The 57,671-nt window shown below is 50.7% G+C and carries 53 protein-coding genes (2 of these 53 cut by a window edge); 34 read left to right on the top strand and 19 right to left on the bottom strand.

Annotated features, from left to right (window positions below):
• Window positions 1–10 carry the beginning of a tetratricopeptide repeat protein gene (locus tag H9I36_RS07175; RefSeq protein ID WP_187384686.1) on the bottom strand. Its footprint begins 1,358 nt before the window's first position, so 10 of the gene's 1,368 nt are visible here — the first part of the coding sequence; it begins with the start codon at window positions 8–10; the stop codon falls past the left edge of the window.
• Between the two features lie 247 nt (window positions 11–257).
• Here H9I36_RS07175 and H9I36_RS07170 point away from each other — a divergent pair, with 247 nt between their 5' ends.
• From H9I36_RS07170 to H9I36_RS07160, 3 genes are all read left to right on the top strand, one after another.
• Complete coding sequence (locus H9I36_RS07170; protein ID WP_187384685.1) at window positions 258–998, top strand: tetratricopeptide repeat protein; 741 nt, start codon at window positions 258–260, stop codon at window positions 996–998.
• A 375-nt stretch (window positions 999–1,373) separates the two neighbouring features.
• Entirely contained in the window at window positions 1,374–2,090 is a 717-nt protein-coding gene (locus tag H9I36_RS07165) for a hypothetical protein (RefSeq protein ID WP_187384684.1), read from the top strand.
• Entirely contained in the window at window positions 2,048–4,291 is a 2,244-nt protein-coding gene (locus tag H9I36_RS07160; RefSeq protein WP_370586958.1) for a tetratricopeptide repeat protein, read from the top strand. The genes H9I36_RS07165 and H9I36_RS07160 overlap by 43 nt, the downstream gene beginning before the upstream one ends.
• 279 nt (window positions 4,292–4,570) lie before the next feature.
• Here the strand turns inward: H9I36_RS07160 and mutL are convergent, their stop codons facing one another.
• From mutL to rpsD, 4 genes are all read right to left on the bottom strand, one after another.
• The gene (gene mutL, locus H9I36_RS07155) at window positions 4,571–6,478 is read right to left on the bottom strand and encodes a DNA mismatch repair endonuclease MutL (protein WP_187384682.1); all 1,908 of its coding nucleotides are present in this window, start codon (window positions 6,476–6,478) and stop codon (window positions 4,571–4,573) included.
• Window positions 6,475–6,753, bottom strand: coding sequence for an exodeoxyribonuclease VII small subunit (gene xseB / locus H9I36_RS07150; protein WP_187384681.1), 279 nt, complete (start codon window positions 6,751–6,753; stop codon window positions 6,475–6,477). The genes mutL and xseB overlap by 4 nt, the downstream gene beginning before the upstream one ends.
• A 20-nt stretch (window positions 6,754–6,773) precedes the next feature.
• Window positions 6,774–8,012 carry an exodeoxyribonuclease VII large subunit gene (gene xseA, locus H9I36_RS07145; protein ID WP_187384680.1) on the bottom strand — a complete coding sequence of 413 codons (1,239 nt, stop codon included), beginning with the start codon at window positions 8,010–8,012 and terminating at the stop codon, window positions 6,774–6,776.
• 183 nt (window positions 8,013–8,195) lie between these two features.
• Entirely contained in the window at window positions 8,196–8,810 is a 615-nt protein-coding gene (gene rpsD, locus H9I36_RS07140; RefSeq protein ID WP_187384679.1) for a 30S ribosomal protein S4, read from the bottom strand.
• A gap of 229 nt (window positions 8,811–9,039) precedes the next feature.
• Between rpsD and H9I36_RS07135 the strand changes: the two genes are divergently transcribed.
• The 15 genes from H9I36_RS07135 (at window position 9,040) to H9I36_RS07065 (ending at window position 27,352) form a co-directional block, all read left to right on the top strand.
• Window positions 9,040–9,726 carry a LolA family protein gene (locus H9I36_RS07135; RefSeq protein WP_187384678.1) on the top strand — a complete coding sequence of 229 codons (687 nt, stop codon included), beginning with the start codon at window positions 9,040–9,042 and terminating at the stop codon, window positions 9,724–9,726.
• Window positions 9,727–9,738: 12 nt separating this feature from the next.
• Entirely contained in the window at window positions 9,739–10,833 is a 1,095-nt protein-coding gene (locus tag H9I36_RS07130) for a helix-turn-helix domain-containing protein (RefSeq protein WP_187384677.1), read from the top strand.
• Window positions 10,820–12,340: a 30S ribosomal protein S12 methylthiotransferase RimO gene (rimO, locus tag H9I36_RS07125; protein WP_255422697.1), complete on the top strand. Its 1,521-nt coding sequence runs from the start codon at window positions 10,820–10,822 to the stop codon at window positions 12,338–12,340. Before H9I36_RS07130 ends, rimO begins: the two co-directional genes overlap by 14 nt.
• Window positions 12,337–14,493, top strand: a complete 2,157-nt coding sequence (locus H9I36_RS07120; protein ID WP_187384675.1) for an ATP-dependent helicase — start codon at window positions 12,337–12,339, stop codon at window positions 14,491–14,493. Before rimO ends, H9I36_RS07120 begins: the two co-directional genes overlap by 4 nt.
• Before the next feature lie 33 nt (window positions 14,494–14,526).
• On the top strand, window positions 14,527–15,648 hold the full coding sequence (locus tag H9I36_RS07115; protein ID WP_187384674.1) for a DUF362 domain-containing protein: 1,122 nt from the start codon (window positions 14,527–14,529) through the stop codon (window positions 15,646–15,648).
• Between the two features lie 30 nt (window positions 15,649–15,678).
• Window positions 15,679–16,608 carry a metallophosphoesterase gene (locus H9I36_RS07110; RefSeq protein ID WP_187384673.1) on the top strand — a complete coding sequence of 310 codons (930 nt, stop codon included), beginning with the start codon at window positions 15,679–15,681 and terminating at the stop codon, window positions 16,606–16,608.
• Window positions 16,609–16,664: 56 nt separating this feature from the next.
• Window positions 16,665–17,519 (top strand): MurR/RpiR family transcriptional regulator, encoded by an 855-nt coding sequence (locus H9I36_RS07105; protein ID WP_187384672.1) that lies wholly within the window; start codon window positions 16,665–16,667, stop codon window positions 17,517–17,519.
• Window positions 17,512–18,450, top strand: coding sequence for a carbohydrate kinase family protein (locus H9I36_RS07100; protein ID WP_187384671.1), 939 nt, complete (start codon window positions 17,512–17,514; stop codon window positions 18,448–18,450). Before H9I36_RS07105 ends, H9I36_RS07100 begins: the two co-directional genes overlap by 8 nt.
• Before the next feature lie 58 nt (window positions 18,451–18,508).
• Entirely contained in the window at window positions 18,509–19,543 is a 1,035-nt protein-coding gene (locus H9I36_RS07095; RefSeq protein WP_187384670.1) for an extracellular solute-binding protein, read from the top strand.
• Window positions 19,544–19,760: 217 nt separating this feature from the next.
• Window positions 19,761–20,849: an ABC transporter ATP-binding protein gene (locus H9I36_RS07090; protein ID WP_187384669.1), complete on the top strand. Its 1,089-nt coding sequence runs from the start codon at window positions 19,761–19,763 to the stop codon at window positions 20,847–20,849.
• Window positions 20,850–20,860: 11 nt separating this feature from the next.
• Window positions 20,861–22,519, top strand: coding sequence for an ABC transporter permease (locus H9I36_RS07085; protein WP_187384668.1), 1,659 nt, complete (start codon window positions 20,861–20,863; stop codon window positions 22,517–22,519).
• Window positions 22,520–22,777: 258 nt separating this feature from the next.
• Entirely contained in the window at window positions 22,778–23,644 is an 867-nt protein-coding gene (gene fba, locus H9I36_RS07080; RefSeq protein ID WP_187384667.1) for a class II fructose-1,6-bisphosphate aldolase, read from the top strand.
• 38 nt (window positions 23,645–23,682) lie between these two features.
• Window positions 23,683–24,486, top strand: coding sequence for a transketolase (locus tag H9I36_RS07075; RefSeq protein ID WP_187384666.1), 804 nt, complete (start codon window positions 23,683–23,685; stop codon window positions 24,484–24,486).
• 1 nt (window position 24,487) lies between these two features.
• Window positions 24,488–25,420, top strand: a complete 933-nt coding sequence (locus H9I36_RS07070) for a transketolase family protein (RefSeq protein WP_187384665.1) — start codon at window positions 24,488–24,490, stop codon at window positions 25,418–25,420.
• A gap of 168 nt (window positions 25,421–25,588) precedes the next feature.
• Window positions 25,589–27,352, top strand: a complete 1,764-nt coding sequence (locus H9I36_RS07065) for a flavocytochrome c (protein ID WP_187384664.1) — start codon at window positions 25,589–25,591, stop codon at window positions 27,350–27,352.
• A 128-nt stretch (window positions 27,353–27,480) separates the two neighbouring features.
• Here H9I36_RS07065 and H9I36_RS07060 read toward each other — a convergent pair whose 3' ends face one another.
• The 4 genes from H9I36_RS07060 to smpB all read right to left on the bottom strand — a co-directional run bounded on the left by H9I36_RS07060 (window position 27,481) and on the right by smpB (window position 29,732).
• Window positions 27,481–27,747: a hypothetical protein gene (locus tag H9I36_RS07060; RefSeq protein ID WP_187384663.1), complete on the bottom strand. Its 267-nt coding sequence runs from the start codon at window positions 27,745–27,747 to the stop codon at window positions 27,481–27,483.
• Between the two features lie 14 nt (window positions 27,748–27,761).
• A complete protein-coding gene (locus H9I36_RS07055) occupies window positions 27,762–28,133 on the bottom strand; it encodes a hypothetical protein (RefSeq protein WP_187384662.1) in 372 nt (123 codons plus the stop codon).
• 265 nt (window positions 28,134–28,398) lie between these two features.
• The gene (locus H9I36_RS07050) at window positions 28,399–29,268 is read right to left on the bottom strand and encodes a TP0183 family DNA metabolism protein (RefSeq protein ID WP_187384661.1); all 870 of its coding nucleotides are present in this window, start codon (window positions 29,266–29,268) and stop codon (window positions 28,399–28,401) included.
• On the bottom strand, window positions 29,268–29,732 hold the full coding sequence (smpB, locus tag H9I36_RS07045; RefSeq protein WP_187384660.1) for an SsrA-binding protein SmpB: 465 nt from the start codon (window positions 29,730–29,732) through the stop codon (window positions 29,268–29,270). Before smpB ends, H9I36_RS07050 begins: the two co-directional genes overlap by 1 nt.
• Window positions 29,733–29,798: 66 nt before the next feature.
• Here smpB and lepB point away from each other — a divergent pair, with 66 nt between their 5' ends.
• Window positions 29,799–30,494 (top strand): signal peptidase I, encoded by a 696-nt coding sequence (lepB, locus tag H9I36_RS07040; protein ID WP_187384659.1) that lies wholly within the window; start codon window positions 29,799–29,801, stop codon window positions 30,492–30,494.
• A 4-nt stretch (window positions 30,495–30,498) separates the two neighbouring features.
• Entirely contained in the window at window positions 30,499–31,773 is a 1,275-nt protein-coding gene (hemW, locus tag H9I36_RS07035; RefSeq protein ID WP_187384658.1) for a radical SAM family heme chaperone HemW, read from the top strand.
• Between the two features lie 85 nt (window positions 31,774–31,858).
• Here hemW and arfB read toward each other — a convergent pair whose 3' ends face one another.
• A complete protein-coding gene (gene arfB, locus H9I36_RS07030) occupies window positions 31,859–32,269 on the bottom strand; it encodes an alternative ribosome rescue aminoacyl-tRNA hydrolase ArfB (RefSeq protein ID WP_187384657.1) in 411 nt (136 codons plus the stop codon).
• A 64-nt stretch (window positions 32,270–32,333) separates the two neighbouring features.
• Here arfB and H9I36_RS07025 point away from each other — a divergent pair, with 64 nt between their 5' ends.
• The 4 genes from H9I36_RS07025 to H9I36_RS07010 all read left to right on the top strand — a co-directional run bounded on the left by H9I36_RS07025 (window position 32,334) and on the right by H9I36_RS07010 (window position 37,481).
• Window positions 32,334–34,067 (top strand): ABC transporter ATP-binding protein, encoded by a 1,734-nt coding sequence (locus tag H9I36_RS07025; protein ID WP_187384656.1) that lies wholly within the window; start codon window positions 32,334–32,336, stop codon window positions 34,065–34,067.
• A gap of 3 nt (window positions 34,068–34,070) precedes the next feature.
• The gene (locus tag H9I36_RS07020) at window positions 34,071–35,972 is read left to right on the top strand and encodes an ABC transporter ATP-binding protein (protein ID WP_187384655.1); all 1,902 of its coding nucleotides are present in this window, start codon (window positions 34,071–34,073) and stop codon (window positions 35,970–35,972) included.
• Window positions 35,973–36,204: 232 nt separating this feature from the next.
• A complete protein-coding gene (locus H9I36_RS07015) occupies window positions 36,205–36,495 on the top strand; it encodes an RNA-binding regulator (RefSeq protein ID WP_187384654.1) in 291 nt (96 codons plus the stop codon).
• 83 nt (window positions 36,496–36,578) lie between these two features.
• Window positions 36,579–37,481, top strand: a complete 903-nt coding sequence (locus H9I36_RS07010) for a M28 family peptidase (protein WP_187384653.1) — start codon at window positions 36,579–36,581, stop codon at window positions 37,479–37,481.
• Between the two features lie 18 nt (window positions 37,482–37,499).
• Here the strand turns inward: H9I36_RS07010 and H9I36_RS07005 are convergent, their stop codons facing one another.
• On the bottom strand, window positions 37,500–38,828 hold the full coding sequence (locus tag H9I36_RS07005; protein WP_187384652.1) for an OmpA family protein: 1,329 nt from the start codon (window positions 38,826–38,828) through the stop codon (window positions 37,500–37,502).
• A gap of 300 nt (window positions 38,829–39,128) precedes the next feature.
• Here H9I36_RS07005 and H9I36_RS07000 point away from each other — a divergent pair, with 300 nt between their 5' ends.
• The gene (locus H9I36_RS07000) at window positions 39,129–40,619 is read left to right on the top strand and encodes an acyl-CoA carboxylase subunit beta (RefSeq protein ID WP_187384651.1); all 1,491 of its coding nucleotides are present in this window, start codon (window positions 39,129–39,131) and stop codon (window positions 40,617–40,619) included.
• Window positions 40,620–40,805: 186 nt separating this feature from the next.
• Here the strand turns inward: H9I36_RS07000 and H9I36_RS06995 are convergent, their stop codons facing one another.
• From H9I36_RS06995 to H9I36_RS06970, 6 genes are all read right to left on the bottom strand, one after another.
• Window positions 40,806–41,741, bottom strand: a complete 936-nt coding sequence (locus H9I36_RS06995; RefSeq protein ID WP_187384650.1) for an AEC family transporter — start codon at window positions 41,739–41,741, stop codon at window positions 40,806–40,808.
• Window positions 41,742–41,814: 73 nt separating this feature from the next.
• Complete coding sequence (gene lsrF, locus H9I36_RS06990; protein WP_187384649.1) at window positions 41,815–42,699, bottom strand: 3-hydroxy-5-phosphonooxypentane-2,4-dione thiolase; 885 nt, start codon at window positions 42,697–42,699, stop codon at window positions 41,815–41,817.
• 161 nt (window positions 42,700–42,860) lie between these two features.
• Complete coding sequence (locus H9I36_RS06985; RefSeq protein WP_021330428.1) at window positions 42,861–43,937, bottom strand: substrate-binding domain-containing protein; 1,077 nt, start codon at window positions 43,935–43,937, stop codon at window positions 42,861–42,863.
• Between the two features lie 76 nt (window positions 43,938–44,013).
• Window positions 44,014–45,051, bottom strand: a complete 1,038-nt coding sequence (locus tag H9I36_RS06980; RefSeq protein WP_187384648.1) for an ABC transporter permease — start codon at window positions 45,049–45,051, stop codon at window positions 44,014–44,016.
• A gap of 3 nt (window positions 45,052–45,054) precedes the next feature.
• A complete protein-coding gene (locus tag H9I36_RS06975) occupies window positions 45,055–46,026 on the bottom strand; it encodes an ABC transporter permease (protein ID WP_255422695.1) in 972 nt (323 codons plus the stop codon).
• A 33-nt stretch (window positions 46,027–46,059) separates the two neighbouring features.
• Window positions 46,060–47,556, bottom strand: a complete 1,497-nt coding sequence (locus H9I36_RS06970; protein WP_187384646.1) for a sugar ABC transporter ATP-binding protein — start codon at window positions 47,554–47,556, stop codon at window positions 46,060–46,062.
• 289 nt (window positions 47,557–47,845) lie between these two features.
• On the opposite strand from H9I36_RS06970, the gene H9I36_RS06965 reads away from it, so the two are divergent.
• The 7 genes from H9I36_RS06965 (at window position 47,846) to H9I36_RS06935 (ending at window position 54,524) form a co-directional block, all read left to right on the top strand.
• Window positions 47,846–48,772, top strand: coding sequence for a sugar-binding transcriptional regulator (locus H9I36_RS06965; protein WP_021330437.1), 927 nt, complete (start codon window positions 47,846–47,848; stop codon window positions 48,770–48,772).
• A 31-nt stretch (window positions 48,773–48,803) separates the two neighbouring features.
• Window positions 48,804–50,378, top strand: a complete 1,575-nt coding sequence (gene lsrK / locus H9I36_RS06960; protein ID WP_187384645.1) for an autoinducer-2 kinase — start codon at window positions 48,804–48,806, stop codon at window positions 50,376–50,378.
• Window positions 50,379–50,472: 94 nt separating this feature from the next.
• Entirely contained in the window at window positions 50,473–50,826 is a 354-nt protein-coding gene (locus tag H9I36_RS06955) for a cupin domain-containing protein (RefSeq protein ID WP_021330467.1), read from the top strand.
• Between the two features lie 100 nt (window positions 50,827–50,926).
• On the top strand, window positions 50,927–52,702 hold the full coding sequence (locus H9I36_RS06950) for a hypothetical protein (RefSeq protein WP_187384644.1): 1,776 nt from the start codon (window positions 50,927–50,929) through the stop codon (window positions 52,700–52,702).
• Between the two features lie 78 nt (window positions 52,703–52,780).
• Window positions 52,781–53,071, top strand: coding sequence for a type II toxin-antitoxin system HicA family toxin (locus H9I36_RS06945; RefSeq protein WP_255422694.1), 291 nt, complete (start codon window positions 52,781–52,783; stop codon window positions 53,069–53,071).
• 2 nt (window positions 53,072–53,073) lie between these two features.
• A complete protein-coding gene (locus tag H9I36_RS06940) occupies window positions 53,074–53,283 on the top strand; it encodes a type II toxin-antitoxin system HicB family antitoxin (protein ID WP_187384643.1) in 210 nt (69 codons plus the stop codon).
• A gap of 119 nt (window positions 53,284–53,402) precedes the next feature.
• Window positions 53,403–54,524 (top strand): CobW family GTP-binding protein, encoded by a 1,122-nt coding sequence (locus H9I36_RS06935; protein WP_187384642.1) that lies wholly within the window; start codon window positions 53,403–53,405, stop codon window positions 54,522–54,524.
• 97 nt (window positions 54,525–54,621) lie between these two features.
• Here H9I36_RS06935 and H9I36_RS06930 read toward each other — a convergent pair whose 3' ends face one another.
• The gene (locus tag H9I36_RS06930; RefSeq protein WP_187384641.1) at window positions 54,622–55,542 is read right to left on the bottom strand and encodes an SPFH domain-containing protein; all 921 of its coding nucleotides are present in this window, start codon (window positions 55,540–55,542) and stop codon (window positions 54,622–54,624) included.
• 126 nt (window positions 55,543–55,668) lie between these two features.
• Entirely contained in the window at window positions 55,669–56,265 is a 597-nt protein-coding gene (locus H9I36_RS06925; protein ID WP_255422693.1) for an NfeD family protein, read from the bottom strand.
• 50 nt (window positions 56,266–56,315) lie between these two features.
• On the opposite strand from H9I36_RS06925, the gene H9I36_RS06920 reads away from it, so the two are divergent.
• Together H9I36_RS06920 and H9I36_RS06915 are read left to right on the top strand one after the other, a co-directional pair.
• On the top strand, window positions 56,316–56,648 hold the full coding sequence (locus H9I36_RS06920; protein WP_187384640.1) for a metal-sensing transcriptional repressor: 333 nt from the start codon (window positions 56,316–56,318) through the stop codon (window positions 56,646–56,648).
• Window positions 56,649–56,661: 13 nt separating this feature from the next.
• Window positions 56,662–57,671, top strand: partial view of a heavy metal translocating P-type ATPase gene (locus H9I36_RS06915; RefSeq protein WP_187384639.1) — the start only. Its footprint extends 1,579 nt past the window's final position; the window shows 1,010 of its 2,589 coding nt (coding positions 1–1,010); it begins with the start codon at window positions 56,662–56,664; the stop codon falls past the right edge of the window.

The following is a 57,671-nucleotide window of genomic DNA, read 5'->3' as shown; positions in this document are numbered from 1 at the left end:
TCGGCTCCATAATAATCCTCCCTATGGAATGCGGGATTGCGGAGCATATCGATATTTCGAAAACGCCGCATCAGTGCGCACAAAATGTATCCGAAAAATATGTATCAAACGGTCTTTTGTAAAACGATAAAGTACTGTATACTAGATTAGTAGATTTATTAAACTCTGTCAAATGTCCGATAATGAAGAGACGGATAAAAATTATATATCGAATGAGGAAACGGAAAGTGAGCCGATACGCTACAGGAGCGATTCTTTTGCTGCTTTTTGCAGCGCGGTTGTTTGCCGAAAGCGAAGGAGAGCGCCTTTTTAAATCGAACGATCCGACGTCCGCTATTCCGATTCTCGAACGGGAGCTTTCGTCGGGAATCGCGTCCGCAGCCGCGTATAATTATCTCGGCCTTTCGTATTATCAAACGGGGCAGTACGATAAATCAGTCGCAACCTTTGAAAGAGGATTGCGCGTTTCGGGTACGGACAAAAAAGTGCTCGCATACAATGCGGGAAACTCCGCATTCGCTGCCGGAAATTACGCGAAAGCCGACAGCTGTTATTCGCTTGCGTTGAGCGCTTCCCCCGATTTTTCGAAAGCGATTTTAAATAGGGCGAACGCGCGGCTCAATCGGATGCGCCTTGAGGATGCGCTCGGCGATTACGAAAGCTATATCGAAAAGGTGCCTGGCGATCCGCAGCGGACTGAAATCGAACGTGTCATCTCTCTGATCCGCGCCGAGCTTGCAAAGAGGGAAGAAGATGCGAGGACGGCTGCCGCTCTCGAGCGGACGCGCAGAGAGGAAGAAGCTCGTATGTATGCCGAGCAGGAGAGGATTGCAGCCGACAAAGCGCGGCGGGAAGCCGAAACAAGGGCTGCCGAAGAAGCGCGTAAAAAGAAGCTGCTCGAAGATGTGGCGAATTCGCTTCGGTCTACGAATGCCGAAAGTATAACGGGGGGGACGGAAGATACGCTCGACTACGAAACGGAACCGGAACTCGATTGATAATTGCAAGGGGATATTTTTATAGGTCGAATGTCGAGTTTTGAAACTATGAACTGATAAAACTGTGCTTGCGGCAAGAACTTCGTTCGCTGCGCTCACTACGGCACGCAGCCGGAATCTTGCCTTTCGCACGATTTTACTTGTTTTCAAAACTCGCCATTCCGGCATTAGGAAACCTCTAAAAACTGCAGTTTTTAGAGGTAACTTTGAAAATGCGATGTTGTAACTCGCGATACTACCGCGAGTTACAACTCGTCGCAATCTCGAAAAAATTGCTAAAGGCGAGTTTTTCGAGATGCCCATTATGCGAAACTGACGGAAAATTTCGAGTTTTAAAAAACTCGAAATTGAACTTTTATAGCAAAGGAAAGGGATATGGCAAAGACAAAGACGACTGAAAAAGCGGCTGCCGTAAAAAAGACGGCAAAAAAAACATCGGTTGAAAAATCGGTAACGCCGACGACGAAAAAGGCTGTCGAAAAACCGGCTGCGAAAAACGCGGGCGCAAAGGCAGGTGAAAAAGCGCCTGCGAAAAAAACAAGTGCAAAGTCGGCTGTAAAAGATAGTGCTAAAACCGCGGTGAAAGAGCCTGCAAAAAAAGCGATTTCGAAATCGAGCGTACGTGCGGCTGTAAAAACGTCTGCGGCAAAGACCGTATCCGAAACGGCTGCAAAAAAAACAAGCGCAAAGGCAAAACCGTCGACAAAAGCTTCTGCAAAAATGCAGACGGCAAAAGCGGTTTCCGAAAGCGTACGTGCAAAAACTTCGGCAGCGGAAAAGATTGCGGCGGAAAAGCCTGTCGCGAGTGAAAAATCGGCTTCCGCAAAACTGCCTGAAAGCGCGGAAGTTCGCAAAGCCGTCGACACGATCGTATCATCGAAGCCGACTTTCGACGAAACGCCCGTATCCGTACACGCGGCGGAGCAAAAAAACGCGACGGAAAAAGTATCGTTTGCCGATTCTTCCGCCGGAAGCAAATCTGTAGGCGAAGCCGCCGCCGAAAGCGAATCCGAAAAAAAATTGAATAAAAAAATCGTCATCGCGATTATCTGCGCGGCAGTCATCATCGCCCTTATCGCGATTTTTTTTTAAATAAATCCGGAGCGATCGGTTCGGCCGCCGGTGCGAAGGGCGATGCGCTCGCTTCGGTTCAGCTCTACATGGACAGCGGCGACTACGATCGCGCGCAGGACATACTCGAAAAACTGCTCAAAAAAAATCCGTCGGATGCCGAAGCGCGGAGATTGCTCGATGAACTGACCGCTTTAAAGAGCGCAAAATCCGCCGACGGGGCGGTGCAAGACGATCTTGCACGCAGGACGGCGGAAGCCCAAAAGACGCAGAGAGAGCTTGAAGAATTGCTTTCGCGGGGAAAGGGGCAGGATTCAAGCGCCGCATCAAGTGCGGATGCGGATTTCCGAGCAGGGACGCGGGAAGCCTCATCAAATGCCGAAGCGGGAGCGGCGCAGCGGACGGACGGGCGCGACGGGGCAGCTCAAACTTTGACCGATCAGAGTACACGGTCTTCTGCCGACCGATCTGCAGCACAGCCTTCGTCCGACAAAACGGCAGTACAGCGGGCGCGAGATGCGGAAGAAGCCGCGCGGCGGGAAAAAGAGGCCGCAGCCGAACGGGAGCGAAAAGCGAAAATCGCCGCGCAGAAAGAAGCGGAGGCAGCTTTGGCGCGCGAACGGAAAGCCGAAGCCGAAAAGGCGGCAAAGGCGCTTGCGGCGCAAAAGCAAAAAGAAGAAGCGGCACGCAAAGCAGCCGAAGAAGAACTTGCGCGCAAAAATCGTGCGATTCAAAAAGAAATCGACGGCGTAAATACCGAAATCGCGCAGGGCAAATCCGATTTGACGGCAAATAAAATCGATTCGGCGCTCAATCATTTCGGCAAGGCGCAAAAAATGCTTCCGATTTCCGCAGGCGAGCCGCTTTTTTCCGGCAGTAAAAATTCTGAGATGGCGTCCGCGCTCTACGACGCTTCGCAGGCCTCGTCATCGGATGCGGACAAAAGGCGGCTTCGCGATGCGGCTGTCGGCTACGCCGAAGAAGCCGTGCGAAAAACGCCGAACGATGCCGCTTCCCACTATGTGCTCGGTATGGCGGCTTTCGACACAAAGAATTATCCGAAAGCGCTCGACGAACTTTCCAAAGCGGTGCAGAACGACCGATCGAATGCCCTCTATCACTACAATCTCGGACGCGCACAATACCTTTCGCGCCGCTACAGCGACGCCCGCTCATCGTTTCAGAGAAGCGTCGATTTGGACGGACGATTTGCGCCGGCTCAATACAATCTGGGGCTTGCAAACTTGAGAACGGGAAACGAAGCCGAAGCGCTGTCTTCTTTCCGCCGTGCACGGACGACCGATGCGAATTATGAAAAAGCCTATCTCGAAGAAGCCCGCCTCCTTTCAAAGCAGGGCGATCACAGCGGGGCGGTCAGTGCGTACAACAATGTGCTCCGTATAAACGATGTGAACGGCAACGCGCTGCGTGAACTCGGATCCGAATACTACGCGATGGAAAATTACGCCGCATCGGAAAACTGTTATCGCCGTGCGCTCGCGCTTTTGAGTCCGACGGAAGAAGATCCGACGACGTACTACAATCTTTCCGCAACATTGTACGCGGAGCACAAAGATGCCGAAGCGATTACCTATGCAAAGCGCGCCTACGCTTCGAAGTCGTCACTCGGCAATGCCGCGCAAGCGAACGTCGTATACAATTATGCGCTCATGTTGCAGGAGGCGGGAAAATCGGAAGAAGCGATCCCGCTCTACGTCGAAGCGCTGCGCTTAAATCAAAATCACGAAAAGTCGAAAATCAACCTCGGAAAAATGTACCTCGAAATGAATCCGCCCGACGTCGACACGGCGCTTCAGCTTTTCCGCCAAGCGTACAATTCGGACAATAAAAGTTTCGAAGCGAACAACAATCTCGGAAGCGCATATCTTGCAAAAAAAGATTATAAAAATGCGATTCAATTTTATCAAAACGCGCTGCGCCTCGATCCGTCGAACAACACGGTGCGTTCGAATCTCGCGCAAACCTACGCGAGCGACGGCCAGTTCGACAACGCGAAAACGACGTACACCGAACTGATCAAGCGCGACGGTACGAATTGGGATGCCTATGTCGAACTCGGAAAAGTATGCATGTCGGCAGGAGATACGGCAGGCGCGGAACGATATTTGAGCGAAGTGCAGGCGAAGCAGCCGAATCACCGCCGTGCCGAAGTGACGGAGCTTTTGTCGGCGCTTCGAAACGGCGGCGCTCAGGCAAGATAGCAGGCGGACATTTAGGGAAGTGCTGATTAAAGCGAGGTGCGCATTTAATCAGCACTTCCTTTTTGTTTCTCATAAGTCTTTGATTACACATAATATATAGACTTATTACGAAACAAGGAATTTCAATGTTAACGGGGCTGTCCAAAAACTTCAGTTTTTGAACAGCTTCCTTGATTTTATATGCGATGTTTAAAATTAAGTCCTTGCAATATAAAGACTTAATTTTAAACTCGACGGGCTGTCGAAAAAGTAACCAACTTTTGAGACAGCCCCGTTTCCTTAGGTGCGCTTTACGAGGGCGAAAAGCTCCGCCCTCGTTACCGCCGTCCACACGGGTCTTCCGTGAGGGCAGTGCGGGTCGGGGAGGGCGAGCGCTTTTTCCGCCAAATCCGAAGCGGTCGTATCGTCAAGCACATAGCCGTCTTTGACCGCCGCTTTGCATGCGGTCATTGCGGCTATCTGTGAAATGACGTCTTCCGGAGCGACTCTCTTTTCGAGGAGAGCGCGGTACAGATCGTTTTCGCTTCCTTTCCAGCGCTCCGGCACCGACCGTATTTCCCACACTCCGTTTCCTTTGTTTTTTGCCGCAATGCCCGCTTTTTTCATTTCATCCCGTATGCGCGTCAAGTAAATATCGTCCGCCGCGTTTTGCGTAACGATTTCATAGGGAACGAGAAGCGTTTGACTTTTTTCCTGATTTTGCATAATGGCGTCGTAAAGGAGCCGTTCGTGAGCCGCGTGCTGATCGATGATATACAGCGTATCGCCTTTTTCCGCGACCAAAAAAGTGCCGAGTGCGCTTCCGAGAAAGTGAAAACCGCCGTTTGTTGTTTTGATTTTTTCGGCTGCGTTTTTGGCGTCGTATGGTTTTGTTTTGTCTGCCGCATCGCTTATCGCGCCGTCTCTCGTTTCATCGAACGAAAGCGCTTTTTTTGCAAGCTCGAGCGGTACGTCCTGCGCTTCGTGGTTTATCGAATAGCGCGCTTTGTATGCATCGGTTTTATATTCGCGGGCATAGGGATTCGTAAAGTCACCTGCGCCGCGGTGCATGACGATGCGCGAAAAATCTTTCGCCTGCCGAAATGCGTCTTTATTTTTTCCGTACGATATGCCTTTTCCGCCGGCCGCATCGAAATCGAAAGATTGAAAATTGTTAATTTCATCGTCGCGGTCGTTTTTCATTTCGCGCAGAGTGTATTGATGAAAAAAATTCCGCAAAGATCCGCTCACGCTGTGGTGCAGGCTTGCGATGTCGCGGAAGCGCGCTTCTTTTTTTGCCGGGTGAATATTGAAGTCGACGAGATCGCTTTTCATCGTGACGAAGAGGGCGGCTGCGGGATAGGTGCCGTTCGGAAAATAACCTTGACCGCCGTACTCGATCGCCTGTACGAGCGAATACTCGGTAATCCTTCTGCCGTTTACGAAGATGTATATGTCTTTTTTATTTGTGCGCGATACGCCCGGTTCTCCGATGACGCAAATAAAACTCCAGTCGGGATTTTCTCCGCCAGAAGAGCCTGAGATTTCGTAAAAGAGAGAAGCGTTTTCGGAAGGGAGCGCCGCCTCTACGAATCGCTTTTTTAAACTCGTGCCCGCTTCGAGCGTTATGCGCCGCTCGCCGTCCGCGGTAAACGTAAAGGCGATGTCCGGTCTCGCAAGCGTCTTTTCGATAAACGTGTTTTTGCACATGAGCGCTTCGGCTGCCGGGCGTTTTAAAAATCTTCTCCGCGCGGGAAAGTTTTCAAAAAGACCTTCCGCCTGCACGATCGTACCCGCAGTCGATGCACTCCTTTCGATGATGTGATCTTCCGTTACCGATGCCCGCATTTTCCAGCCGCCCGATATGATCGAAAGACGGCATACGGCGGCGATCGACGAAAGCGCTTCTCCTCTGAAGCCGAGCGTGGAAAGATGCAGCAAGTCGGTTTCCGTTTCGATTTTGCTCGTCGCGTGCGGCCGCGCGCAGTTTTGCAGATCGCTTTTCGTCATGCCCGAACCGTTGTCGACGACGCGCACTTTTTCGATGCCGCCCGAATCGATTTCGACGGCGATGCTGTCGGCGCCCGAATCGACCGCATTGTCCATGAGTTCTCGCACAATCGCATTCGGCCGGTCGATGACTTCGCCCGCCGCGATCTTCCTTGCGACTTCGGCGGAAAGCTGCCTGACCGGTTTTGCATCGCTCATTGACGCGTGCCCTCCTGCGGGGCACCCGCCGTTCCCGTCGCTTCGTCGGTACCCGAAAAGAGATCGAGTTCGGGCGTATCCGCGCTTTCGGGAGCGGGTTCGTTCATGAGCATTTGGATCTTTCCTTCGATCCTGTCGATTTCGGCTTCCATGCCGCGCGCAAGTTTTATGCCCATTTCGAAATCTTTGAGCGCATCTTCGAGCGATATGTCGTCGCGCTTGATATCGGCGGTAAGCTTTTCAAGCGTTTCAAGATTTTTTGCAAAATTTTTCATGACGGACTCCTTGTAAATTATTAATTAATAATGTGCTTTGTCTCTGTGTATACGCTTTTGACGGTCGCCGTAAGTTGTCCTTTTGCCGGAACGATTTCAAGTTCCGCTCCGACTGCGACGAGCGATGCATCCCGCACGACTTCTCCGCTTGCCGTATCTCGCACCATCGAATAGCCTCGTGCAAAAATTTTTTCGGGACTTGCGCTTTCGAGTACGTGCGTACACAGGGCGATGCGGTGCTTCGCGTCTTTTAATTTTTCATCGATGTTTTGCAGCAGCGCGACTTTTGCGCCGTCAAAGCGCGCGAGGAGCGGCTGTTCGATAGTTCGGAACTGCAGTTCGAGGTTTTCGGGATTGAACGTGTGTACGACGAGTTTCATGTTTTCGACTTTGCGTTTTATTTCCGTATGGAAGGTATCGGCATAGGTTTGCAGCGTACGAATGATATCGCTTTTGAGCGGGACTGCGGCTTCCGCTGCGGCCGACGGAGTCGGGGCTCGAAAATCGGCTGCGTAATCGGAAAGCGCCCAATCGATTTCGTGTCCGACGGCGGAAATCACTGGTATGTTCGATTCATAGACGGCGCGTACTACCGCTTCGTCGCTGAAGGGAAGCAGATCTTCGAGGGAGCCGCCTCCGCGCCCGACGATGAGCACGTCGCAAAGCCGGAAATAATTTGCAGCCTTTATCTGCCTCACGATCGTTTCCGCCGCTCCTTCTCCCTGCACCGTCGCAGGTAAAATGACCGCCGATACGCAGGGATTCCGCCGCTTCATAATCTGCAGGATATCGCGCAGGGCGGCTCCCGTCGCGCTCGTGACGATACCGACCGTTTTCGGAAAAAGCGGCAGCGGTTTTTTGTGCGCTTCGTCGAATATGCCTTCGGCGGCGAGGCGCTTTTTGCGCTCTTCGAGCATCTGTAAAATATTTCCCGCGCCTGCGATTTCCATACGCGAAATGACGAGCTGATATTTACCGTGCGGCGGGTACACCGTAAGACGCCCGGTACAGCGCACGAGCATACCGTCTTTCGGCGAAAACGAAAGAGAGGGCGTCGCGCTCCGCCACATCGCACATCCGAGCTGCGCGCCGGAATCTTTCAGCGTCAAATAGATGTGACCTGCGCTCGTCAGTTTGCAGTTGGAAATCTCTCCTTCGACGACGACGGTGCCGAACGAACCTTCGATCATCTCTTTGATGAGATTTGTGATCTGCGTGACGGAAAAAAACGCGGAGGCGTCTTGAGCCGAATGTGCCATAGCGGTAATTTTATAGCGTATGGAAAAACTGGTCAACGCGTGGACAGAGAAAGTGTGATTTTCGACACGCGTGGGCGAGATTTTCGTGCGGGCAAAATTTGCAAACCGATAAAAAAAACGGACAAGGGGAATCCCTCGTCCGTTTGCTTTGTGCTGCCGGATGTTCCGGAAGCGCTTCGCTTATCAGCGCGAATAGAATTCTATAACGTACTGAATATTGCCGACCGGCTGAATATCGTTCGCCGACGGAAGGGCAGTGACGGTTGCCGAAAGTTTTTCTTCATCGACCGTAAGCCAGCTTCCGCGATTTCCCTGAACGGTGACCAAATTGTGCCGGATAAGATTTTGAATGCCTTTCTTTTCTTTCGACGTGATGACGTCTTTCGCTTTGATCCGCATGGAAGGGATATTCGCCGGTTTGCCGTTAACGTAAAAATAGCAATGCGAAACCATTTGACGCGCCTGCGCTCGGCTTACCGCAAAACCCATTCTGAAAATGGTGTTGTCGAAACGCTGTTCCATCAACGAAAGCATATTGTCGCTCGTAATGCCTTCCATCCGCTGTGCGCGCGCGAACAGATTTCTGAACTGTTTTTCGGACATACCGTATGCAAGACGGAACTTTTGTTTTTCTTTTAATTGTTCCCCGTACACTGACGTTTTGCCGCGCTGTTTTGCACCGCGCTCTTTTCCCGGCGCGTTCGGACGCTTTGTCAAGAGCTTGCTGTATTTCGGATTGCCGAAAATATTGGTGCCGAGCCTTCTGACTATTTTACCCTTAGGCTGTTTTACCGCCATACTTTAAACCTCTTTTTATCGATACTGATTATGCCGATTCCGGCAGGATATTGTTGTTTTATGCAATTATTAAGGAAATGGATTTGCATAAAACGCAAGGGACACCGCGCAAAAAAGTAGCCGCGTTTTTTGACGGCAGTCCCCGATAATGCGAGTTATTATCTACCGAAGCGCCTGTTTTGTCAAGCGGCGCCTTGACCTTATGAATTATCTCGATTAAAATGCGTCTATGTTAAATAAGAAATACGCTTCTCTTCGGTTTGCAGCGTTTTTTTCAATATGCTTTTGTGGATCGGTTTTTGCCCAGACGATTACGACGGCCGGCGATTATTTTAAAACCGTTTCCGATTTTTACGCGTCGATCCGCGATTACGAAGCGGATATGGACGTATCGATGGGGAGCCGTCGGATGAAAGCGCGCGTGTCGTTCAAGCGTCCCGATCTGCTCCGTATCGATTTTTCAACGCCCGCCGAGCAGGTCATATTGTTTAACGGTGATCTCCTCACGATTTACCTTCCCGGCTCTTCCGCCGTACTGCAGCAGTCGGTGCAGTCTTCAAGTGCGGGCGGCGTATCGCTTGCGACATCGCAGGGGCTTTCGCTTATGAGCCGCTACTACACGATCAAATACGAAATCGGGCAGGATTCCGTCCCCCTCGACGATGCGTCCGACGAAAAAGTTATAAAGCTCGTGCTCGACAGACGCAATACGACCGAAGCGTTCCGTTCCATTAGGATCGCCGTCAATGCGGAAACGAAACTTATCAGACGGATTTCCGCGACGACTCCGCAGGGTGAAGAATACGTGTTTACGTTTTCCGCTTACAAAGTGAATCAGGATATTCCCGACCAGCGTTTTATCTACGATCCGCCTTCATCGGCAAACGTGTATAATAATTTTCTTCTCTCCGAATAAGGCGGGCGCGGTATGGAAAGTTACGGCACGATTCTGAAACGTTCGCGTGAAGAAAAAAATATCGACAGGGATACGGCTGCCCGCGAAACGTCTATGACGGTCGAATGCATCAGGGGATTGGAAGAGGAAGACACATCCGTGTTTCCCGGCGAACCCTATATGGTCGGTTTTTTACGCAACTATGCGGAATACCTCGGCGTCAATCCCGACACCGTTATGGCGCTGTACCGCAGCAAAGCGATCCAAGAATCTCCCGTTCCCGACGGATTGTTCGTTAAACACAAATCGTCTCGTTTTGTACCGATCGTCATCGGTGCCGCTATCTTCGCTGTCGCGGCGGCAGCTCTCGTAATTTTAATAATTTCGAAATCATCTCACGCGAATAAAAACGGCAGCGTCGTCGTCGCTCAGGGTATGGAATCGAAAACATACGAGCTCACCGATAAGCCGCTTGAAAAACGGCTGTTCCGCGGCGATAAAATCGTCTATCCGTCGGAGAAAGGCAAAATCATCCTCACCGTGAGCGATACGCTCACATCGTTCGGACTCGATACTCCTGTCGGTACGCTTCGCACGGATCTGGCCGAAGAAGCGGAGCTTGACGTCGACGGCGACGCAAAGGGTGACATCATCGTCTACGTTTCCGATATCTCATCGACCGATGCGTCGCGCGGTGCGGAAGTGCGTATGCTTGTGCGTCGCAAGGACAGCGATATGCTCGCGATCGACGAAAACGCGATAGAAGATGCTTCACAAAATTCGCTTTCTCCTCAACGGCATCCGCAGACGGTCATTTTTGAAGACAACCGTGCGTATCCCTTTACAGTCAACGCGAGTTTCCGCGGTCCGTGTGAATTCCGCTATAGAGTCGACCGAAAGCGTTCGAGCGAAAATTATTTTACGAACGGTGAAGTCGTCATGATGACGGCGAACAACGGCGTGCGCGTGTGGATGTCGAACGGCAATACCGTAAAATTTACCGTCATCGCCGATACGAAAAGCTACGATCTTGAAATCGGCAAAGCGGGGCAAGTACTCGTTGAAGACATCAAATGGGTGCGCGATTCCGAAGGCAAATACAGATTGGTGGTCGTTGAACTTGACTGAATTTTTTATCGATGAGCACGGCTGTGCGAAAAATCAAGTCGACGGCGAAATCATCATATCTCATTTGACATCTCTGGGGTTTCGTCAAACATTCGATGCGTCGAAAGCGAACATCATCATCGTCAATTCGTGCGGTTTTATCAATTCTGCAAAAAAAGAATCGATCGATGCGCTTCTCCGCGCAAAAAAAAATTATCCCGATGCGAAAGTGCTACTTGCGGGATGCCTTGCCGAGCGTTATGCGGACGTGCTGAAAGATTCTCTTCCCGAAGCGGACGGCATTTTCGGAAACGGCGATCTTTCGAAGATCGATTCCGTCGTGCGCCCTCTTCTTGCGGGAAAGCGTCCCGTCGTCACTGCGGAGCAGCGCGGCATATCGTGCGGAAAACGGACGATGCTGCTTTCATATCGCAATTGCGTCTACGTAAAGATTACGGAAGGCTGCAGCAATCGTTGCAGCTTTTGCGCAATCCCGATCATACGCGGCTCGGTGCGGAGCCGAAGCGCGGACGATATCGTTGATGAAATTAAAACGCTGCTCTTGCTCGGCGTATACGAAATCAATCTTATCGGACAGGATTTGGCGGCCTACGGTACGGGAGACGGAGACGATGTTTTCGGTACGGGGCGTTTTCCGCTCCCGTGCATAGGGGAGAACGGCGCGAACGAAGGTACTGAAAAAAATTCGGCGCTTGCCCGTTTGCTGAAAAAAATCTCCGCTGTCAAAGGCCGCTTTATCGTGCGTCTTCTCTACATTCACCCCGATCACTTTAACCGCGATATCTTTCCCGTCATGCAAAAAGATCCGCGCATCGTTCCGTATTTCGATATCCCTTTTCAGTCGGGCGACGACGAAATTATTAAATCGATGAACCGGAAGTGTACGGCAAAAGAATACGTGCGCCTCGTGCGCGATATCCGATCTTCGTTTCCGGAAGCTGCGATCAGGACGACTTTTTTGACGGGCTTTCCGGGAGAAACCGATAAAGCCGCTTCCTCCACGCAGCGCTTTCTTTCCGATATACAAAGCGATTGGTCGGGTTGTTTTACGTACAGCCGCGAAGAAGATACGGCCTCCTACGGGATGAAGGGCAGGGTGCCTCAAAAGACGGCGCTTGAGCGAAAGCGGGCGCTTGAAGCGCTCCAAAGCGAAATCACCGAAAGCTGTCTGAAATTACGGTGCGGAAAAGAATACGACGTGCTTATAGAAGAAGTCGTCGCGGGGGAAGAAGGTCTTGCGATAGGGCGCGCATGGTTTCAGGCGCCCGATGTCGACGGTTCGTTCGTCGTCCGCTACGACAGGGACGATGAGGCCGAACGGAGCGCCGTGCAATGCGGAAACGTCGTGCGCGTTTTTGCCGACAGCGTGAGCGGCGTCGATATCGATTCTCACCTTGTTTCAAATTTAATAATCAACAAAAAGCGGTCTCGCGTAGCAGGCGTAACGGCAGTCTCTCCGCCGCTTTTATATGCGAGCGATTTTTACGATGCGGGAGATGCTCGATGACCGATGCGCGGACAAATCTCCCGTATATGGAAACGCTTAACCCCGAACAGAGAGATGCGGTCGAACATTCGGCCGGTCCGCTTTTGATTCTTGCAGGAGCCGGAAGCGGAAAGACTCGCGTCATCACGACAAAGATCGCCTACCTCATCGCCGAAAAAAAAATCCCGCCCGAATCCATACTCGCGGTGACCTTTACGAAAAAAGCCGCGAACGAAATGCGCTCGCGCGCGATCGCCCTCGACGACAGAGCGTGCTTTGCGGAAATACGCACGTTCCACTCCTTCGGTGCGTGGTTTTTGCGCCGCTACGCCGCCGAGTCGAATCTTGACCCGTCGTTTACCGTGTACGACGACGATGATGCGGCCACTCTCGTGATGAAAGCTGTTCCGTCGCTCAGACGCCAGCAGGCTGAGCTCGCCGCGCATAAAATTTCGCTTGCAAAGGATTACTGTCTTACGCCCGACGACGATCTGTCCGCCGTCGATTCGACAGGAGATCTGTCTGCGATCTACCGCGCGTATGAACAAAGGCTTTCCGAAACGGGAAACGCCGATTTCGGCGACTTAATAATGAAGCCTGTACAAGTGATGGAAGAAAATCTCGCCGTGCGCGAGCGGATGCGTTTCCGTTTCCGCGTCATCATGGTAGACGAATATCAGGATTCGAACGTCGCTCAGTTTAAACTTTTGCAGACGCTTTCGGGTACTGACGAAGGGAGCGGTACTTACGTATGCGTCGTCGGCGACGACGATCAGTCGATTTACCGATTCCGCGGCGCCGAAGTACAAAACATTTTGACGTTCCGCAAAAAATTCCCCGGCACGAAAATTATTAAACTCGTGCGCAATTATCGCTCGACGGGAAAGATTCTTGCAGCTGCGGACGCCGTCGTAAAAAACAACGAAGACCGCATCGGAAAAACGCTCAAAGCCGAGCGGGGGGCGGGAAAGGCTCCCGTACTCGTGTATTTACCCGATCAGGATGCGGAAGCGAGATTTTGCGCAGAGCTCATCGAAAAAGCGCACGCGGAAAAAAAGACGGCTTACGGCGATTGGGCGATTTTATACCGCACGAACGCACAATCGCTCGGATTTGAAAACGAATTTTTGCACCGGCGGATACCCTACGCCGTCGTCGGCTCTTTGAAATTCTACGAACGGGAAGAAATTAAAGACGCGCTTGCATTTTTATCGCTTGCCGCGAACGAGCGCGACGAAATCGCATTTCGCAGAATCGTCAATAAACCTTCACGCGGCATCGGAGAAAAAACGCAGGAGGCGATCGTTTCATACGCCCGCGAAAAATCGATCGGTTTTGTAGAAGCGGCAAAAGCCTGCGCCGACGATGCGGGGAAAAAAGCGAAAGAGGGCATCCGCGAATTTTGCGGTGCGTACGACGACATTATTAAATCATTTTCGGAAGACGAGCGGCTTTCGCACTTTGTGGGAAAAATACTCGACGCTTCCGGCTTGCTCGAATATCATCGCACTCAGGACGAAATATCGGGTACGCAGCGCGCGGCGAATATGCAGGAACTTATGAACAGCGCGTCGCTGTACGCGTGTACGAAAGACGGGCTTTTGCAGTTTCTCGATTCTATTACCCTTGACCGTTCGCTCGAAACGGGCGATGATGGAGAAGGGGATGCGGTAACGCTCATTACGCTGCACAACACGAAGGGGCTCGAGTTTCCGCGAGTGGTCATTACGGGATTGGAAAACGGCATCTTTCCGCGGGGCGACAAAACGGGAAGCGAACTCGAAGAAGAGCGCCGCCTTTTTTACGTCGGCATAACGCGGGCGCAAAACGAACTCTATGTCACATCCTGCGCTCGCCGCCGCCTGTACGGGCGAACGGAGTATATGCAGCCGAGCGTTTTTATCGAAGAGGCTGAAAGCGCCTTTTGCGTGCTCGGGGAAAGACCGCAAAAATCCGCTCTGCAAAGCGGCCGCTCTGAAGCTGCAAGCGAGCTTTCGGAAAAATGGAAGCGAGGCAGCCGAGTTTATCACGACGACTGGGGATACGGGCAAATCGTTTCGTCGGATACGAGCGACGACGGAGAATTCGTTATTGCGGTGCAGTTCGAAAGCGGCGCGAAAAAGCGTTTTATGCCCGAATATCAATCGCATTCTTTGATGCTTGTGAGGGACTGATCTGTAATATAGATACTTCGAAAAGGAGCGGTTATGGAAAAAGCGAACGTGTATTGGGCGGATTTTCGAACGACAAAAACCGAAAGCCTTATGCAAAAGCTCGTCCGCCTTGTTAAAAAAGCGGGTATCGAAACGATCGATTTCGACGGTAAATTTACGGCGATAAAACTGCACTTCGGAGAACCGGGGAATCTTGCGTACTTGCGCCCGAATTACGCAAGAGCGCTTTCGGAATTTATTAAAAGTATCGGCGGCAGACCTTTTTTGACCGACTGCAATACGCTCTATCCCGGCTTGCGCAAAAACGCGCTCGACCACCTCGATGCGGCATTTATGGACGGCTTCGATCCGCTTGCGTGCGGCTGTCACGTGATCATCGGCGACGGATTAAAGGGGACGGACGAAGCCTATGTCGATTTTCCCGAAGGCGAGTACATAAGGCAGGCAAAAATCGGGCATGCGGTGATGGACGCCGACGTGTTCATTTCCCTGACGCATTTTAAACTGCACGAAAGCACGGGCTTCGGAGGAGCGATCAAAAATATCGGTATGGGGTGCGCGAGCAGAGCGGGAAAGATGGAACAGCACAACGACGGAAAACCCGAAGTCGACGAAGATCTGTGCATAGGCTGCGGCGCGTGCGCGCGCGAATGCGGACAGGACGCGATCGAATTTATTAAAACCGAAGACGGCAAACGGAAAGCGCGCATCGATGAAGAAATCTGCGTCGGCTGCGGGAGATGCATCGGCGCCTGTCCGAAAGATGCGACGCATCCTGTCGGAAAAAATACGAATGAAGTGTTGTGCAAAAAGATGGCCGAATACGCCGCCGCCGTCGTCAAAGGGCGACCACAGTTTCACATATCGCTCATCGTCGACGTCTCCCCTTTCTGTGACTGCCACGCCGAAAACGATGCGCCGATCATCCCCGATGTCGGAATGTTCGCATCGTTCGATGCCGTAGCTCTTGACGCCGCGTGCGCCGATATGACGAACCGCCAGCCCTATCTGCACGGCACCATTATGGACGAACGGAAGCACACTCATAACGATTGGTTTTGCGACGTGCATCCGGCGACGAATTGGAAAGTGCAGCTCGAACACGCGGAAAAAGTCGGTATGGGAGTGCGCGATTACGAATTGATAAAAATATAGATTGTATGTGATATGTCGGAGCAATCAGGTATGAAACGGAAAATTAATAAATTCTTTGTTTTATTTTCGATCCTCGTCTTCGTTTCGTGCCGCACGATTCGAACGGCCGCTTACGACATCGAAGAGGCGCGCGTTTCGAGTGAAATCAGGATTGTGCAGATTTCCGATTTTCATTCAAACGATTTCGGTAAAAACGAAAACACGATAATCGAAAAGATAAAAAAAACGCGCCCCGACATCATCGCGATCACGGGTGACCTTTTCGACGAAAAGATGAAAGGCGATAAGCCGTTTAAAAACGTCGAAGCGCTCCTTTCTGGCATTCGCGATCTTTGTCCCGGATTTTTCGTGACGGGAAATCACGATTTTTCCGATCTGCATATCGAAAAAAAATACGCTATGGTCGAGCGGTACGGTTTTAAAGTGCTGCACGATGAAGCGGTCGCCCTCGATTTTCCGCAGGGTACCGTTGTTATTTCAGGTGTCGAAGATCCGTATTTCGGTTTGGGAGATCGGGCGGCGCTCAGAGTCAGAGACGACAGGGCTTCTTACCGTAGGCGCCTTGCCGCAGTCGCACAAAAAACGGATGAGCTCGTCCGTTCCGTTTCGGGCGAGCGGACGGTTTTGTTTACGCTGCTCCTCGCTCACCGCCCCGAATACGTAAAAGATTACGTGCAGTATGATTTCGATGTGATTTTGGCGGGACACGCGCACGGCGGGCAGTGGCGTTTTCCTCCCTTTATAAACGGGCTTTATGCACCGGGGCAGGGTATGTTTCCGAAATATGCGGGCGGCAAGTACACTTTGAAAAACGGCACGGTGATGGTCGTGAGCCGCGGTCTTTCGTATCAGCAGCCGAAAGTCGTTCGGATTTTTAATAATCCCGAATTGACGCTCGTTCGGATTATGCCGGTCTCTTGCCTCACGCAAAACCCTGCCGAAAAAGCTACGGTAAAATGATATTTTTGTTACATTTTTGTTGACAGTTTTTGAAAGTCGTGTTACGATTTATGCCGATGCCGCAGCACGTGGAAAAGGTCAATATCGCAGCGATCCCGCTTTGGGAAGTACAAGTCCGTAGCTCTTTGAATAAACTCAGCGCGTTGGAAAACCGTATAGCGGATTATGTTTTAAACGCTCCCGAATCCGTTTTAAGCGGCAGCGTCCGCGAGCTTGCGCAGAATAACGGCGTCAGTGAAGCGACGGTCGTCCGTTTTTTTCATCATATCGGCTATGCGGGCTTAAAAGATTTCAAAATCGCGATTTCCGAAGAAAGGGTTTTGGACAGAGGCAGAATTCCTGACGATTTTGCGCTGCGGCCGCGCGATACGATGCACGATATTAAGTGCAAAGTTTTTTCCGGCTGTATGGAAGCACTCGGCGATACGCTCGCTCTGCTCGATGACGCCGAGTTTGAAAAAGCAGTCGACGCTCTCGCGCGTGCGTCGTATGTGGAAATTTTCGGTATTGGCGGAGCGGCTGCGGCTGCGCGGAGCGCCCTGCACAATTTTCGCAAAATCGGCATCCGCGTCAACTACACCGCGTCTTTTAATTTCGAATACATGCAGCCGGCGCATTTCGATGCGGGAGATGCGGTCATAGCCATCTCTCGTTCCGGTGAAACACGGGATGTCGTAGAATCCGTTAAAATCGCCAAACAAAAGGGGGCCGTCATCATCGGTATAAGCGATATCGGACAATCTTCGCTGTCGAAGCTCGCCGATTACCGTCTCGTTGCAACGAGCCGCGCCCGTATGTTTTCCGGAGATTCGATATACGAACGGATGGCGGAAATCGCCGTCATCCACGCGCTGTATGCGGGGGTAGCGATGCGCAAAGGTACGCAAAAGGAGTGTTCTTCAAATGAGTGATTTTCCGCAAATCGTCGGCGTCGGTCATAATTGCCTCGATTATCTGTGTACTGTCGAAGCCTATCCTCCCGAAGACGGCTCCACGCATATCACTTCGATCGCAGAGCAGGGTGGTGGAGCTGCAGCTACTGCCGTCGTCGCGGCAGTCCGACTCGGCTTACGCGGCGCTTTTGTCGGAAAGCTCGGAGACGATGATACGGGAAAGAAAATACTTGCTCTCTTGCAAAAAGACAACGTCGATACTTCATATATCGATATCGTGCCCGGCGGCCGCAGTTCCGTATCGTACCTCATGGTCAATCCCGCCAACGCCTCCCGCACGAAATTCCCGTATCCCGACGAACTCGCGCCCATCGAGTGGGATGAGCGTCTTGCAAAACTCGTCGGTCGAGCGGATGCGCTCCACATCGACGGAACGAAATACGACAACGCGCTTTCGGCCGTCCGCATCGCAAAAGAGGCGGGCGTTACGGTGTCCCTCGACGGCTGTTCGATGCAGCGCGACAACGAAAAGAATAAAGCGCTCGCATCCCTCGCCGACATCCTCATCATGAACGCGAGGTATCCCCTCCTCGTATCGGGTATAGCCGACTATGCCCGTGCGCTCCTTGAAATGTCGCACTGGGGGCCGAAGATCGTCATCGGCACGCAAGGCTCGTCGGGCTGTATGGCGGTCATCGGAGGAAGCGTGTTCCGCTTTCCCCCGTACACGGTCGCGGCAGTCGATACGACCGGAGCGGGGGACGTGTTTCACGGCGCTTTCCTCGCAGGCTATTTTAAGGGCATGGATTTGGAAACGAATATCAAATTTGCAAGCGCGGTTTCAGCCCTCAAGTGTATGAAGGTCGGCGGCAGGGACGGGATCCCGTCGTATGAGGATGCGCTTTCGTTTATGAACGATCGGACGATCGAAAAAACGCTCGTGCTTTAAATACTGTTGATTCCTGCAAAATTGCAGTGATCATATATCGTTTTAGTAGGAGGAAATGATGAAGAAGGTTATGGTGATGCTGACAGCTGCGGCTTTGGCGCTGTCGTTCGGTTCTTGCAAAAAACAGGACGGTGCTGCAAAGGGAAGTAAAGCTTCCGGTGTATTGAACGTATACACGACGGTCAGCGATCTGCAGTACAACGCGATTATGGGTGCGTTCCAAGCAAAGTATCCGGATATCAAAATCAACTACACGCAAGCGGGTGCGGGCGAGTGCAAAACCCGTATTCAAGCGGAAGCCGGCAATCCGCAGGCGGACATTATGTTCGGCGGACTCGTCTATGCCGATACGCTCACATACGGTCAGTATTTTGAAAACTACGTATGCGCAAACGACAAGCTTATGCCGCCCGAATTCAAAAATACGACGGGCGTTTTGACCTATCACGATGCGCAGATCCCGTGCCTTTGGGTAAACGATGCGCTCGAAAAAGAAAAAGGCGTTTCGATCAAAGGCTTTGCCGATCTCCTCGATCCGCGTTTAAAAGGAATCGTCGTTTCCGCAGATCCTACGGGAAGTTCGAGCGCATGGAATTCCTTGCAGTGCATCCTCACCGATTTCGGCGGATGGGATAACGATGCGGCGTGGGATTATATCGATAAGCTGATGAACAATGTCGTCATCACGAGCGGATCTTCCGCCGTATACCGCGGCGTTTACAACGGCGAATATGCCGTCGGTCTCACCTATGAACCGGCGTGCGTACAGATGCTCTCGGAAGGAGCGGAAGGCGTTCACATCGTATATCCTGCCGAAGGCGTTACGTCGATCGCATTCGGTTCGGCGATCATCAAAGGCTGTGCGAACCTCGACAACGCAAAGCTCTTTATGGATTTCCTGGAAAGCGATGAATGCCAGGCGATCTATCTCGAATGCGGCGCTCGCCCTTCGACGGCTTCAAAGCTTTCGGTGACGAATAAATATATCGTCGATCTCGCATCGATCAATTATCGTGAAGCCGATACGATGGCTTTGGCGCAAAATCAAAGCGCAATCTTCGCACGCTGGAACGCTTTGCGGATCAAGCACTGATTTTCCAAGCGTTTTACGGCTCGGATTTTTTAATCAACACCCCCGACGCAAGCGTCGGGGTATGTCGTTCTCATAAGGTGGTTGCAGTCGGCTTTAATACCCTTTGTTACGACGCAAGCGTCGGGGTATTAAACCCTCCGCACGAATAAAATTTATTGCTGTTCGCTGCGGGATCGGTTCATAGTGTCCGGTTCCGCACGATTGTGGAGAACTTCGTATGAACGTCGGAATCAAAATTTCACATGCACTCAAAAAATACGACGACGGTGTCGTTATCCCCGACCTTTCCGTGGAAATAAAACCGGGAGAATTTTTTACGCTGCTCGGCCCGTCGGGATGCGGAAAGACGACGCTGCTCCGTATGATCGCCGGTTTCAATTCGATCGAAGGCGGCGATTTCTATTTCGGCGACCGGCGAATCAACGATCTCGATCCGTCAAAACGAAATATCGGCATGGTGTTTCAAAATTACGCCATCTTTCCGCATTTGACGGTGCGCAAAAACGTCGCTTTCGGTTTACAGAATAAGCATTTGCCGAAAGATGAAATCGACAAGCGGACAAGTCATTTTTTAAAATTGATGAAAATCGATCAGTATCAGGATCGTCTGCCGGAACGGCTGTCGGGCGGTCAGCAGCAGAGAGTCGCTCTTGCCCGCGCGCTTGCGATAGAGCCGGAAGTTCTTTTGATGGACGAGCCGCTGTCGAACCTCGATGCGAAGCTGCGCGTCGAAATGCGCGAAGTCATCAAAGAAATCCAGCACGACCTCGGCATTACAACCGTATACGTAACGCACGACCAGGAAGAGGCGATGGCCGTTTCCGATCGCATAGCCGTTATGAATGCGGGTGTTATACAGCAGATCGGTTCTCCGAAAGCGCTGTATCAGCGTCCGGAAAATTTATTCGTTTCGATGTTCATCGGCCGCACGAATACCGTCGAAGCGAAGATACGCAAAAATGCATCGTCTTATGCATTGGAATTTTCCGGCGGCGTAAAAATCACGATGGACAATATCGTCGGAGCGGAAGACGTCGAGGATGTCGTCGTGTCGATCCGTCCTGAAGAATTCTTCATACTCGGAGATGCCGACGGTGAAGGTTTGCCGGGAACGGTCGCATACAGCACTTTCCTCGGTTTGAATACGCATTACTTTATTGATCTTGCCGGCGGCAAACGCATCGAAGTCATCCAAGAATCGACGATCGATGAAATCGTAAAGAAGGGAACACCGGTTCGTCTCGGCGTCAAAAAAGAAAAGATCAATGTCTTTACGCGGGACGGTATGCGTCCCATCGTACGCTAGCGGAGATCGATATGCTGAAGACAAAGAAAACGGATCTTTGGATCGCCGTCAGTTTGGGTATCCTCGCGCTGTACGTGCTGTTTATGCTCTATCCGATTTTAAAAGTCATAACGCAGTCCGTCCGCGACAACGCGACAGGCGCGTTTACGCTCGGATATTTTAAACAGTTTTTCAGCGATCCGTATTATTTTATTACGCTGTTCAACAGTTTTAAAATTTCGATATGCGTTACGATTATCTGCCTCATTATCGGCGTGCCGCTCGCGTACTTGTACAATGTCTACGAAATCAAAGGCCGGCAGATGCTGCAGATTTTGATCGTGCTCACTTCCATGTCCGCACCTTTTATCGGCGCGTATTCGTGGATTTTGCTGCTCGGCCGTTCGGGGCTTATCACGAAATTTCTGAAGTCGGCGTTCAATATCGTACTGCCGAACATCTACGGATTTAAGGGGATCCTGCTCGTGCTGTCGACAAAGCTCTTTTCGCTCGTGTTCCTCTATGTTTCGGGCGCGCTGAAAAACGTCGACAATTCGCTGCTCGAAGCTTCCGCAAATATGGGACGCACCGGCTGGCGGAGATTTTTGACGATCGTATTGCCGCTGTGTATGCCGTCCATACTCGCCGCCGCTCTCATGGTGTTTATGCGCTCGCTTGCCGATTTCGGTACTCCGCTTTTGATCGGAGAAGGCTACCGCACCTTTCCGGTGGAAATATACAATCAATACGTCGGCGAAACGAGCATCAACCACAGCTTTGCCGCCGCCATAAGCGTCATCGCCATTTTAATTACGCTCATCGTATTTTTATTTCAAAAATATCTGTCGAACAGAACGAGTTTTTCGATGAGCGCACTGCACCGCATCGAGCGCAAAAAGCCGCGCCTTTTAGCAAGCATCGCGATCCATGTTTATGCTTACGCTCTCGTCATCATTTCGCTTTTGCCGCAAGTCTATCTCATCTTTCTTTCATTTAAAAATACGACGAAGACAGGCAATATGTTCCGCTCAGGCTATTCGCTTATGAGCTACCGCCAAGTGTTCGGTACGATGGGCGGGGCTATATGGAATACCGTAAAGATATGCGGCGGCGCTCTCGTCATCGTCGTCGTGCTTGCGATTTTGATTTCATACCTTGTCGTGCGGCGCTATAATATTATCAACAATATTATCGATACGCTGTCGATGGTGCCGTATATCATACCCGGTTCGGTCGTCGGCATCGCGATGGTTATGGCGTTCAACAAAGGGCCGCTGGTACTTACGGGAACCGCAATGATCATGGTGATCGCGATGTGTATCCGCCGTATTCCGTATACGATTCGAAGTTCCGTCGCCGTTCTCGGACAGATTCCGATCTCCGTCGAAGAAGCGGCGATCAGTCTCGGAGCCGGCAAAACGAAAACGCTCGTGCGCATTACCGTTCCGATGATGTTCAGCGGTATCGTTTCCGGTGCAATTATGAGTTGGGTTACGCTTATTACCGAGCTTTCGTCTTCGATCATTTTATATTCGTCGAAGACGATAACGTTGAATCTCGGTGTGTACGTGATGGTCTCTCGCGGGACGGACGGCAAAGCGTGCGCCGTATCGACCATTTTGATGGTCTTTACCGTCATTTCGCTTTTGCTGTTTACGAAGGTTTCGAAAGACGGAGATATTTCGATATAATCGAATCAAAAAATTATTAAAATTATTTTTATAGGAGTTGTGATAAAAAGCGCCGTCTGAAATATCGCCGTCGTTTTTTATCTCGAGTTTGTGCGGATGTTTGCAGAAGATGTGTATACATACCGGTTCGATAAAAATCGTATACATACGATACACTGTATTTTGCAAACTCGATTATTGAACGTGTGCGCGCTCGCGCACGGCTAAAAACTTTTTCGGATGTTGAAACATCCTGCAAAAGTTTTTATAGGAGTTGGTATGGTTTTGGTATCTGCAAAAGAGATGCTCGTCGATGCGAAAAAAGGCCGTTATGCGGTGGGGCATTTCAATCTTAACAACATGGAAAGCGTCCGCGCTTTTTTACTCGCGGCGGAGGAAGGTAAGTCTCCGATCATACTCGGCGTTTCCGGCGGAACGGCGAAATACATGGGCGGCTATCGGACGATTGCCGACATGGTGAGCGGTTTTATTAATTTTTTGAAAATCACCGTCCCCGTGGCGCTGCACGTCGATCACGGAACCTATGAAGAAGCGCTCGATGCGATCGACAACGGTTTTTCGTCCGTCATGTTCGACGGTTCGAAATATCCGATCGATGAAAACATCGCAAAAACGCGCGAAGTCGTCGAAAAGGCACACGCGAAGGGCATTTCCGTCGAAGCCGAAGTCGGCGCGATCGGCGGCGAAGAAGACGGCGTTATCAATTCCGGCGAATGCGCCGACCCTGCCGAATGCGCTCGTATCGCATCTTTAGGTGTCGATTTTCTCGCTGCGGGTATCGGCAATATTCACGGAAAATATCCGGCCGGATGGAAGGGCTTGGATTTCGACGTACTTGCAGCCATTCAGGCGAAGACGGGCGATCTGCCGCTCGTGCTGCACGGAGGATCGGGCATTCCCGCCGACATGGTAAAAAAAGCGATCACGCTCGGCGTATCGAAAGTCAACGTCAATACCGAATGTCAAATCGCATTTACCGAAGCGACGAAAAAGTATTTTGCAGAAGGTAAAGACGAAGAGAGCAAAGGCTTTACGCCGCGAGCCGTGCTTGCCCCCGGTCTTGAAGCGACCAAACGCGTATGTATTGAAAAGATGACGCTGTTCGGAAGTATCGGAAAAGCGTAAATCGATATGCTATAATGGAATACGATCGAGAGGTTAGTATGACGATAGAAGAGTTGAAAAAGAAAGCCAAGCAAATCCGACGCGATACTGTTTGGATGATAGGAGAAGCGGGTTCCGGTCATCCCGGCGGTTCCCTTTCGGCGACGGATATCATGGTTGCCCTTTATTATTCTAAGATGAAACTTTCGGACGATCCGAACGACGAAGCGCGCGATCGTTTTGTTCTGAGCAAGGGGCACGCGAATCCGCCGTACTATGCGATACTTGCGGATAAGGGTTATTTTCCGAAAGCGGAACTCAAAAACATCCGCCGACTGCACAGTATGCTGCAAGGACATCCGGATTGCAATAAATGTCCCGGCGTGGACTGCAGTACCGGTTCCCTCGGACAAGGCATATCGGTTGCAGCGGGTATGGCGCTCGGTTTCCGTTTGGCAAAAAAGCCGAACCGCGTATACGTGCTCACCGGCGACGGAGAATTGCAGGAAGGTCTTGCGTGGGAAGCCTTTATGGCCGCTTCTCATTATCACCTTGACAATCTCACCGTGCTCGTAGACAACAATCACCTGCAGCTTGACGGCCCTGTCGATACGGTTATGTCGCTCGGCGATCTTGCGGCAAAATTCCGCGCATTCGGTTTTGCCGTGTGCGAGGCGAACGGACACGATTATGAGGCGCTGCTTTCCGCGCTCGATCACCGTGAAGACGGAAAGCCGCTCGCCGTTATCTGCGATACGATCAAAGGCAAGGGCGTTTCGTTTATGGAAAACGGACTCGGCTGGCACGGAAAAGCTCCTTCGGGCGACGAGCTTGAAAAGGCGCTTAAAGAATTGGAGGACTGATATGAGCGAAAAAAAAGCAACACGGCAGGGCTACGGCGACGGCCTCGTCGAGCTCGGCAAAAAATATTCCGATGTGATTGTCCTCGACGCGGATTTGGGACATGCGACCGGTTCTTTGACTTTTCAAAAAGAGTTTCCCGACCGCTACATCGAAACCGGTATCGCCGAACAGAATTTGATCGGTATGGCCGTCGGCTTGTCGAAAGTCGGCTACGTGCCCTTCGCATCTTCGTTTGCAATGTTTACTGCCGGAAGAGCGTTTGAAATTATCCGAAATGCGGCGGCATACAGCAAAGCGAACGTAAAAATCGCCGGAAGTCATTCGGGCATCACGCCTGCGGGCGACGGAGGCACACATCAGTGCATAGAGGATATCGCCGCGCTTCGCGCAGTTCCGAATATGACGGTGTTGAGTCCATGCGATTACAATCAGGCAAAGCGGATCGTCGAAGCGGCTTATCATTTAAAGGGACCCGTGTATATCCGTACATCGCGCGAACCCATGCCGATCGTCACTTCTTGCGACACACCGTTCGAAATCGGAAAAGCGCAGAGCCTGCGTTCCGGCAAGGATATCTGCATCGTCGCAACCGGTATTATGACGCCGCTCGCCCTCGAAGCGGCCGAGCAGCTCGCGTCCGACGGCATCGAAGCTTCCGTGCTGAACATCCACACGATTAAACCGCTCGACACCGATACGATCACAAGTGAAACGCTCGGTTGCGGCGGACGGATCCTCGTGTGTGAAGAAGCGAACCGTTTCGGCGGCATCGGCGAAGCGGCATCTTATGCGCTCCTCGGTAAGGGAGACATAAAGATGGCGCACGTTGCGGTCGACGATCGATTCGGACAGTCGGGGCAAACGGTCGAACTCCTTGCCGAATACGGCATCACCGCCGACAACATCGTCTCAAAAGCGAAATCGATCCTGTAAGGCGCGGCTGTATACGGTATATCGAGGAACGGATATTATTAATTAATAAAAAAAATACCGGTTGTGTATTCGTCCGTTTGACAATAAAACGACTGAGTATTATGATACGCTTATACTGCATAACATACGTGCGGTTTACGAATGTATATACACGATGGAGGAAAAAATATGAAGAAGATTTTAAAAGGACTGTTCGCGGCGGTTTTCGCTTCGACGGTTTTGTTTACGGCGTGGCCGCAAAGCGCTTCTATGAAAAACGGAACATATACCGGAACGGGAGACGGCAAGGGCGGAAAGATAACGGTACAGGTTACCGTCAAAAAGAACGCGATCGCCGATATCAAAGTGCTTTCGCACAAAGAAACGCCGGGCTTCGACACGGCGATGGATACGCTTAAAGCGGCGGTAATAAAATCGAACAGCACGGCAGTCGATACGGTTTCGGGCTGCACGCTCACATCGAAAGGTTTCCTTACGGCCGTGAACGCGGCAGTCGCACAGGCGGGCGGAGAACTGAAAGCGAATAAAAAAGCTGCTGCAACAACCGCGACTAAGGCGAAGCAGAAAAAAACGGAAACGCACGACGTCATCGTCATCGGTGCGGGAGGCGCGGGACTTGCAGCCGCAATCGAAGCGAAAGAAGCGGGCGCGGACGTTATCGTTTTGGAAAAGATGCCGATGGCCGGGGGCAATACGCTCATCTCGGGAGCCGAAATGGCAGCTCCGGGCAACTGGCTTCAAAAGAGAGACGGCATCGAAGACAGCGTCTCTCGCTTCGAACAAGATATAATGAAAGGCGGCGACAATATCAATAACCCCGAACTCGTACACGTTGTCGCGTCGAATGCGCTTGCCGGCGCGGAATGGCTGAGGGACAAGTGCGGCGTCGTATGGGAAAATTCGCTGATGTTTTTCGGCGGGCATTCGGTAAAACGCAGTTTGATTCCGTTAGGCGCGAGCGGCAAAGAACTCATCACCAAGATGCTCGCCAAAGCGGAAAAACTCGGCATCCCCATCGTGTACAATACGCCCGCAGTCGCATTCGTGCAGGATGCGAAAGGACGTGTTACCGGAGTTTCGGCTGAAAGCAAGACGACGAACTACACGTTTTATGCGAAAAAAGGCGTCGTGCTCGCAACCGGCGGCTTCGGATCGAACCTCGACATGCGCAAAAAATACAATCCCGCCGTCGATGAAAATATCCTTTCGACGAATACGGTCGGCAGCACGGGCGACGGTATCGTAATGTCCGAAAAAATCGGAGCTGCCCTCGTCGATATGCAGTATATCCAAACCTATCCGATATGCGATCCGCTTACGGGCACGCTTTTGTATTTCGACGACGCGCGCCTCTACGGCCACAGCGTTATCGTAAACAAAGAAGGCAAGCGCTTTGTCGAAGAACTCGGACGGCGCGACGTTATGTCCATGGCGATCAAAGCGCAGACGGGACATTGCTGCTATGAAATCATCGATCAAAAAGGATACGACGAAAGCCATCTGGAACAAAACCACGCGGCTGAAATCGCTTATCTGTACAAAAATAAGCTTTTGGTAAAAGCCGATACGCTTGAAAAAGCGGCGGAGTTTTTCGGCATCGATGCGAACGAGATGATTGCGACCGTAAACCGCTACAACAGCTACGTCGCAGAGGGCAAAGATCCCGAATTCAATAAACGCAGCTTGACCTTCCCGATCGAAAAAGCGCCGTTTTATATTTTGAAAGCCGTACCCGCAGTGCACCACACGATGGGCGGCGTCAAAATCAACAGCCAAGCGCAAGTCATAAAAACCGACGGTACGGTGATCCCCGGTTTGTATGCAGCGGGCGAAGTGACCGGAGGCGTCCACGGTAAAAACCGCTTGGGCAGCGACGCGATCGCCGACATCATCGTGTTCGGCCGCATCGCGGGAAAAAACGCGGCAAAGTAAGCGGTTTGTAACAGAAACGACAGTTCGGCGGCGCGGCGAAGGGATTTCGCGTGCTGCCGGACTGTATGGGGGCGGGGGAACGGCTTGTCGGCCTGATTTTTGCCGAAAGGGGAAAGGGGAGACGCTATTTACTTACTTTCGTTTATCTTGCTCTTTACAACAATAGTCTGACTTTCTTTATCACGCAAAATATACTCAATATTTAGATCTTTAGGGTTTATATCTCCTTTTTCTGCTGCTTCTTTTATGACAAGTTCTGTTATTTCTTTGTCGCTTGCCTTGAGCAAAGTTTTCATTGATGTAGTATCATCAAGGGTAAGCGGCTTTTTTGCGCAAGAAACAACAAGCAGTGGTACTGCAAAACTCAGTATAAAAAAATTAAAGCATTTTTCCATTTTTCCCTCCGAAACTAAAAATTAAACATAAGGTTCAATGAGTCCATTGAACTGAAAAGCGTGTATTTATAGCCACCTTCAAAAAAACGTATTTCAACGGCAGCATCTTTATCCCCTAAGACGACAAGGTTTTCTTTTTTATTTTCGATTTTGAAAAGCAAGTCATCCATTTGAACAACTTTTTCTTCTGTGAAAATACCGATATTGTGCCATGATTTTAGGGAGATACTTTCGTCATAAACGGTATCGTCAAACATAGAAACATAATTATTCACAATTTTTTCGTCGCTTTCATTGGCAGTCACGACAGATAAAACTTCGTCACAGCTTGTAAGTAAAAGCGCTAACAGGCATGAAAAAAGAAGTATACCAAATTTCTTTTTCATAAAATCCTCCTAAGACTTTTATTGAATATATGTCGGCAGGTTTATCTTGTCAAGAACAAGTCATGCAAAGTGAAGTTTCAAAGTGTCCGTCCAACGTTTCCTTCAAGCTTTTCTCATTATATTATATGGCGAAAATTCTTTCAGATAAAATTTATTTCGTTGTGTTTTCTTATTTGTTTATCCTTCTATCTGTGCCCGCATAATTCTCCGAAGCATACAATTTTTTATCAAAATTTCCCCGCACCCCTGTCGTACATTCGCGCAATCACTTCCGTTTCCACTCGACGCGCACATCGCCTAAGGCGATACCGTCGTCCGATTCTATGAGCGTCGTTTTTATGCCCGACAGCGTCGCATTGTTCTGTACGGTGAGTTTCCATGTAAGAGGCGGAGCGTCCGTTGCCGCAAGGAGGGCGGCTTCGCGCGGCAGTTCCGGAAAAAACGACGCGTTCGATTTTCCCGCCTGCGTTACGGTAACTTCTTTTCCGGCAACCGAAACCGAAATGTTCATCGTCGCTCCGTTTTTGTAGATGATAAAGCCGCGTCCGCCTCTGAGAATGACGATTTTGTCGATATAGTCTTCGCCGCTCCATGTTCCCGCGATCGAATCGGTTGAAAGAGCAGGACTTCGGTCATCGGGTATATTCGAGTCGTTTATTCCGTCGGCAGCTTTCGGGCTTTGCTTGTTCAAAAGGCTTTCGAATATCGAGCGCAGAGAGGTTTTCGATTCCATGAGAATTTTATAATACGAATCGTAGGTTTGGGTATACGAATTAATATCGTTCGCATGTATGTCGGCGATGCAGATCGTACAGTCCCACTTTCCGCCGGACGAATCTTTTTTGCCGATGAGCGCATAAAACGCAAGAGGGGAGGCGGCTTTTGAAAAGTCGGGGGTGCCTTGCGCTTTGTACGCTTCGACAAAACCGCTTTGCCTTCTGTCGATAACCGAAATACCGGGCACTTCGCCGAGCTGCGTGAGGTAGAGGGTTTCCGTCATTTGGATCATATTGGCATCAGTATCGGACGATATGACGCCGAGAAAATCGACGGAGCGGGAAGATTGGCTTTGAGCTGCGAATGCGGCGAGCGATACGATAAACACCGCCGCAGCACGGCGTAAGGCACTCCTCATCAGCCGTTTATCTCCCTGCGGAACTCTCGCGCGGCTTCCCTGTCCATGTCCCGAGCGCGGATCGTATCGCGTTTATCGTACTGTTTTTTCCCTTTGCAGACGCCGAGCTTTACTTTGACGCGGCCGCCTTTCAAATAAAATTCGAGGGGAACGAGCGTGTATCCTTTTTCTTCGGTTTTCCGCGCGAGGCGCTTTATCTCTTCTTTGTGCAGCAAAAGCCGCTTCGGCCGATCGGGAGCAGGGGTAAACGCCGACGAATACGCGTATTCGGTGATGTGCAGATTTTGCATCCACACTTCGCCTCCTTTGATTTCCGCAAAGCCGTCGGGAAACGAGAGATTGCCCGCTTTTATCGATTTGACTTCGGAACCGTGCAGTTCGATTCCGCATTCGATCGAGTCTTCGATAAAATAATTGAAGCGGGCTTTTCTGTTTTCCGCAATGATCTTTTTTCCGTCAGCCATACCTTTTCCATTATATGAAATAGCCTGTATATTGTAAACTCGCGGCGTTTATGTTATGTTACACGCATGAAGCAAAAGCTGTACGACTATTCTTTCGAAGTAAAAAAGCAGCGCCGACGCACGATCGTTTCGGTGATTCTTTTTTTACTGATAATCTTTGCGGGCATTTCCCTCGTGCGCACTTTTGCCGTTTTTACCGTCCGTTCCCGCTCGGTTTCGATGCAGCCCGATATCCCTTCCGATTCGTGTGCTATATTTACACCGATCGTGAACAATCTTTTGCGGGGCGATGTCGTTATGCTGAAATCCCGTGCAGCTTCTCCTTTGTCCGCTTTTGCAACGGCCGCCGACGCGGTGGCAAGATTTTTTACCGCACAGCAGTATTCGCTTTTTGCAAACGATACGGCAAGGGAGCAGCCTGAAATCCGCCGGATCGTCGCTTTGCCCGGCGATACCATTTATATGAAGAGTTACGTTGTCTTTGTTCGGCCTGCGGGGGACAGTCATTTTCTCACCGAATTCGAACGCTCCGAAAAGCTCTATAATGTACACATCGTTTCCGTGCCCTCCGATTGGGATAACGCGATCGGCGTTAGCGGCAGTTTTGAAGCGCGCACGCTCGGAAGCGGCGAATACTTTGTGCTCGGCGACAACCGCACGAGCGCCCTCGATTCCCGTTTGTGGGGTGCGGTGCGCCTTGAGGACATAAAAGCGAAAGGGCTCGCCGTGTATTTTCCGTTTGCAAAATTCCGCCTTTTGTAAATTCATGAGCGCATCCTTTCCGCTGTACGTGCATATTCCCTTTTGCGTTTCGAAGTGTTCCTACTGTGATTTTTTCAGCGTACCGTGTGCAAAGAAAATCGACGACGAATATATTGCCGCTGTTTTGAACGAAGCGGCATTTACGGCTTCGCTCTGCGATATCGATTCGTGGAAGACGATCTATGTCGGAGGCGGAACGCCGAGCCTGCTTTCCGAAAAGCAAATCGATTTTCTCTTTTCGGGATTGTTAAAAATATCCCGCAAGGTGCCGCTTGAAGTGACGATGGAAGTGAATCCTTCCGACGTAACGGAAAGCCTTCTCGACGCGGCATCCGCTTCGGGTGTGACGCGCATTTCGTGCGGCATCCAATCGTTCAGCGACTCATCTCTTTGCCGCGTGCGGAGGCGGAGCCGCGCGGACGATGTGTATCGGGCGCTTTCGCTTTTTGACAAAAACAGGCCGCATGCTCTCTCGGTCGATATGATTGCCCGTCTTCCCGAAGAAAGCGATGCATCGTTCGCTTCGGGTTTACAGACGCTCCTCTCGTATGCACCCGATCATATTTCGCTTTATTCGCTCACCGTCGAAGAGGGTACGCCGCTTTACGCGGAAATCGAAAGCGGGAAGATCCGGTGCGACATCGATGCGTCCGATGCGCTGTGGATTTCGGGGCGCGATTTTTTGTGCGGTGCGGGATACGAACAGTACGAAGTGTCGAATTTTTGCAAAAAAGGCAGCGAGTGCCTGCACAATCTCGCGTATTGGAATCTTGAAAGCTATGCGGGAATAGGAGCCGGTGCGACGGGAACGTTTTACGGAAATGATATGTCGGTACGGCTTACAAACACGCGCGATATCGGATCGTACGTGCAATTTTGGAAAAGCAAAAAAATCGATGCGGACGATTTACGCGCACCTGCCTTTTTTTCGGACGATTTCCGCACAGCACAATTGCGTGCGGAACAGAGGGAAAAAAAACGTACGGCACAAGTGTGTACGGAGCGCGGCTTCGACGAGCTTCCTTTTTCAGTCGAATATATAGAAAAAAAAACGGAAGCCTTCGAATTTTTTATGATGGGACTTCGGATGACGCGCGGCATCTGTCGTGAAACCTACGAAGCGCGATTCGGCGCCTTTCCCGAAAAGGCGGAAGCTCTCTTTAAAGCGTGGGAGGGGAGGGGCTTGGCTTTGCGTTACGAAAAAAACGGTTCGCATTTTTATGCGCTTACAAAAGAAGGGCTTTTATTTCTCAACGAATTTTTGGAAGCACTTTTATAAAAGATTATTAAAGAAGACGGAACGCTTCGGACGCGCGGTTCGAATGACGAGCACGGGGAAATGTGATCGTTTCCCATAATATTTTTCACATCCGTACTTTTCCTCTGTTCTTTTTAATGTCCGCGCGCAGTTTTTTTATCTTCAAGCGCCGTTCGCGCGAAGCCTTTGTTGGGCATGTCGCTCGCCGCTTTTTTTCGATCCGCGCCGCTGCCGCAATTTTCGCTTCGATGCGCGAGAGCGCGATTTTTCTGTTCCGCTCCTGAACGCGTTCGTCCTGCACGTCGACGGAGATGACGCCCGCATGTATGCTTTTTGCCAGACGCTGTATGACGAGAGACCGCTCCGCTTCCGACAAGCCTTCGATTTTTTCGAGCGCTACCGATGCGTGTACTTTCGTGTTGACTTTGTTTACGTTTTGTCCGCCGGCTCCGCTCGATCGGGCGAATGTCATTTCGGTGTGGAGCGCGATGCTGTCGTGCAGTGCTTGTCTGTCCATACGGCGAGTATAGCACAATTCGTTCTTGTGGTAAAATATTTTTTGCCGTGCTATACTTTCAGTCATGCCGACGCTGAAGAATCTGACCGGAGGGCTTGAAAAAAAATATATTGCATATACGTGTTTGTCGCCGTTCACGATGATCGGAGAGGTTGTCATGGAGACGGTGATTCCGTACATCATGTCGCGCATCATCGACGTAGGTATCGCTCAGGGCGATATCGCTTATGTCGTGCGTACCGGCGGCATTATGATAGGCTGTGCGATCGTTTCGCTTTTGTGCGGTACGGCCGGAGCCTTTTTTGCGGCTTCCGCCTCTCAGGGATTTTCCCACAACCTCAGGCGAAAGCTTTTTGCAAACGTGCAGGATTTTTCCTTTGCCGATATCGATGAGTTCGGAACGGCTTCACTCGTCACACGTCTTACCGTCGACGTGACGAATGCACAAAACGTGTATCAGACGCTCATCCGCCCGAGTGTGCGCGCTCCCTTTATGCTCATATCGGGTACGGTTATGGCATACGTTATAAATCGCCGCCTCGCTTCGATTTTTCTCGTTTCGATTCCGATTTTAATAATCGCCATCGCCTTCGTTTCTTCGAAAGCGTATCCTCGATTCGGAAAAATGCTTGCAAAATACGATGCGCTCAATACGATCATTCAGGAAAATCTCATCGCGATCCGAGTCGTAAAAGCTTTTGTGCGCGGAAAATTCGAATGCGAAAAATTCGCTTCTTCGGCGGACGCCGTAAGACGTGCGCAGGTTTCGGCGGAAAAAGTTGTTTTGTGGATTTGGCCGGTCATGCAGATGACCGTGTACAGTACGATTATCGCTTCTCTGTGGTTCGGCGGCAATATGATAATTGCAGGCGATATGAAAACGGGAGAGCTCGTAAGTTTTCTTTCGTATATCACGCAGATACTTATGTCGCTTTTAATGCTGGGCATGATTTTCGTTTCGCTCGTGCTTTCCCGTGCGTCGATCGCGCGCATAAACGAAGTGCTCGATAAAAAAAGCTCCGTCGCATCTCCCGCTGCCGGCCTAAAAATTATTAAAGACGGTTCGATCGATTTTGAAAACGTATCGTTCCGCTATTCCGAAAAGGCAGGCAGCTTTGCCCTTGAAAACGTCAGCCTGCACATTGCAAGCGGTCAAGTCGCAGGCATCATCGGCGGTACAGGCTCTTCGAAGACGACGCTCGTTTCGCTTATTCCCCGCCTGTACGATGTAAGTGCCGGTGCGGTAAGGGTTGGAGGAGAAGATGTAAGACGCTACGATTTGACTTCTCTCCGCGACGGCGTTTCGACGGTGCTGCAAAAAAACGTATTGTTCAGCGGTACGATAAAAGAAAATCTCAAGTGGGGCGATAAAGAGGCGAGCGATGAAGCGATCGTTGCGGCGTGCAAAGCGGCGGATGCCGACGGTTTTATCGAATCTTTTCCGTTGGGTTACGATACGGTTCTTGGACAGGGCGGCGTCAATATTTCCGGCGGGCAAAAGCAACGGCTGTGTATTGCGCGCGCATTGTTGAAAAATCCGAAAATATTGATTTTCGACGACAGCACGAGCGCGGTCGATACGGCGACCGAAGCGCGTATACGCTCCGCTTTGAAAACTTCGCATCCTGAGACGACGAAGATCATCATCGCGCAGCGCATTTCATCGGTGCGGGACGCCGACATCATCTTCGTACTCGACGAAGGGAAAATAAGCGGTTTCGGCACGCACGAAGAATTGTTAAAGTCGAATGCGATCTATAGAGAAGTGTACGAATCACAGCGGACGGTCGGAGAGTAGGGGATGCCGGAAGCAAGACGATTCGAAAAAAAAGGCTATGCGAAGCCGAAACACGTGCGCACGACATTGAAGCGGCTCGCGTCTTATATGGCGCAATACAAAGCGCTGTGGATCGCGGTTTTCATCCTTATCGCCGTAAACGCCGCAGCGAGCGTCGTAAGTTCGTATGCGATAAAACCCGCTCTCAACGATTATATCATTCCGCTCATCGGAAAAATGGATCCCGATTTAACAAAATTTATTAAAATGCTTGTCCTCGTTTTTGCGATTTTCGTCGCAGGCTCTTTCGCTTCATGGGGCAGTTCTCGTATCATGCTGCATATTTCGTCGGACGTGCTTTTCCGCATCCGAAGCGATTTGTTTGAAAAACTTGAAACGCTCCCGATAAAATATTACGATACCCGTACGCACGGCGAAATCATGTCGCGCTTTACGAACGATATCGATACGCTGCGCGATGTATTCAGTCAGAGTTTGGGACAGCTTTTTTCGTCCGCCCTTACCGTCTCAGGCATATTTGCAATGATGATCGTACTGAGTCCCGTGCTCACGTTTATTGCCGTCGCTTCGATCGCGCTCATCATGCTGCTCGCCGCTTTTGTCGGAAAAAAGAGCGCGGGCGCATTCCGCGATCAGCAAAAAAATATCGGACGGGTAAACGGCTATGTCGAAGAGCTTATCGAAGGGCTGCGCGTCGTCAAAGTGTTCAATCACGAATGCGAAGCGATCGCTTCTTTCGCTTCGCTCAACGGTGAACTTTGCGCTTCGGGGACCCGCGCGAATGCTTACGCGGGTATACTCATGCCGCTTATGGGAAATCTTTCTCACGTTCAGTACGCGCTCGTCGCAGTCGCGGGTGCGCTCTTCGTCATCGGCGGCAAACTCGATTTGGGTTCCATAGCCGCCTTTTTGCAGTACACGCGAAATTTCAGCCGGCCGATTACGATGATGAGTCAGCAGTTCAACGGAATATTGAACGCGCTCGCCGGTGCGGAGCGGGTGTTCGCTGTTATCGATGAAGAAGGCGAAGCCGACGAAGGAAAACTGTGCCTCGTCAACGCATGTGAAGCGCGCGATAAAATCGGAAAAACGCAGCTCGTGCAGTCTTTCGCATATACCGGCGAATGGGCGTGGAAAGATCCCTCCGACACGAAATTGATACGACTGCGAGGCGATGTCGCCTTCGATCACGTGAGTTTCGGCTATGACGAAGGAAAAACTGTTTTGCATGACATCCGTATGCGCGCCTTGCCCGGACGGAAAATCGCGCTCGTCGGCTCAACCGGCAGCGGAAAGACGACGGTGATAAATCTTTTGACACGCTTTTACGACGTCGCAGAAGATTCGGGCAGCATCACGTACGACGGCATTCCGATCAATAAAATTAAAAAAGAGGATCTGCGCCGTTCACTCGGTATCGTACTGCAGGACACGCATCTTTTTTCCGGAACGATACGCGACAATATCGTTTACGGCAATTTGGAAGCAAGCGATGCGCAGATTATCGCTGCGGCCCGCCTTGCAAATGCGGACGCTTTTATCCGGAGGCTTGAAAAGGGTTACGATACCGTCATTTCGGGCGACGGCGGAAATTTGAGCCAAGGGCAGAGGCAGCTCATTGCGATCGCGCGCGCTGCCGTCGCCGATCCGCCGGTGCTCATCCTCGATGAAGCGACGAGTTCGATCGACACGAGAACCGAAATGCTCATTCAAAAAGGTATGGACAGCCTTATGAAGGGCAGGACGGTGTTCGTCATCGCGCACCGCCTCAGCACCGTCCGCAATGCGGATGAAATCGTCGTGCTGGAACATGGGACGATTATCGAGCGCGGTACGCACGATGAGCTCATCGCTTCCGGCGGCCGCTATTACCGTCTGTATACGGGCAGCGCGATTTTGGACTAGGGCGGATGTGTATGCATGTTCGGCTGTCGAAGTACGGCAGGCGAATCGCATACTTGACACGGTTTATTTTTTCTACTAATTTTAATATGATTCTGGTTCTCTAAAGACAGTTCTGATAAAGCTTTATTTCGTATGAATGTATGTTTCTTCAGATTACGGTATTCAGAAAACGCAGATTGCAGCTGGCATCAGCAAATAAAAAATGCCGTATTCGGCAAGAGGAACATCGTATATGTCCAAAAAAATTTACGTCGGCAACCTTAACTATGCCACAACGGAGGATACTCTGAAAAACAGCTTCGCTTCTTTCGGTGAAGTCGCTTCAGCAGTAATTATTAAAGACCGCTTTACTGATCAGTCAAAGGGCTTCGGCTTTATCGAAATGACGGATGAAGCTGCCGCAGACAAAGCGATCGCCGACATGAACGGCAAAGAGATCGACGGCCGCCGCGTGCGTGTCAACGTCGCAGAAGAACGCCCGCCGCGCCGTCCGAGATTTGATAACGGCGGAGATAGCCGGTAGCCGGTTCGCCGCGTTTTATATCGAAAATCGGAAAGCCGGCTGCAGTGATGCACTCCGGCTTTTTTTTATGCTATACTCGTCTTATGAATTTCCTTTCCGCAGGATTTTCCGACTATATCGCAGACGGCTGCGACAGATGCGCGTTTATCCGCTCCTACCTTGCAGAGCGCGGCGTTGAAAGCGTCGTGATGCCCGTCGCGGGGAAAAATCACGTATACGTTAAATTTCCGACATCGCAGTATAATCCTCAGTTCAGAATCAAAACGGTGATCGCGCACTACGACCGTACTCTCGGAAGTCCCGGAGCGAACGACAACAGCGCGGCGAATTTTTGTCTCATGGATTGGGCGCAGCGTTTGCAGAGCCGCTTGGATTTTCACAACGTCCGTCTGCTTTTTTCGGACGGCGAAGAGTTCTCTTCCGGAGGCGTCGCTTGTCAAGGCGCGTTTTCGCTTGCGTCTCTTTTTAAACGGCTCGGCATCACAAACGACGACGTATACGTGTTCGACTGCATGGGCCGCGGCACGATTCCGATTCTTCGCAAAACGATTTTACCGCTCTCCGTATCGTACGGATTTCGAATGCGCTTTGCAGCTCTCGAAGACCGCGCCGAAGAGCTTTTGCGCCGTTCGGCTTCGCGGAGATGGCTTACGCTTCCGTTTGCATACAGCGATAACGCGGGTTTTATCGCATGCGGCATTCCCGCCGTCGCCGTAACGATGCTGCCGGAAGACGAAGCGGATACATATCTTTCATCTCTCATAAAAGAAAAAACTCTCGAAAACTATATCGTCAATCATACCGTCGATGCGAAAAGCGATACCGAAGCGAAAGAAAAATTATTAAAATTGCAATCGATGGTACCCCGAACGTGGCGGCTGATAAACACGAAAGACGATACCGAACGGACACTGACTCCCGAAAGCTTTGCCGTTTTCTCATCGATCCTCGATGCGCTTGCCGACGAAAAAACGCTTGTAAGTTGATTGCAAACGGACGGCGCGCTATTCGTCCATGATGGTGATTTCGACGCGGCGATTTCGCGACCTGCCTTCTTCGGTTTGATTTGTTGCGACCGGCTCGGCCGCACCTTTTCCCTGCGTAAACACGTGATACGAATCGCGCACACCGAGGGTGATCAGATAATCGGCGACGGACTGCGCGCGTTCTTCGGAAAGCATTTGCCGCGCTTTTTCGTTTCCGCGCAGCGCGGTATGCCCCGTAACGAGCAGATCGTTTTTATACGATTTTAAGATATCGGCGATCTTTTCGAGTTTTCGTTTTTCACTTTCGCGGAGGACGGCGGAATCTGGAAGAAATTGAATTTTTTCAAGGCTGATCGTCAATCCTTTTTCGCCTTTTTTTACCGATACGTCTTCAAGTCCGAGCTTCGCGACGCTGTCCTGAATTTTCTGCATCGTGTTGTCGTCGTTGACGCGCTCGAATTCGGTTACTTCCGCTTCCGCCGTTCCCTGAAACGTAAACGTGTCGCCGTAGTAGGTTTCGATAACGATTTTAAAATTTTCATGATAGTGATCGATTTCGCCCCTCTCGTTGTCCCAGTAGAGCGTTTGATGCGAATATCCCATCGTGATTTTCGGGCGATTCAACAGTTCCGCCGTGCGAGCCGAAATATCGCCTTTTCGTACATCGATTTTCGGACTTTCGAAATACAGATTGTATTGCACGTCGATGACGTTGAAAATTCTGCCGTCGGAATTTTTAACAATGCCTTTGTAGCCGTACGAAGCGGTAAACGGAACTTTGAACGGCTTTTGCAGCGCGAAAGTGCGGCGAAGATCGTGCGCCTCATGCCCTTCGGCCTTCCACGTATCGCCGGGTTTGACGGGAGTCGCGGGAAAGATCGGGCAGTCGCGGACGACAGGCATAAAATATATATCGTCCATCGCGTATACGCCGCGCGCGCTTCGCGTAAATACGCTTTTGTATTCGTCACCCCATGAAAAGTGCGTGCCGTTTGTACTGTTCGTCGAATTTTCGGACGACATAAACGTCGCTTCGTAAACACCGCTTCCGTCGGCATGTACGTCGGTAATCTTTGCGGAAATGCGCGTTACGATTTCCGCACGGTGATTTTTTCTGCCGTTGACAAAAACGTCTTCGTGGACTTTTGAAAGCGTTCGATATGAATCGCCTTTTTTGTATTTAAACGATAAAACTTCAGGCTCTATGCCCCGCGTGATAAGCGTTTCGTTTTCGGGACTTTCGGAGGGTGCACCTCTTCCCGCCGCTTGGGGGAAAAGCAGCGCGCCGTATATAAAAGCGCACAAGGCGGCGCAGCTGATTCTTTTATCGATCGAAAAAACGAACATGACAACTCCGTTGAAAATTTTTACAGCGTGTTTCGATTATCATTATCGGCGGAAATGAGGCGCGGTTTTAGGACGGGCTTATCGACATGACGCGTCGCCCATCGATAAGGTTTATGTGACTCAATACGCTTCTCCGATCGCAGTTTACGGGCATTCATCGGTTTGTTGAAAGCTTCGAATTTTCGACAGTGATTGCGATGCGATTTTGACATAAAATTGATTTTTGTCATATTGACAACACGGAAATGATGGAGTATCATAAAATATACGCTCACATTATTTTGAAACGAGGAATGTCTTATGGAATACAATGTCGAAAAACAACACGAAAAAGGAAAACTCCACGCAATAGAACGGATTCGCGCTCTGTGCGATGAAAATTCGTTTATGGAAATCTATTCGGGTGTGCGCCATAACTGCACGAGCTTCGGCATGGAAACGAAGGATCTGCCCTATGACGGCGTCATTACCGGATTCGGAAAGATAAACGGAAGGACGGTCGCGGTATACGCTCAGGATTTTACGGTGCAGGGTGGCTCGCTCGGTCTCATGCACGGCAAAAAAATCGCCGAACTCATCGATAAAGCGATCGAAGCGCGGTGCCCCGTCATCGGTATAAACGATTCCGGCGGAGCGCGCATTCAGGAAGGTGTCGACGCGCTGTGCGGCTACGGAGACCTCTTTTATCAAAACGTCCGCGCATCCGGTTCGGTGCCGCAGATTTCGATCGTCGCAGGCCCCTGCGCGGGAGGCGCCGTGTATTCGCCGGGCATCACCGATTTTATCTTTGCGATCGACAAGATAAGCGAACTCTTTATCACCGGACCGAAAGTCGTCAAATCGGTTATGTTTATGGATATTTCGTCGGAAGATTTGGGAGGAGCGGCGATCCATTCGAAAAAATCGGGCGTAGCGCATTTCCGCTGTGAAAGCGAAAACGACTGCTATCGAAAAGTGCGCGCGCTGCTCGACTACATCCCCCACTATTTCGGTGACGATCTCACACAAAACGAAAAATACAAATTCGACGCGAAGAAAAAAGCGAAGCGCATCGAAGAAATCATCCCCGAAAACCCGCGTGCCGGTTACGATATCCGCGAAATCATCAACTGCTGTATCGACGACGATTCGTTTTTTGAAACGTCGGCAGAATTTGCGGTAAACTGCGTCACGGGCTTTGCGAAGATCGAAGGCAAATCCGTCGGCATCGTCGCAAACAATCCGATGGGCGTCGGCGGCGTTCTCGACTGCGATGCAAGCGACAAAATCGCGCGCTTCGTCCGTTACTGCGACGCTTTCGGTATACCGCTTTTAACATTCGTCGATGTTCCCGGCTTTATCCCCGGTCCGCAGGAAGAGCAAAAAGGCATCATCCGGCACGGCGCAAAAGTGATCTATGCGTACAGCGAAGCGAGCGTTCCGAAAGTGACCGTCATCGCGCGCAAAGCGTACGGCGGCGCATACATCGCGATGTGTTCGAAACACCTCGGCGCCGATTACGTATACGCGTGGCCGAAAGCGGAAATCGCGGTTATGGGTGCGGAAGGCGCAATCGGCATTTTGTACGCAAAAGAACTCAAAGATCCGTCGAAGGCGGCCGAAGTCGCGGCAAAGTCGGAAGAATATAAAACGGAGATAATGACGCCGAAAATCGCGGCAAAGCGCGGCTATGTCAGCGAAGTGATCGAACCGCAGGAAACGCGCGAGCGCATCGCACGGAGCTTTGAAATACTCGCGCGAAAGCGCAGCATGGACACGCCTTTGAAAAAGCACGGCAATATCCCGCTGTAAGAGCGGGCGGTACGGCGCGCGATACTGTTTCGCTGTAATTGCAAACGAGCTGCGCCTTGCATGCGGTCATGCCGAAGACAGATTGAAAGGCAAACCGATGCACTATACAGGAGATGCGGCCGCGCACGACGCGCGGTCGTTTTTATTCGTGCGGATAGTAGTGAGAACGGCATAGTATTAAAAGGCTCACACGACAAAAGACGCAAGCACGATATAGCCGAAAATCGTAATGAGCGTATAGAGCGCCAAATACGCGCTCAAAAAAGCACTTTCATCTTTTCCGTTTACAAATACGCCGTACGCATATGTCGGCGGCATGATAAAATACAGGACGGCACCGAAACGATACAGCGGATCGGAGGGGTACATCCGGCCGACAATATAATAGACGATACCGCCCATAAAAAGTGCAAAGACGAGCATGCGCGCTAAAACGGTTTTCAGCGTATCGCTCCATTCGATATTCGAAAAAGTAAGTCCGTAACCAACCGTCATGATAATAATCGGTCCGACGGGTGCTCCGACAAAATTCAAAACGTCTTCGAAAATACTCCCTGCTCGTGTCGACGAAAGATACTGCCCGAAGCCGGTTACGGAGCAGAGTATGCCTGCAAGGATCGCGATATTCACCGGAGTCGCAAGCGATTTTGCAAGTTCGGAAGCGCGGAGCTTTCCTTTTATACGAAGCTGCAGAATCGAGATGATGACCGCCCACTGTGTGACGGCGCCTCCCGCATCGAAGAGCGCAAAGTGATACAGATCGCTTTGTCCGAAAAGCAACATAAAAAGCGCATAGCCGATCGACCCTCCTTCTATCGTCGCGCACATAAACGGCGCAACGGGCGTTTTAATTTTAAAAAGAGCGCATACAAGGATTCCGAACGCGAACGCTGCAAGATTCATCAGAGCAAATACGCCGAGCGTGAGTGATTCCCTCCACGTAAAGCGCATATTATAAAAGGCTGCAAAGAGTACAGCAGGCAGACACACTTTTACAATGAGCGATTTGATTTCTTCGATACCGCTTTCGCTTAAGAATTTCGTTTTCCGCGCCCACGCCCCTATTGCGATCATGACGATGACGGGAAGCGCGACTTCCGATATCCCTAAAAATCTTTCCATAAATAATTGTCAACTAAACACACATAAAAAAAGCCCGTCGCGCTTCGCGCGGCGGGTTCACAAAATCTTTCGCTTATTTTCTATTGATCTGTTCGGTATAGAATTCGAACGCTTCTTTGTCGGTAAATTTTCTGTGAACGATTTTTCCGATCGCATCGGCCATTGCAACCGGATGCGCGCTTTGGAAAATATTTCGTCCCATATCGAGTCCGTGAGCGCCGTCGCGTATTGCGTGATACGCCATTTCGAGCGCTTCTTTTTCAGGCAACTTTTTACCGCCGGCGACGACGATCGGTACGGGACAGGCCGCGGCAATTTCGTCAAACTCTTCGCAATAATACGTCTTTACGATATTTGCGCCGAGTTCCGCAACGATACGCGTTGCAAGTTTAAAATATTTCCCCGTGCGTTCCATATTTTTTCCGACTGCAACGACGCCGAGCGTCGGTATGCTGTAGCGCATAGCTGCGTTTATCGTCTTCGAAAGGTTGTCGATGCTTTCGAGCTGACCGTCGGCGCCGATAAAGGTTTGAACGGCGACGCAGTCCGCGTTCATTCTGATCGCATCTTCGATATCGACCGCAACGACTTCGTGACTCAAATCGTCCTGCACCATGGACGAACCGGAAGACACGCGGAGCGCGATGGCTTTTTTGCAGTCAGGGCGTACACAGGTACGCAGTGCACCTCTGGTTGCCATGAGAACGTCGACGTGATTATTGAGAAGCGGAATCAAAAGGTCGAGGCGTTCGAGCCCCGAAACGGAACCCATAAAATAACCGTGGTCGAATGCAAACATCACGGTGTTGCCGCTTTTGGGATTGAAGATATTCGATAAATGTTTTTTCATGCCCCAGTCGAGGTTTCCGGCACCTTTTACATAAAAGGATCCGTCAACGGCGAAACGGACATCCGTGTGATAATCGTGAGCGATTTTCAAACCGTCTAAATCTGCCATAGTGTATTCCTAAAATTATTAAAATCGATAGCAATAATGTGTAAAGTTACGGAGCTGTCGAAAAAGTAACCGATTTTTGAGACAGTCCCCTTCCCTGATCGACAAAAGCCGACGCACGAAACGAATCATGCGCCGGTTTTACTACGCGTTATAATTTCGATTTAGAAATTATATTTGTCCATGTTTTCTTTGGTAAATACGGCGCGCTCGGGAAGGAGCACGACGCCGGAATCGTTTGCCGTATAGGCTTTCGGATCGAGCACGGTGTTCGGTTCGACTTTTACGGTACCGATCGTCGGGATATCGATCGTATCTCCGACTTTCATGCTGTGACCGGTCGCAGCCCAGTATGCGAGATAGCAGGAAATCGCGCCTTGGATACCGCAGTCCCACAAACCCCAGCGGGTGAGGATACCTGCGCGGCAGTAATCTTTGATCGCATTCGGAGTTGCAAAACCGGTGATCGTCACGTTCTTTTGATTGAGTCCGAGGTTTTGCGCAGCCTGGCACTGGCCCGGAAGAGCGGTCGAATCGTTACAGATGATCAAGTCGATGTCTTTGTGCGCGGAAAGGACGGCTTCTCCGACGGTGATTGCGCGCTCGGCATCCTGATTCGAATAGTAATTGGAAGGAGCGACGTTGACCCATTTCGGATATTTTTGACGGATATACTGCTCACCCGCTACGTGCCACGAGTTTTGATCCGTGACCGTCGCCTGCGAATAGTGCCAGCAGTATTTGATCGTATCCGCGTCGGGATTTTTGCCTCTCTCTTTCAAAGAAGCGACGCCCATGTCGACGAGCATCTTACCGAGTATATCGGGCGTACCCTGACTTGTCATAAGCAAGCGTGCGTCGGGATTTGAATCGGAATCCCATGTCATAACCGCGAGTCCCGCTTTGCGCGCGGCTTTCAGAGCCTGATCAACGCCGGCCGCATCGACGGTCGAAATCGAAATCGCATCCGCACCCTGCTGAATCGCATTGTTGATGATATTGACCTGATTCGCGACCGCAGCATCGGGACTGCCGTCATACTTTACGGTAAAGCCGACTTGCTTTGCAAGTTTTTGCGCGCCTTCGTTTGCCACTTCAAAAAAAGCGTTGCCGCTGATTTTCGGAATGAACACGACAACAACGTTTTTTTTCGAACCACCGCCGCCTTCGTTCGCGCCGTTCGCAAATGCAAACGAGCCGACCAAAAGCGCCGCCAACATGATCGACAACAGTTTTTTCATAAATACCTCCTGATATTTTTCGTCGTCTGGCAGTTTTATTTATTAATAATTTTTCAAAAACGGGCATTTCGAAAAATTATTTTTGCGCAGCACTAAATTCTCCCGCCGTCCGCCGCGTGCACTCCGGACGGAATTTTCCGACAATGCATTTCAGCGAAAAACCCTGCGCTGAAAGCCCTCGCGACGCGACGATGATGAGCAGCAGTATGCCGACGGGTATGTCGAGGTACTGCGTGTTCAATCCCGCCATCGATAAACCGAAACGCATAATGCCGATGACGAGCGCCGAAAGTGCCGTTCCTAAAATCGTACCGGTACCGCCGGTGATCGCCGTTCCGCCGAGCACGACAGCCGTAATGATCGGAAGCGTGAGCTCTTTACCGAAATCCGCTTTTGCCGTGCCGAGGTACGACGTAAGCACGATGCCTGCAATCGCCGAGCCGATACCGGAAAGCGCGTATGTCGTCATCACGATAAACTTCGTATTGATGCCGGAAAATTCCGCGGCGTTCGGATTGATACCGCAGAGGTACACATAGCGGCCGTACTTCGTACGGTGCAGAATAAAATAAGCGATAAACGCGATCGCGATAAAGAGCAGTATCTGCGACGGAACGATGCCGAAAAAGCGGAACTGCGTAAAGGCCGTAAACGCGGAAGGAAAACCGCTGATGCCTTTGTAGAGTTCGACTTTTGCAATGCGCGTGATCGAAATCGCCATACCCGAATATAAAAACGAACCGCCGAGAGTTACGACCATGGGTGGAACCCTCGCATAGGCGATGATAAAGCCGCTCAAAAGACCGCACAGCGCTCCTGCGACAACTGCGATGAGGCAGGCGGCATACACGTTCACGCCGCTTTGGAAAATGACACCGACGACGATCGACGTGAGACCGACGATGGAACCGGCTTGAATGTCCATGCCGCCTGCGATGATGACCATCGTCACAAAGAGCGAAATGATACATATCGAAATAAAATCGTTGATCGAACCGAGCAATACCATCGGGCGCAAAAAGCGCGGATTCAAGATGCCGAACAAAACGATTTCGCACGCGATGACGGCGACGAGCAGCAATTCGTTTGTAAAAGTAAATCGTTTCTTTTCCATAAATTATCTGCTCCCCTCTTCCGCCGTCTTTGCCAAAAGCCGCGCTTTGCGCGCTTTTTCGATCGAATGATGTTCCAAAAGACCGTCTACCGTAACGATCGTTATCAACAGGATGCCCGTAATCGTACTGTCGTAGTCGGAAGAAAATTTCAAAAACACGAGGATGCGGTCGATCGACGCCATAATGATCGCTCCGATAGATGCGCCGAACAGAGAGCCGACGCCGCCCGAAAGGCTGATACCGCCGAGCACGCAGGCTGCGATCGCTTTCATCTCGTAGCCGTTTCCCGCAATCGGCGTTACGAATCCGATGCGGCTCACATAGATGCATCCGGCAATCGACGCGAAAAGCGAACACAAAACGAACGCGCTTATCTTCGTCCGCTTTACCGGAATACCGATGAGTTCGGCTCCTCCGACGTTGTCGCCGACCGCGTAAAAATTGCGGCCTAAAGAAACGCGGCGCAACAGCACAGAACCTCCGATCGCAATCGCAATCGTTACAAGATAAAACCACGTAATGCCGCCAAGCGTTGCCTGGCTCAACGCTTTGTATGCGAACGGGACGTTTTCCACCCACTTGCCGCCCGTATACACGTAGATGAGTCCGCGCACGACGCCGTTTACGCCGAGCGTCATGATGATGGAAGGAATGCCGAGGTAGACGAGTCCGAAACCGTTTATAAGGCCGCACACGATGCCGATAGCGACTGCGGCAAAAATCGCGAGCGCCCACGGAGAGCCGTCGCGGATCAAGCTCGCGCTCACGGCGGAAGCAAGCCCCATGACCGCTCCGACCGAAACGTCGATTTCACCGATGATGAGCACAAAGGCGATCCCGATCGATAACAGAGCAAACACGACGCTCGAATTGACCGTCTGCATAAGATTCCGCGCGGCAAGAAAATCGTGATTGACGATGCCGACGAGCAAAAACAGTACGACCGTGACGATGAGCGAAGAAAGGCTTCTCATTTTGAAAAATCGATTAAAAGACATGCGCCGCATTTATCCCACCTTTTCCTGTTCTACACCGAACGATGCCGCCATCAGCGCGTCTTCGTTGATTTCGTCTTTTGCGAATTCGTGATTGATCCTGCCGCGATACATCGTGACGACGCGGTCACTCATCGCGACGATCTCTTCCATATCGGAACTGATGAGCAAAATCGCTATGCCCGTTTTTTTCAATTCGTTGATGATCGCGTATACATCGCTCCTCGCTCCCGCATCTACGCCGCGCGTCGGTTCGTCGAGGATGACGAGGCGCGGATTCGTCGAAAAGCATCTGCCGATGATAACCTTTTGCTGGTTGCCGCCGGAAAGGGAACCCATCTCCTGCGTATCGTCGGTCACTTTGATATGAAAGCCCGATATGTATTTTTCGGCAAGCAATTTTTCGCGCGCCGTATTGATGAGGATCTGCTTTAAGCTCGCAAGCCTGACCGGCGTGATATTGTTGCGCACCGTCGTCAATTTGAAAATACCGTTTAAAAATCTGTCTTCGGGAAGATAGTTGATGCCCTTTTCGATGATCCGCTTCGTCTTTAAGCCGGTGATGTCTTCGCCGTTCAAATACACTTTTCCGCCGAGCACTTTATCGCGTCCGTATACGGTCGTCGCAAGTTCGGTCTTTCCCGCGCCGACGACACCCGTCATGCCGAGCACTTCGCCCGAATACACGTCAAGGTTCACGTCGGCGAAACCGTAACCGCTCAAATTTTTCAAAGAAAGCACGAGTTCGCGTTTTCCCGGAGCGGCTGAAAGATTTTCGACATGCACTTTGCTCATGCTTTCGGGAGCAAGCCCTTTGAGCAGCATATCGTACGTAAAATCCTTTGTGTCGCCGTTCATCGTAATCGTGCCGTCGATCAAAAGCGCGATACGGTTCGCGATGACAAACACTTCGTTGAGCCGATGCGTAATATAGATGACGCTGACCTTTTTTTTCTGCAGCTCTTTGATGATTTTAAAAAGCGAGTTCACTTCGTCAAACGTAAGCGACGACGTCGGTTCGTCGAAAAACATAACGCGCGCGTCTCGCATGAGACCGCGGAGGATTTCGACGAGCTGCTGTTCCGCAATCGAAAGCGTACGCGCCGTGCGGTTGAAATCGAGCTTCCAGCCGAGCTGAGAGACGATATCCGTCAAGCGATCGTGCAGTTCGCTTTTATTACCGGGGATTCCCATGACGACGTTTTCTTCGAGCGTCATATTCGGGAAGAGCATCGGCTCCTGCGGAATAAGGTAAACACCCGACGCGAGAGACGCCGACGGATTTCCGAAGTGCAGCGGTTTCCCGTCGACGAGTATTTCGCCTGAATCGGGCTTTTTGATACCCATAATCGTCTTTACGAGTGTGCTTTTTCCCGCGCCGTTTCCTCCGATAAGCGCGAGCACGTCGCCGGGATACACATCCAAGTCAATGCCTTTGAGCACAGCGTTGGAACCGAAAGATTTATAGATTTTCCGTACCGACAACATCGGGCTTACATCGCCGCCCATAGTTCGATTCCCCTTTTATATCTATTTTATATTAGAACTTTTGTTCTAATCAAAAACATTTTTATTATCTCAAGTATAAAACGGAAATTTCGTTTTGTCAAATAAAAACTATAAAATTTAACGAAATTTATATATTCGATACCGATAAACCGATATACTGACAAAATACCGGCAGAATCGGCTGAAATTTATTACCGATATATATATTTTTTTGTTGTGTTTTTTTTAATATCGTGATATTATGTTCATAAAGTGATATTTTGTTCAAATTAGGAGAAAAAAATCGAAAATGACGGCCGACTGGGAAAAAGAGCTTATCGTGCGAACAGCATGGTATTATTATATCAGGAAAAAAACGCAAAAAGAGATAGCCGATATGCTTTCCGTTTCGCGGATGCGCGTCATCCGTCTGCTCGAAAAAGCCGAGCAGGAAAACGTTGTTCAAATCACGATCCACACGAATTTTCGCGGCAGACTCGAAGCGGAACAGGCGCTCATCGATTCGTACGCTCTTGCCGACGCTATCGTTATTCCGTCCGATGAAATGTACACGTCGGCTTCGCTTAACGACGCGATTGCAAAAGCGGCGGCTATGTATATAGATGAACATTTTTCCGACAATCCGATCATCAATATCGGTTACGGAGACACGACCGGCCGCTTTATGAATTATTTTTCACAGATTTCGAAAAAAAGGCCGACTTATGTATCGCTCACCGGAGGGGTCAGCATCTATTTGCTGAATACGCAGTCGTCTGCAGGCAACGCTTCCCTCTACCTCATCCCTGCGCCGTTGGCCGCATCGACGCCGGAAATGGTAAAAGCGATCAAAAAAGAAAGTGCCGTCATCGAAATAGCGCGCATGCATACGACCGCAAGCTGTTCGGTTATCGGTATCGGCGGCGTCGACGACAATGCGACCGTCATCAAATCGGGTATCATACAAAAAAGCGATTTCGATTTTTTGAAAATGTGCGGTGCCGTCGGAGACGTACTCGCCCATTTTTTCGACGAAAACGGCAAGTTTATCACAAGCGCTACCGACGAACACTTGGTGACCTACCCTCCCGAATCGCTGAAAAAACTGCATAACGTTATCGCCGTCGCGGCAGGAAGCGCAAAGTACGTTGCGATCAGGGCGGCACTTCGAGCGCACTACTCCGATATCCTCATAACCGACGAGGATACCGCGCGTTGGCTTGTAAAAAATACATGATGATCGAGCGACAACACGAGGAGGCATAGTTATGGATAAAAAGTATTTAATGGCCGTAGATGCCGGTACCGGAAGCGTCCGCGCCGTCATTTTCGACGTACACGGAAACCAGATCGAATGCGTGCAGGAAGAGTGGAAGCACCTCGAAGATCCGAACTATCCGGGCAGCATGAATTTCGATTGGGAAAAAAATTGGAACGCGGCAAAGCGCTGCATATCGGAAGCGATAAAAAAATCGAAAATCGAAAGCGGCGATATCGCGGCCGTTTCCACGACGTGTATGCGCGAAGGGATCATCCTCTACGATAAAAACGGAAAGGAACTGTGGGCTTGTGCAAACGTCGATGCTCGCAGTACTGCCGAAGTCATCCAATTGAAAAAGATGTCGCCGACGCTCGAACACGAACTCTATCTCGAATCGGGGCAAACGTATTCGTTGAGCGCCCTTCCGCGCATCCTTTGGGTAAAAAACAATCTCCCCGACGTATACGAAAAAACCGCCGCGGTCGGCATGTTCAACGATTGGCTCATCTATAAGATGAGCGGTGTCCTCGCCGTGGAGCCGAGCAACGGTTCTACGAGCGGACTTTTTTCGCTTGAAACGAGAACATGGGACAAAACGATAGCGGAACGCTGCGGCTTAAAAAGCGATATATTTCCCGAATCGAAAGAATGCGGTACGCTTGCCGCCCGCGTCAGCCGCGAAGGCGAAAAAGAAACGGGTCTCAAAGAAGGCACGCCTCTCATCGTCGGCGGAGGCGATGCGCAGCTCGGCACGATCGGCGTCGGAGCGACGGAAGCGAACGATGCGGCGGTTTTCGGCGGAACATTTTGGCAATACGAATACAATACCGCAAGCGGAAAAATCAACGACCGCTGCGACATCCGCGTCAACTGTCACGCTCAGCCCTCGCTGTGGCAATACGAAGCGCTCGCATTTAAACCCGGCCTTTTTATGCGGTGGTACCGCGACGGATTTTGTGCCGAAGAAAAAAAAGAAGCCGCTTCTCTCGGAAAAGACGTATACGCGCTTATGGACGAACGCTCGGCAAAAATTTCCGTAGGTTCGCACGGTATGTTTTGTACCTTTACCGACGTCATGAATTTTTCCGCGTGGCGGCACGCAGCTCCGACCTTTACGAACTTCGATTTGGATGCCGACAAATTCAACAAATATACGTTTTACCGCTCCATACTCGAAAGCACGGCCCTCGTCACCTACGGCCATATGCAGCTCGTCAAATCAGCGACGGGAAGCATGCCGCATGTCGTCACCTTCGCAGGAGGTGCTTCGAAAAGCAGACTGTGGTCGCGGATTGTCTGCGATGCACTCGGCCTTCCGCTCCGCATTCCCGCAGTAAAAGAAGCGACGGCGCTCGGAGCTGCAATGCTTGCGGCAACGGGAGCCGGCATATACGCGAACGTCAAAGAAGCGGCGGATGCCATGGTAAAAATCGAAGCGACGCTCGAACCTGATGCGGAAAATCATAAAAAGTATATGGAGATGTATAAAACGTGGCGGAAAATATACGATGCGGAGCTCGGTTTAAGCGATGCGGGCGTTACAAACTATATGTGGTCCGCTCCGGGCGTCGGCAAACATTGAGTTTTTAGAGGCACAAATTATTAATTAATAATCAACAATGATTATCGATATCGGCTGCGATGCATACGTATGCAAGTTTTTATGGAGGAATACAATGTTTATAGTGGATGAAAAAGACAAAGAGTATCGTTTTAAGGACAGCGGTCCGAAATATCTGATGAAAGGGCCCCGCATGAATTTCGCAATTGTGCAGTTCCAAGCGGGGCAAGATTTCCGCGCTCACTATCATGATATAATGGAAGAAGATTTTTACATACTTGAAGGCGAAGTCGATATTGTCGTAGATAACGTCGTCCATCATTTGACAAAGGGGCAGTTTATCCACATCGAACCGAAAGAAGTACACTACGTGATCAACCGTTCGAAAAGCGTCATGCGCATGGTTTCATCACTCGCACCGTACCGGGAAAACGATAAAATCGAAGTCGATAATCCCGTACTCGATTGAAAACTTTAAAATGAGGAAGTCATTACAGACGACGGCGTAATCGACATCGTCGCCCGCGAATTCGAGTTTGGTTGCAAACTTGATTATACAGGAGGTGTATATGAATCGATTGAAGAAAAAAGGAATGCGGCTGGTATTTGCTGCGGCATTCGTCGCAATTCTCGCATCCTGCACATCGAACCGCGTCGCAGTATTAACCGAACGCGTCCGCGTCATTCGAAATCAGGAAGACATGAACGCTCTCCTCGGTTTCAACGGAGACTGGTCGGCAAACAGTAAAATCGGTTTTTTAAACGGCGATGTCCGCGAATGGAAAGCGGCCGATACGGGTTTGCCGTTTGACGGCGTCGTCATCGAACGCGGCGCAGATGTCAAAGTATGCGTACCCGGCAAAGTCGTATCCTACGGACAAAAAACGCTTTTTGTTCCGGCAGGAAAATTTATTAAAATAAAATCGGGTGCCAAACTGCAGATCTGGAGCGGCAAAACTCTGTACGATTTCGATACGTTCCACTTTATCGTCGGCGGCACGGGTACAAACAATCCCGAAGTATCGCAAAAAACGGCCGGCACGGCGGCGGTAAGCATTCTGAACGATTCTTTCAAACATGCGATCGACATCGATAAGGGCGGCACGCTCATACTCGGTTCGAATAACGCAAATGCAAACGACTCGGCGGTTCTCTGGCTCGCAGACGGCAGGTCGATCGGAGCAGATGGAAATCCGAGTCCCTATGCAGGTTCGATCCGCATTGACGGTGATCTCCAAATTGCATGCGGCGCAGGTGCGGGCGTCGCTAAAATCCGTACGGTGCGAAATCTCAGAGGCGCAGGTTCGACGCTGACGGGAAGCGGCAGATTGTATATTCACGGATTAAATAAAATACACGGAAATGCGATCTTCGCGATCAACGAATTCGACCGCGGAGAATATTCGGACGGTATGGATTGGATCGACGAGCCGTATATCAAACTCGGCACAATCGAAATCGTCGCGGACGGAATCGAAGGCATCTACAATCCCGACGGCACTGTCGACGGAAGCCCCGGATATAGAAACAATGCAACGGCTGGCTTTTACTATGTCGCACCGAGCGGTACAATCGACGTCGATCACATGATCGTAAAATGCAATAACAAAGGTACGACGGCTGACGCAACCGTGGCGTTGGCAAATTTCAACACCGAGCGCGGTATTCTCGGCGGCAAAGTAACGCAGGCCGGACCGAAAGCCCGGCTCGGAGATGTGTACGTCTACAATGCGGCCGAAAAAGACAAAGACGGCCCGCTTTCGGCAATATATACCGTACAGGGCGTTTTCGACGCGACCGTCGACGGTAAAGTAAAAATCGAATGCCCGAACGGAGGAGCCGCGGCAATTGTCGCGACGGGACACAACCGGTGGACAGGTGCGGAAAAAACGGTTTCGCGGATGGGCTCGGTCGAAGCGACGGCAAAAGGGAAAAACGCGTTTTTCCAAAGCGCAGCCTTTAACGGATTCGGCACCTATGTAAAAGGCGACGTCAAAATCAGCGGATACAATGACGGCAAGATCGCTCCGTTTATCGGCGCGGTTCCTCCGGGTCCCGATATGGGAAAAGGCGGCAAGCCCGGCATTGCGCCCGAAGCAGAAGACGTGCGCAATGAACAATTTATCGTTCAAGGCGGCATCGTCGACATAGGCGGAAAAGTTTCGGTTGAAAATACGAATAAAAATTTCTACGCGCTCGTAAGCAACGAAAAAGATGCGACGACGACGGTAGGTTCGCTCTTTATCAACGGAATGCCTATCGGTGCAAACGAAAACGCATCGACGACAGGAGCAACGGGTCAATCCCGCTTTATAAACGAAGGTACGTTTACGATCAAGCAATAAACTTCGCATAAAACGGGTGTTTTAAAACTTGCGGCCGCGCACGACGCGCGGTCGTTTTTATTATAAAAAAGCATTCGCATGCTTGATAAAAAAATCGATGCCATATATATTTTATTAAATATGTCGTCGGCAGATAAAATTATCGCTGCAGTATTAAGCGGTACGAAAGATAAAAACATAGCGTTCGCGGATCTATGTAAATTATTGACCGCGCTCGGATTTGTCCATCGAGTAAAAGGCGATCACTTTATTTACTGGAAAGACGGTATCCCCGAAATTATCAATATTCAACCTAACGGAGACAAAGCGAAAGCTTATCAAGTACGGCAAATACGTGCTATCATTTTGAAATATCACATGGAGGTATAGCCATGCATAAATATGAACGAATCATCTATTGGTCGGAAGACGACGGTACTTTTATCGTCGAAGTGCCGGAGCTGCCCGGATGTATGGCTGACGGTGATACCGCCGAACATGCATTGCAAAACGCCGAAATTGTCATTACCGAATGGTTGGAAACCGCAAAAAAACTCGGCCGTGATATCCCGGTACCGAAAGGAAAACTGATGTACGCTTAAAAATGCGTGGCGGCAATGGCACACAGACAGCGCATTGCCGAATAGATAAGCGATACCGAACAAACCGCATTTGTCATTTTTTCATTTTTTCATTATATTATAACGATAAGGATATTATCATGGAAAAAAAATTGACACCGATTACGCTCCTGTGCGGGTACCTCGGAGCGGGAAAAACGACGCTTTTAAATAACGTTCTGACGAATCAAAAAGGCTATAAAGTCGCCGTCATCGTAAACGATATCGGAGAGGTAAACGTCGACGCGAAACTCATCGCCGACGGCGCGAAGATCACCGACACGAGCAGCATCGTTCCGCTTACCAACGGCTGTATCTGCTGTACGCTCAAAACGCAGCTCGCGCAAAATATCGAAAATCTTATTAAAACGGGCAAATACGATTACATCATGATCGAAGCGAGCGGCGTATGCGAACCCATGCCGATCGCCCAGGAACTCGAAACGATTTCAAACGGCAAACTCGACAATGTCGTCGGCGTCGTCGATGCGAAGCGCCTCGTCGACGAATTTTCCGGCGGAGATGCGCTGCTCAAAGAAAAAGAAGAAGACGATATAGAATCGCTGCTCGTCCAGCAGATCGAATTCTGTTCGACATTATTAATTAATAAAATCGATTTGGTGAGCGAAGCCGAATTGAAAAAAGTCCGCGCCGTCATCAATACGATCCATCCGAACGTAAAGATCATCGAAACGCAAAACGGCAAAGTACCGGTCGAAGACATCATGGGCACGGGATCGTTCGATTTTGAAAAAGTATACGGAAGCGCCGGCTGGTGCCGTGCACTCGAAGAAGAGGAAGAAGAAGGCGAACACCATCACCACAAAGAAGAAGGCGACAGCGGCAGCGACGAAGACGAATACGGCATCAGCACTTTCATCTATACGAGGCGAAAACCCTTCGACCGCGTAAAGCTCGATTCGTACGCGAACCGCTGGCCGAAAAACATTATCCGTTGCAAAGGCGTCATGTGGTTTAAAGACGAACCTGATATGGCGTGGGTATTCGAAACGAGCGGACGCCAAATCCAAGCGGGGTATTCGGGCGCATGGCTTGCCGCGTGTCCGAAAGCCGAACAGGAACAAGTGCTCGCAGAAAATCCGCAGATGAAAAAAGATTGGGATGCGAAAGTCGGCGACAGAATGATAAAGCTCTGCATCATCGGACAGGATTTGGATAAAGAAAAAATCTCGAAAGAACTCGACGAAGTTCTCGCGGATTAAAAAAAGCAAGTTTTCGCTCATCGGCACAGGTCGCCGATGAGCAATCGGTTTTCGGGCGGCGCCTTTTGCACTTCTGCCGCCCGTTTGAAAGCGTCGATTACTTTTTCCCGATTTCGCCGATCGCCGATACGACGCCTGCAAGATTTTGAAAATCCGCCGGTACGATGATTTTCGTCGCCTGTCCGTTCGCGGCTTTTTCAAGCGTTTCAAGGCTGCGAAGCTTCACGACCGCTTCGTCGATGTGCACATCTTTGATCATCTGCAATCCGGCTGCCGTCGCCTGCTGCACTTCGCGAATCGCTTGAGCTTCGCCTTCGGCTTTTCGTATCTGCGCTTCTTTTTCGGCTTCCGCATGTAAGATCGTCGCCTGCTTTTGGGCTTCGGCTTCGAGAATGCGTGCCTGCTTTTGTCCTTCTGCGACGAGGATTTCCGACTGCTTCTGTCCTTCGGCGATCAATATCTTTTCGCGCCGTTCGCGTTCGGCGCGCATCTGCTTTTCCATCGCTTCGCGGATCGCTTCCGGCGGCATGATGTTTTTTACTTCGACGCGGTTTACTTTGATGCCCCACGGATCGGTCGCTTCGTCGAGTATCGAACGCATCTTCGTGTTGATGACGTCGCGGCTCGTAAGCGTCGCATCCAAATCCAGCTCTCCGATAATATTGCGCAGCGTCGTCGCGCTTAAATTCTCGATTGCGAGCATCGGATTTTCGACGCCGTAGGTATACAGCTTCGCATCGGTGATCTGCATATAGACGACGGTATCGATTTTCATCGTAACGTTGTCCTTTGTGATGACCGGCTGCGGCGGGAAATCGAGTACGCGTTCTTTGAGCGACACTTTATTTGCGACGCGGTCGATAAACGGCGTCTTTACATGCAAACCCGTCTGCCACGTCGTGATATACGTGCCGAGCCGCTCGATTACAAAAGCGCGCGCCTGCGGAACGATTTGAATATTCGTGATGACGAGCACCATGACGATAACGATCACTGCGATGATAACATACAAATTCATATTTCCTCCAAAAAATATTAATTAACCTGAATGGCAAGTTCGAAAATATTTCCAAATAACAGTATGCTTTCGGCAGGAACTTCGTTCGCCGGTTCACACCGAAAGCTGTGAGCTTGTTAATTGTCCTCATTCTTTTACGGGAACGACGACGGCGGTATTACCTTCGAGGCGCACGACTTCGCACTCCGCCCCTTTTTCGATCGTTTCGCCTTTTTCCGACCGTGCCGTCCACACGATGCCGCCCGCTTTTACCGCACCCTTATCGAACTGCGTCATGCGTTCCGTAGCGAGCACTTTTTTGCCGATAAGGCTGTCCGCGTTCGTCGGCATTTTTTTTGCGAGTTTTTTTGCCGCAAGCGGCCGTGTAAAGATGAGCAACGCGAGCGAAAGCGCGACAAAAATAAAAAGCTGCCACTTGAACGGAATCGGTGCGAGCGAGAAAAAAATCATCGCAAAAGCGCCGCACGCAAACCAAATCGTCGTGAGCGCCAGCGTAAGCGATTCGATGACGATGCAGAGAACGACGACGATGAGCCAAAACCACGGCAAATTATTCAAAACAACCATCGGCATGGTTGCAGTATAGCATAAAAATCGTTTTTTGTGTACGTGTCGCACTCCTGTATCGCGGTTGTACAGGGAGAGGTGAGTGTCTATGCCGGTTGCGTTTTTTTGGATTTGATTTTTTGCAGCCACCCATCCGTCCGACTGTGCGCTTGACATATACCCCTTGGGGGTATTATAGTGAAGATGAGCTTTTGCAGGGAGAAATGATGGCAAAGAACGGCAAGGAAAAGGCGGCGTCGAAGAAGACGTGTGCGCACTGCCAATACAAACACACGCCGCGTGAAGAAACGTCCGTGAGGCAGCTCCATTCGCGCTTGAATCGGATCATCGGACAGTTGAACGGTATCAAATCGATGCTCGACGAAAACCGCTACTGCGGAGACGTGCTCATTCAAGTTTCCGCCGCCGAAAGCGCACTTCGTACCTTCGGCTATGTGATCTTGCGCGACCACTTGGAAAGCTGCGTTACCGAAGAGATTAAAAAGGACAATACGAAAATCATCGATGAAACGATGAGTTTAATAAAAGGACTCAAATGATGAGGCAATGTATATGACAAAATTTTCGGTAAGCGGTATGACGTGCGCTGCGTGCAGCGCCCATGTCGAAAAAGCGGTCGCCGCAGTTCCCGGCGTCGAAAGCGTTTCGGTGAGTCTTTTGACGAATTCGATGAACGTCGATTTTGTATCCCCTGCAAGTGCCGAGGCGATCTGCGCTGCAGTCGATAAAGCGGGCTACGGCGCTTCCCTCGATACGAAAGATGTGCGCGCGGCGGATGCGGCGTCAAAACGCGCGTCGCTTGAAGATACGGAAACACCGCGCCTCGTAAAGCGCCTTATCGCGTCTCTCGTTTTGCTCGTGCCGCTCATGTATGTGTCCATGGGGCACATGATGTGGAAGTGGCCCGTCCCGCTCGCCGTGCACAACAATCCTGCATCGATCGCGCTCTATGAAATGCTGCTTGCGCTTTCCGTCATGCTTATCAACAGGCGGTTTTTTACGAGCGGTTTTAAAAGCTTTGTACACGGAGCGCCGAATATGGACACGCTCGTCGCGCTCGGAAGCGGAGCTTCATTCGCATACAGCACGACCGTTTTGTTTTTGATGACCTTTGCGATGGCTTCGGGCGATATGAAGAGCGCACATGCGTACCTGCATGACCTGTATTTCGAATCGTCGGCGATGATCCTTACGCTCATCACCGTCGGCAAAACGCTTGAGTCTTACAGCAAAGGAAAAACGACGAACGCGATCAAATCGCTTATGGACTTGGCGCCGGAAAAAGCGCATGTCGTGCGTGATGGAAAGGAAGTAACGATTCCCGCGTCCGAAGTAAAAGTCGGTGATGTGTTTATCGTGCGGCCGGGAGAGCGTATTCCCGTAGACGGAACGGTGAGTGAAGGGGCGAGCGCGGTAAACGAGTCCGCTCTTACCGGAGAAAGCCTCCCCGTCGATAAAGAGCGAGGCAGTGAGGTGAGTGCTGCGACATTGAATCAAAACGGATTTCTCACGTGCCGGGCGACCCGCGTCGGAAGCGACACTTCTTTAAGCAAAATTATCGA

The organism is Treponema sp. Marseille-Q4130 (assembly GCF_014334325.1).
Classification (GTDB): Bacteria; Spirochaetota; Spirochaetia; order Treponematales; family Treponemataceae; genus Treponema_D.
This window is presented reverse-complemented; position numbering and strand designations above follow the sequence as displayed.

Excerpts from the sequence above, each read along its gene's own strand:
- H9I36_RS07165 (WP_187384684.1), top strand. The coding sequence starts at position 1,374 with ATGGCAAAGACAAAGACGACTGAAAAAGCGGCTGCCGTAAAAAAGACG.
- mutL (WP_187384682.1), bottom strand. The coding sequence starts at position 6,478 with ATGAGCGATGCAAAACCGGTCAGGCAGCTTTCCGCCGAAGTCGCAAGG.
- xseB (WP_187384681.1), bottom strand. The coding sequence starts at position 6,753 with ATGAAAAATTTTGCAAAAAATCTTGAAACGCTTGAAAAGCTTACCGCC.
- xseA (WP_187384680.1), bottom strand. The coding sequence starts at position 8,012 with ATGGCACATTCGGCTCAAGACGCCTCCGCGTTTTTTTCCGTCACGCAG.
- rpsD (WP_187384679.1), bottom strand. The coding sequence starts at position 8,810 with ATGGCGGTAAAACAGCCTAAGGGTAAAATAGTCAGAAGGCTCGGCACC.
- H9I36_RS07135 (WP_187384678.1), top strand. The coding sequence starts at position 9,040 with ATGTTAAATAAGAAATACGCTTCTCTTCGGTTTGCAGCGTTTTTTTCA.
- H9I36_RS07130 (WP_187384677.1), top strand. The coding sequence starts at position 9,739 with ATGGAAAGTTACGGCACGATTCTGAAACGTTCGCGTGAAGAAAAAAAT.
- H9I36_RS07120 (WP_187384675.1), top strand. The coding sequence starts at position 12,337 with ATGACCGATGCGCGGACAAATCTCCCGTATATGGAAACGCTTAACCCC.
- H9I36_RS07115 (WP_187384674.1), top strand. The coding sequence starts at position 14,527 with ATGGAAAAAGCGAACGTGTATTGGGCGGATTTTCGAACGACAAAAACC.
- H9I36_RS07110 (WP_187384673.1), top strand. The coding sequence starts at position 15,679 with ATGAAACGGAAAATTAATAAATTCTTTGTTTTATTTTCGATCCTCGTC.
- H9I36_RS07105 (WP_187384672.1), top strand. The coding sequence starts at position 16,665 with ATGCCGCAGCACGTGGAAAAGGTCAATATCGCAGCGATCCCGCTTTGG.
- H9I36_RS07100 (WP_187384671.1), top strand. The coding sequence starts at position 17,512 with ATGAGTGATTTTCCGCAAATCGTCGGCGTCGGTCATAATTGCCTCGAT.
- H9I36_RS07095 (WP_187384670.1), top strand. The coding sequence starts at position 18,509 with ATGAAGAAGGTTATGGTGATGCTGACAGCTGCGGCTTTGGCGCTGTCG.
- H9I36_RS07090 (WP_187384669.1), top strand. The coding sequence starts at position 19,761 with ATGAACGTCGGAATCAAAATTTCACATGCACTCAAAAAATACGACGAC.
- H9I36_RS07085 (WP_187384668.1), top strand. The coding sequence starts at position 20,861 with ATGCTGAAGACAAAGAAAACGGATCTTTGGATCGCCGTCAGTTTGGGT.
- fba (WP_187384667.1), top strand. The coding sequence starts at position 22,778 with ATGGTTTTGGTATCTGCAAAAGAGATGCTCGTCGATGCGAAAAAAGGC.
- H9I36_RS07075 (WP_187384666.1), top strand. The coding sequence starts at position 23,683 with ATGACGATAGAAGAGTTGAAAAAGAAAGCCAAGCAAATCCGACGCGAT.
- H9I36_RS07070 (WP_187384665.1), top strand. The coding sequence starts at position 24,488 with ATGAGCGAAAAAAAAGCAACACGGCAGGGCTACGGCGACGGCCTCGTC.
- H9I36_RS07065 (WP_187384664.1), top strand. The coding sequence starts at position 25,589 with ATGAAGAAGATTTTAAAAGGACTGTTCGCGGCGGTTTTCGCTTCGACG.
- H9I36_RS07060 (WP_187384663.1), bottom strand. The coding sequence starts at position 27,747 with ATGGAAAAATGCTTTAATTTTTTTATACTGAGTTTTGCAGTACCACTG.
- H9I36_RS07055 (WP_187384662.1), bottom strand. The coding sequence starts at position 28,133 with ATGAAAAAGAAATTTGGTATACTTCTTTTTTCATGCCTGTTAGCGCTT.
- H9I36_RS07050 (WP_187384661.1), bottom strand. The coding sequence starts at position 29,268 with ATGAGGAGTGCCTTACGCCGTGCTGCGGCGGTGTTTATCGTATCGCTC.
- smpB (WP_187384660.1), bottom strand. The coding sequence starts at position 29,732 with ATGGCTGACGGAAAAAAGATCATTGCGGAAAACAGAAAAGCCCGCTTC.
- lepB (WP_187384659.1), top strand. The coding sequence starts at position 29,799 with ATGAAGCAAAAGCTGTACGACTATTCTTTCGAAGTAAAAAAGCAGCGC.
- hemW (WP_187384658.1), top strand. The coding sequence starts at position 30,499 with ATGAGCGCATCCTTTCCGCTGTACGTGCATATTCCCTTTTGCGTTTCG.
- arfB (WP_187384657.1), bottom strand. The coding sequence starts at position 32,269 with ATGGACAGACAAGCACTGCACGACAGCATCGCGCTCCACACCGAAATG.
- H9I36_RS07025 (WP_187384656.1), top strand. The coding sequence starts at position 32,334 with ATGCCGACGCTGAAGAATCTGACCGGAGGGCTTGAAAAAAAATATATT.
- H9I36_RS07020 (WP_187384655.1), top strand. The coding sequence starts at position 34,071 with ATGCCGGAAGCAAGACGATTCGAAAAAAAAGGCTATGCGAAGCCGAAA.
- H9I36_RS07015 (WP_187384654.1), top strand. The coding sequence starts at position 36,205 with ATGTCCAAAAAAATTTACGTCGGCAACCTTAACTATGCCACAACGGAG.
- H9I36_RS07010 (WP_187384653.1), top strand. The coding sequence starts at position 36,579 with ATGAATTTCCTTTCCGCAGGATTTTCCGACTATATCGCAGACGGCTGC.
- H9I36_RS07005 (WP_187384652.1), bottom strand. The coding sequence starts at position 38,828 with ATGTTCGTTTTTTCGATCGATAAAAGAATCAGCTGCGCCGCCTTGTGC.
- H9I36_RS07000 (WP_187384651.1), top strand. The coding sequence starts at position 39,129 with ATGGAATACAATGTCGAAAAACAACACGAAAAAGGAAAACTCCACGCA.
- H9I36_RS06995 (WP_187384650.1), bottom strand. The coding sequence starts at position 41,741 with ATGGAAAGATTTTTAGGGATATCGGAAGTCGCGCTTCCCGTCATCGTC.
- lsrF (WP_187384649.1), bottom strand. The coding sequence starts at position 42,699 with ATGGCAGATTTAGACGGTTTGAAAATCGCTCACGATTATCACACGGAT.
- H9I36_RS06985 (WP_021330428.1), bottom strand. The coding sequence starts at position 43,937 with ATGAAAAAACTGTTGTCGATCATGTTGGCGGCGCTTTTGGTCGGCTCG.
- H9I36_RS06980 (WP_187384648.1), bottom strand. The coding sequence starts at position 45,051 with ATGGAAAAGAAACGATTTACTTTTACAAACGAATTGCTGCTCGTCGCC.
- H9I36_RS06975 (WP_255422695.1), bottom strand. The coding sequence starts at position 46,026 with ATGAGAAGCCTTTCTTCGCTCATCGTCACGGTCGTACTGTTTTTGCTC.
- H9I36_RS06970 (WP_187384646.1), bottom strand. The coding sequence starts at position 47,556 with ATGGGCGGCGATGTAAGCCCGATGTTGTCGGTACGGAAAATCTATAAA.
- H9I36_RS06965 (WP_021330437.1), top strand. The coding sequence starts at position 47,846 with ATGACGGCCGACTGGGAAAAAGAGCTTATCGTGCGAACAGCATGGTAT.
- lsrK (WP_187384645.1), top strand. The coding sequence starts at position 48,804 with ATGGATAAAAAGTATTTAATGGCCGTAGATGCCGGTACCGGAAGCGTC.
- H9I36_RS06955 (WP_021330467.1), top strand. The coding sequence starts at position 50,473 with ATGTTTATAGTGGATGAAAAAGACAAAGAGTATCGTTTTAAGGACAGC.
- H9I36_RS06950 (WP_187384644.1), top strand. The coding sequence starts at position 50,927 with ATGAATCGATTGAAGAAAAAAGGAATGCGGCTGGTATTTGCTGCGGCA.
- H9I36_RS06945 (WP_255422694.1), top strand. The coding sequence starts at position 52,781 with ATGCTTGATAAAAAAATCGATGCCATATATATTTTATTAAATATGTCG.
- H9I36_RS06940 (WP_187384643.1), top strand. The coding sequence starts at position 53,074 with ATGCATAAATATGAACGAATCATCTATTGGTCGGAAGACGACGGTACT.
- H9I36_RS06935 (WP_187384642.1), top strand. The coding sequence starts at position 53,403 with ATGGAAAAAAAATTGACACCGATTACGCTCCTGTGCGGGTACCTCGGA.
- H9I36_RS06930 (WP_187384641.1), bottom strand. The coding sequence starts at position 55,542 with ATGAATTTGTATGTTATCATCGCAGTGATCGTTATCGTCATGGTGCTC.
- H9I36_RS06925 (WP_255422693.1), bottom strand. The coding sequence starts at position 56,265 with ATGTCAAGCGCACAGTCGGACGGATGGGTGGCTGCAAAAAATCAAATC.
- H9I36_RS06920 (WP_187384640.1), top strand. The coding sequence starts at position 56,316 with ATGGCAAAGAACGGCAAGGAAAAGGCGGCGTCGAAGAAGACGTGTGCG.